Below are 54,404 nucleotides of genomic sequence, written 5' to 3'. Positions count from 1 at the left end.
GCCGTGGTCGGTATTGCGGTCGCCTCCATCCCCGAGGGGCTGCCGGCGGTGATGACCATCACGCTCGCGATCGGTGTGCGGCGCATGGCCGCGCGCAACGCCATTGTGCGGCAGTTGCCGGCGGTCGAGACGCTCGGTGCGGTCTCGGTCATTTGCTCCGACAAGACCGGCACGCTGACGCGCAACGAAATGGCGGTCGCGGTGGCTGACGCCGGGTTCGGGCGGTTCGAGGCTTCGGGCTCCGGCTACGCCCCGGAAGGCACGGTGACGCGTGCGGGCGAGACCTCGGGGCCGGCGGCGCGCAGCCTGCTCCAGGAACTCGCCCAGGCCGCCGCGCTGTGCAACGACGCCGCGCTGCGCGATGGGACGGATGGCGGCTGGATCGTCGCGGGGGATCCGATGGAGGGAGCCATGCTCGCCTTCGCCGCCCGCGCCGGGCTGGTGCCCGAGGCGGCGCGGCTGCGCCATCCGCGGCGCGACGAAATCCCCTTCGACAGCCGCCATCGCTACATGGCGACGCTGCATGCCGGCCATGAGGCGGCCTTCGTCTGCGTCAAGGGCGCGCCGGAACGCGTGCTCGACATGTGCGCCGCCGTGCGGTGCGAGGACGGCGCCGCGCCGCTCGACGCGGCCGCTTGGCGCCTCCGGGCCGAGACGCTCGCGGCCGAGGGCATGCGCGTGATTGCCGTGGCAACGAGGACCGGCCTGCCGCACGGCACCGACACGCTGTCGCCCGCCGACATCGAGGGAAAGCTCGTGCTTCTGGGCCTCCTCGGGCTGATCGACCCCCCGCGTGAGGAGGCGGTGGCGGCGGTGGCGGAGTGCCAGGCCGCCGGCATCCGGGTGAAGATGATCACCGGCGACCACGCCGCGACCGCCGGCGCGATCGCGCGCCAGGTCGGCCTGCTGGGGGCCGACAAGGTCGTCACCGGCGCGGAACTCGACATGATGGACGACGCGACATTGCGCACGCGCGCCATGGAGAGCGACGTCTTCGCCCGCACCAGCCCCGAGCACAAGCTGCGTTTGGTCGAGGCGCTGCAGGCGGGGGGCGCCGTCGTCGCCATGACCGGCGACGGGGTGAACGACGCCCCCGCACTCAAGCGCGCCGATGTCGGCGTGGCGATGGGCCGCAAGGGCACGGAGGCCGCCAAGGAGGCGGCCGAGATGGTGTTGGCTGACGACAATTTCGCGACCATCGCCGCGGCCGTGCGCGCCGGGCGCACCGTCTATGACAACCTGACCAAGACCGTCACCTTCCTGCTGCCGATCAACGGCGGCGAGGCGATGAGCATCGTGCTGGCGATCCTGATCGGCACTCAGCTGCCGATCACGCCCACGCAGATCCTGTGGGTGAACATGGTGAGCTCGGTCGCACTCGCGCTGACCCTCGCCTTCGAGCCGACCGAGCCCGGTACCATGCGCCTGCCGCCGCGCCCGGCCGACCAGCCGCTCCTCACCGGCTTCGTGGTCTGGCGCATCGTCTTCGTCTCGCTGCTGTTCTTCGGCTGCGTCTTCGGCATGTTCAAATTCGCCACCGCGCAGGGGCTGTCTGTCGAGACGGCGCGGACGATGGCCGTCAACACACTCGTGGCGGCCGAAGTCGCCTATCTGTTCAGCGTGCGCTACCGGCACGGTGCTTCGTTGAGCTGGCGCGGCATGCTCGGCACCCGGGCCGTGCTGATCGGGGTCGCGGCGGTCATCGTCCTGCAGTTGCTTTTCACCTACGCGGCGCCCATGCAGTTGCTATTCGCGTCCCGGCCGCTGGATCCGCTCGCGGAAGGGTTGCCCGTGCTGGCGGTCGCGGTGTTGATCTTCGCGCTGCTCGAGATGGAGAAATGGGCGATACGTCGCTTGCGCCCCTTGATCGTGTCTGCTGCCTGATCGCCACCCCCCCCCCATCGCCCCAACAAGAAGGACCCGACATGGCGCCGGACCAGGAACCCCTCATCGACCGGCTGCAATACGTCATCCGCATGTGTGTCCGCGCCATGGCGATCATGATGATCTTCGTGATCATCATGGGCGTCGTGGATATCGGCTGGGTGATCTGGCAACGTATGAACTCGCCGCCGCGCTTCATCCTGACAATTGCCGACATGCTGGCGACCTTCGGCGCCTTCATGGCCGTGCTGATTGCCATCGAGATCTTCGTCAACATCACGATCTACCTGCGCGAGGAAGTCATCCACATCAAGATCGTCATCGCCACCGCCCTGATGGCGGTGGCGCGGAAGCTGATCATCCTGGACCAGGAGACGACCCAGCCGATGGAGATGTTCGGACTCGCTCTTCTGGTCGTCGCAACGAGTGTCGGCTACTGGCTGGTCCAGAACACGCCCCCGGTCAGCGTGCGGTTGGCGCGGAAGGACAACGCCGAAACACCGCCAGCCCGCCGCGACGGGGACGCCGGCACTTGACCGCCCGCCCGCCATCCGGCACCGCAATGCCGCCGGTCCGGCTCGAACTCGCGCTGCAGGGCGGCGGTGCGCATGGCGCCTTCACCTGGGGCGCGCTGGAGCGGCTGCTCAACGAGGACGGCATCGAAATCGTGGCCATCAGCGGCGCGAGCGCCGGGGCGGTCAATGCCGTGCTGCTGGCGCACGGGCTGATGGAGGGCGGCCGCCCGGCGGCGCAGCGCACCCTGTGGCAGTTCTGGAAGAGTGTCAGCCGCGCGGCGCAGGCGGCGCGGCTCGCGGCCGGTCCCTTCGGCGCGGCGCTGCCCGAATGGGCGCCCTTCGCGCTGTGGTCGGCCACCCAGGCCGCCTGGCGCGCCTTCGCCGAGACGGCGATCGGCGGGCTCGGCGGCGGCACGGCACTGGGCCAGAATCTCAACCCGCTGCGCCGCCTGCTGGCCGAGGCGGTGGATTTCGAGCGCCTGCGCGCCGCCGACGCGCCGCGGCTGTTCCTCTCGGCGACCGACGTCGCGACCGGCGCCTTGCGTGTCTTCCGCAACGCCGACCTGACGCCCGAGGCTGTGCTGGCCTCGGCCTGCCTGCCGCATCTGTTCCGCGCCGTCGAGATCGACGGCCGCGCCTACTGGGATGGCGGCTACCTGGCCAATCCGCCGCTGGCGCCGCTGATCGCCGAAGCCGACGCGAGCGACCTGCTGATCGTCCAGCTCACCCCGCAGGAACGGCGCGAGGCGCCGCGCGGCGCCGCCGCGACCGCGGAGCGGCTGAACGAGATCGTCTTCAACGCGAGCCTGGTGAACGAACTGCGGGCGATCGCCGCGCTCCAGCGCGCGCTGGCAGAGGGCGGCGGGGCGGGTGCCGGCGCCGAGCCGCTGTTCAACCGGCTCGGCTCGCTGCGGCTGCACCGGATCAGCGCCGACGAAAGCGTCTTCGCGCCCGGCGACAGGGCGCGCCTGCCCGAGTGGTCCTATCTGCAGTGCCTGCACCAGCAGGGCTTCGATGCCGCCGGCGCCTGGCTCGCGCGCCACCGCGCCGATCTCGGCCGGCGCGCCACGCTGGCCGTCCCGCCCGACGCCGGAATGCTGCCTTGAGCGGCATCCTCGGCATCCTCGCCGCGCTGGCGCTGCTGATCCTGCTCGCCTATCGCGGGGTCAGCGTGCTGGTCGCCGCCCCGCTCGCCGCCCTGGCCGCGGTGCTGGCGGCGGGCGCGCCGGCGCTGGCCTCGCTCACCCATGTCATGATGCCCGCGCTCGGCGGCTTCCTCACGCAGTTCCTCGCGCTGTTCGTGCTCGGCGCCATCTTCGGCAAGCTGATGGAGGATACCGGCGCGGCGCGCGCGCTGGCCGGGGCGCTGGCGGCCCGGCTCGGCCCGGCCAATGCCATCCCCGCGGTGGTGCTCGCCTGCGCGGCGCTGACCTATGGCGGCGTGTCGCTGTTCGTCGTCGCCTTCGCGGTGCAGCCGCTGGCGGCCGAGCTGTTCGCCCGCGCCCGCCTGCCGCGCGCACTGATCCCGGCCACCATCGCGCTCGGCGCCTTCACCTTCACCATGTCCGCGCTGCCCGGCACGCCGGCGATCCAGAACGCCATCCCGATGCCCTTCTTCGGCACCACCGCCTTCGCCGCCCCCGGCCTCGGGCTGATCGGCGGCGCGGTGATGCTCGGCTTCGGCCTCGCCTGGCTGCTGTGGCGGGCGCGGCGCGGCCGCTTCGCCGCCGATGCGCCGGAGGCAGCGCCGCCGGCCGCGGCGCGGCTGCGCGAGATGGCGCAGGGCGAGGGCTTCGACATCGCCGAGGCGCTGCGCGACGGCGCCCCCGCGGCACCGCCGCCGCCGCTGGCCCTTGCCGCCGTGCCGATCCTGCTGGTGGTGGCGCTGAACGGGATCTTCGCCTGGGTGGTCCTGCCCGCCCTGCTCGCCGGGCATCCGCCGGAGCCGCGCCTCGGCGGGGCGGATCCGGCGAAGCTGATCGGGTATTGGGCGATCCTGCTCGCGCTCGCCGCCACCATCGTCCTGACGGTGCTGGCCAACCGCCGCCGCCTGCCGCGGCTGAGCGAGACCCTTGGCGCCGGCGCCAATGCCGCGGCGATCCCCGCGCTGAACACGGCGGTGCTGGTGGGCTTCGGCGCGGTGGTCGCCTCGCTGCCGGCCTTCGCCCTGGTGCGCGACGCGGTGCTCGGCATCGCGCCGGGCAATCCGCTGATCTCGCTGTCGGTCGCGGTGAACGTCCTGGCGGGCATCACCGGCTCGGCCTCGGGCGGGATGAGCATCGCGCTCGCCACCATGGGCGAGACCTATCTCGCGCGCGGTCTTGCCGCCGGCATCGCGCCGGAGGTGCTGCACCGGGTGACCGCCATCGCCACCGGCGGGCTCGATGCGCTGCCGCACAACGGCGCGGTGGTCACGCTGCTGGCGATCTGCCGGCTGACCCACCGCGAATCCTATGGCGACATCTTTGCCGTCGCCTGCGCGGGGCCGATCCTGGCGCTGGTGGTCGTGCTCCTGCTCACCGCCCGGTTCGGCGCCTTCTGAACGCGGCCAGCGTCACGCCGCCGGCCAGATCGACCAGACATACACCGCATAGAGCGCCATCAACCCCGCCCCCTCGCGGCGGCCGATCCGCCAGCCGGTGCGGGCGACGACCAGGAGCAGCAGCGATACCGCCACCATCACCCAGTTGTCGTAGTTGACGATCGCCTCGGGCACCGGCGTCGGCGCGATCAGCGCGGTGATGCCGCCGATGCCGAGGATGTTGTAGATGTTGGAGCCGAGCACGTTGCCCAGCGCCACATCGGCGTGGCGGCGCAGCGCGGCGACCACCGAGGTGATCAGTTCCGGCATCGAGGTCCCGACCGCGACGATGGTCAGCCCGATCACCGTCTCCGACACGCCGAGGCCGCGCGCCAGGCCGACCGCGCCGTCCACCAACAGGCCGCCGCCGAGCACCACCACCGCGAGCCCGCCGAAGGCGAAGCCGACCGAGATCGCGACCCCCTTCCAGCCCGCCCCCGGCGCCGAGGCGTTGGTCGCATGCAGCCCGCTCGGGTGGACCTCCTCGAAGGCCTGCGCCTTCTCGAAGGCGGCGGCGTGGTCGGGTTCGCCGCGGCGCTCCTCGCGCCAGGCATAGGCGACATAGGCGACCAGCCCGAGCAGGAACAGCGTGCCCACCGCGCGGTCGAGCGTGCCGAACAGGCTGACGCCAGTGAAGGCCAGCGCCACCGCCGCGACGATTGTCCCGTCGCGCCGCAGCGCGCCGCGGCCGACGGCGATCGGCGTGATCAGCGCGGCGAGCCCGAGGATCACCAGGATGTTGGCGATGTTGGAGCCGACGATGTTGCCCACCGCGATCCCCGGCGAGTCCGCCAGGGAGGCCTTGACGCTGGTCACCAGCTCGGGCGTCGAGGTGCCGAAGCCGACCAGGGTGAGGCCGATCAGCAGCGGCGACACGCCCATACGCTCGGCGATCTGCACCGCGCCGCGCACGAACAGCTCGCCGCCCGCCACCAGCAGGACAAGGCCGCCTGCGATCAGAAGAGCGTCATGCATGGGTGGTCCTCAGGTGTGCAGCTTCCGCCCGGCGGGCGGCGGTCAAATCCGGCCCGCGGAGTTTGAGCCGATTCGTCCGCGCGAGTCACGCGCGGCGGGCTGTTCCGCACGCGAACCGCCGGGAGGCGAGTGGCCCCGCCGACCGCCTGCGTTGCTTTTCCGGCCAGCGCGCAGGCCGGGACGTAACCGCCGCTGCCCGCCCGACGAAGGACGAGGCGAGCCCATCCGCCGGAGAACCCCATGCTGCGCCGTCGCACCCTCGCCACCCTCGCCACTCTCGCCCCCCTGCCGCTGCTCGCCGCGCCGCCGGCCCGCGCCGCCGAGCGCCAGCCCTTCACCGATGCGGCCTTCGCGGCGGCGCAGGAGGCCGGGCGCCCGATCCTGATCGAGGTGACCGCCCCCTGGTGCCCGACCTGCCGCGCGCAGAAGCCGCATGTGGACGCCGTCGCCGCCGATCCGCGCATGCGCGAGGCGGTGCTGCTCTCGATCGACTTCGACAGCCAGAAGGACGCGCTGCGCCGGCTGAACGTGCGCAGCCAGTCCACCCTGATCGCGCTGCGCGGGCGCGAGGAGCGCGGGCGCGCGACCGGCATCACCGATGGCGCGGCCATTCGCGACCTGCTGCTGCGCGCGCTGTAGCGCGCCGATGGTCTCGTTGCTGCTGGCGGGGCTGGCGGGGATGCTCGCCAGCCTCTCTCCCTGCGTTCTGCCGATCCTGCCGATCGTGCTGGCCGCGGCCGGCGCCGAGCATCGCCTCGGCCCGCTGGCGCTGGCCGACGGCCTGGCCCTGAGTTTCGCGGGTGCGGGGATGCTGCTCGGCCTCGCCGGCTTTGCGCTCGGGCTGGACGGCGAGGTGCTGCGCGTCGGCGCCGCCGTGCTGATGCTGCTGGCCGGGGCGGCGCTGCTGGTGTCGTCGGTGGCGGCCCGGCTGTCGGCGGCGGCGGAGCACGCGCTGCGGCCGGTCGCCGCCCATGCCGCGCGGATGTCGGCGCGCGGCATCGGCGGGCAGTTCGCGCTCGGCGCCGTGCTCGGCCTGGCCTGGGCGCCCTGCACCGGGCCGGCGCTGGGCGCCGCGGTCGCGCTGTCGGCGCAGGCCGCGACGGCGCCGCAGGCGGCGGCGACGATGCTCGCCTTCGCGATCGGCGCCGCGCTGCCGCTGGTTGCGCTGGGCTATGCGGCGCGCGGGTCGGTGCCGGCGCTCAGGCGGCGGCTGGGCGGCGCGGGCGGGGCGATCCGCCCGGTGCTGGGTGGTGCGCTCGCGCTGTTCGGGGTGCTGGTGCTGACCGGCCTCGACAAGCAGATCGAGGCCGTGGTGACCGCGGCACTTCCGGATGCCTGGGTGGAGATGATCGTGCGGTTCTGAGCGCGCGCGCGGCTCCACCTCCGGTCGGCATCCGCAGGCGCGCAAGCGGGGCCGGATGTGCCGCAACGGCGCACCATCGGCGCCTGACTGCCGGAAGCCCCTTCGCGCAGGCTCTGCCCGGCAAGGCAGCCGCTCGTGGGACACTCGGGGAGAACGGCATCTGTCGAGTGGCAGGATTGCCCCTGCGGAACGGGCCGGTCAGGCTGGCGTGCCGCTTGTCCCGCCCGTGGATGCGGGGCGCGCGAGGCCTCCGGGCGGGGTGGGCGTGGTCTCGATGGCCGGCGGGGGTATGGCGGCGGCCTGCTTCGCCGCGACGGGCAAGCCGTCGTCCTCGTCGATGGATCGGCGCGGCAGCACGCCGGCCAGCGCATCGGCGCTGCCGGGCCACAGCGGCGCGCCGCCGATATAGGCCGCGCGCCCCAGCGCATGCGAGGAGATCGGCACCGTGACCAGCAGGAACAGCACGATCAGGCCGACGCGCAGCCAGGCATCGCCGCCGCCGAAGGCGAGCCCGGCGCCGACCAGCATCAGCCCGGCGCCGACCACGCCGGCCTTGGTGGCGGCGTGCATCCGCAGGAAGGCGTCGGGCAGCCGCGCCACGCCGATCGCCGCGATCAGCGCGATGGCGGCGCCGAGCACCAGCAGCAGGGCGGCCAGGATCTCAGTCATCGCGCGCCTCCGGCGGGCGCGAGGCGCGGGTGATGAAGGCGGCGACGCCGACGGCGCCGACGAAGCCCACCAGCCCGAGGCCGAGCGCGATGTCGAGCAGCGCGAGATGCCCGCCGGCCACCGCCGCCAGCGTGGTGGCGCCGACCGCGAGCAGGCCGAGCAGGTCCATCGCCACCGCGCGGTCGGCGATACCCGGGCCGCGCAGCATCCGCCAGCCGGTGAGCGCCACCGCGGCGGCGAGCAGCAGCGCCGAGAGCGCGAGGGCCGCGCCCATCAGGGTCATGGCAGCACGCGCATCGCCGGCGCCTCCAGCCGCTCGGCGATGGAGGCCCGCACCGCGTCGGGATCCGCCGCGTCCATCGCGTGGACATACATCACCTTGCGGTCGCGCGAGACATGCAGCGCCGTGGTGCCGGGGGTGAGCGTCACCATGTGGGCGAGCAGCGTGACGCCGGCCGCCGAGCGCAGCCGGAGCGGCACCGCGACGATCCCCGGCCGCAGCTCGAGCCGCGGCGAGAGCGTGGCGCGCATCACCGCGGCGGCCGAGAGCAGCAATTCGCGCAGGAACAGCGCCGCGAGCCACAGCCAGGCGAGGAGGTTCCAGGGGCGCGGCCGGCTCACGGGCGGGCTCCGAGCACGGCGGCGATATAGGCCTCGCGGTTCGTGAGCTGTTCGCCGGCGGCCAGCGCATAGGCGGCGAAGGGCTCGGCCCACAGCCCGATGCCGAGCGTGACCAGCGCCAGCGCGGCGACGGGCCCGAGCAGCAGCCAGCGCTCGCGCCCGGCCAGCGCGACCACGGCGGCGCCCTCCGGCGGCTCCTTCCAGAACGCCTCGATCCAGATCTTGAGCATCGAGTAGAGGGTGAGGATGCCGGTGCCGAGCGCCACCGCGGCGAGCGCGTACCAGCCCGCGTCGAAGCCCGACTTCACCACCATGAACTTGGCCCAGAAGCCCGACAGCGGCGGCAGCCCGGCGAGCGACAGGGCCGGGATCGCGAACAGGATGCCGAGCCAGGGGTCGCGCCGCCACAGCCCGCCGAGCGCGGCCAGCGAGAAGCTGCCGCCGGCGCGGCGGATCGCGCCCGCCACCAGGAACAGGTTCGCCTTCACGATGATGTGGTGGATGATGTAGAACACCGCGCCGGCGACCGCGAAGGGCGTGGCCACCGCCAGGCCCACGATCATGTAGCCGATCTGGCTGATGATGTGGAAGGACAGGATGCGCCGGAGATCCCAGTGCGCCGCCGCGCCCAGCACGCCCACCACCATGGTGCCGGCCGCCACCGCCCAGAGCAGCGGCGCCATCCAGTCCTGCCCCGCCGGGAAGACTAGCGTGACCGCGCGGATCATCGCATAGACACCGACCTTGGTGAGCAGCCCGGCGAAGATGGCCGCGACCGGTGCGGCCGCCGTGTGGTAGGAGGCCGGCAGCCAGAAGAACAGCGGGAACACCGCCGCCTTGGCGCCGAAGGCGGCGAGCAGCAGGAAGGCCACCGCCGCCGCCGCGCCCTGGTTCGGCACCTCGGGCATCCGCCGCGCCATGTCGGCGAGGTTGAGCGTGCCGGTGAGGCCATAGGCGAGGCCGACGGCGATCAGGAACACCGTCGTCGCCACCAGGTTCAGCACCGCGTATTTCACCGCCGCGTCGAGCTGCGCGCGCCCGCCGCCCAGCACGAGCAGGCCGAAGGAGGCGATCAGCATCACCTCGAACCAGACATAGAGGTTGAACAGGTCGCCGGCCAGGAAGGCGCCCGCCACGCCGAGCACCAGCGCCGCGAGCAGCGGGTGCCACAGCCCTTCCTCAGCGCGCACGCCAGGGTCGGCATGGGCCTGGACGGCGGTCACGGCATAGATCAGCGCGGTGATGGCGACCATCGCGGAGGAGAACAGGTCGGCCACCAGCGTGATGCCGAAGGGCGCCGCCCAGTCGCCCATCTGGGTCGCGATCACGCCGCGGCGGACCACCTCTGCGACCAGCGCGCCGGCGGCCAGCAGCATCGCGGCGGCGGCGCTGCCGGTGACCAGGCGCTGCGCGCGCGCCCGCCCGCGCAGCGCCGCGGACAGCGCGCAGGCGATCAGCGGGACCAGCACCGGCAGCGCCAGCAGCCAGTCGGCGCGCGAGGCGATCATGGCCGCGCCTCCGCCTCGGCGGCGGCCTCCTTGTCGGTGCTGGGCAGCGCCGGCGGTTCGGCGCGGCGCAGCGTCTCGGGGTCGAGCGTGCCCTCGGCCCGCCAGGTTGCCCAGGCCAGCACCATGACGAAGGCCGTGAGGGCGAATGAGATCACGATGGCGGTGAGCACCAGCGCCTGGGGCAGCGGGTTGGAGGCGCCGGCGGCGAGCGCCTGGGCGCCGCGCTCGACCAGCGGCGGCGCCGTGCCGGCCACGCGCCCGGCGGCGATGATCGACAGGTTCGCGGCGTTGCCGAGCAGCATCAGCCCGAGGATCACGCGCGGCAGCGAGCGCGCCAGCAGCATGTAGCAGGCGGCGGCCAGCAGCAGGCCGAACAGCAGGGCGAGCAGCGTTTCCATCTTAGAGCCGCCCCGCCCGTGCGAACCGTGCCGCCTTCATGCCGCGTCCTCGCCCAGGAAGGGCAGCACGAAGGCCAGCGCGAAGCCCAGCACCACGAGATAGACGCCGATGTCGAAGGGGATCGCGGTGCCGATCGGCAGGCCCTCCATCCACTGGTGCGTCAGCAGCGGTTCGGCGTGCAGCAGCAGCGCCGGCAGGCCGGAGCCGGCGGCCAGCAGCAGCCCGATGCCGCCCCAGGCCAGCGGGTCGAGCCGCAGCACGCGCCGCGTCGCCGGGGGGCCCCGCGCCAGGGCGTGGAAGACGAAGCCGAGCGCGCCGATCAGCCCGCCGATGAACCCGCCGCCCGGCTCGTTGTGGCCGCGCAGCAGCACGAAGACCGACAGCGCGACGCAGGCCCACAGCACGTAGCGCGCCGAGGCGCGCAGGATCAGGCTGTCCAGCATCAGCCCGGCTTCCCGGTCCGGCGCAGCAGCACCGTGGCGGCAAGTGCTGCGATCAGCAGCACCGCGATCTCGCCCAGCGTATCGAGCGCCCGGAAATCCACGATGATGACATTGACGACGTTGCGGCCTTTCGCCTCCGGCACGGCGGCCTTACCCATCCATTCGGTGATGAAGGGGTCGAAGGGCACCGACAGCACTGCGAGCAGGATGGCGGTGCCGGCCGCGCCCACGCCGGCGGCGAGCAGCGCGTCGCGCCGGCGCTCCGGCGCGCGCCGCGCGTCCGGCGCGTGGAAGGGCAGCCGCGCCAGAATCGCGACCAGCAGCACGATGGCCAGGATCTCGACGGTGAACTGGGTGAAGGCGAGGTCGGCCGCGCCCAGCGTCAGGAACAGGATGCCGACGCCGAAACCGACGAGTGCTGCCGCCATCACCTGGCCGAACAGCGCACGCAGCCGGCAGGCGGCCAGCGCGCCGGCGAGGATGACGGCCGCGAGCGCGAGTTGTGCCGGCCCGGCCCACGGACCGGGCAGCGGCAGCGCGAGCCCCCCGCGAGCCACCAGAACCAGCGCCGCGCCGGCGAAGACCAATGCGAGGTTCGCCGCCAGGTAGCCGCGCAGGCTGCCGCCCTGCACCCGGCGCGTGAGCGCCACGGCGACGGCCGAGACGGCGCGCATCGCGCGGCCATAGCCGGCGTCCGGACCGTAGGTGTCGAGCCAGGTCTGGCCAGCCAGCGTGGGCTGCAGGCGCCGCCAGCCCAGGAACATCAGCAGGCCGAGGCCGAGCGCGGCGAAGGACATGGTCATCACCACCGTGCCGCCCTGTTTCTCGCCGAGTGCGATGCCCGTCGGCCGGCCGAGGATGGCGCCGGCCGCAGGCTCGATGATGGCGGCTGAGATGAGGTGCGGCGCCATGCCGAACACGAGCCCGAGCGTTGCCAGAACGATCGGCGCCACAAGCAGCGCAACCGCCGGGTCCTTCGCGACGCCCCCGGTTTCCATCGGCTTGCCCATGAATGGCCGGGCCGCCACCACGCCCGCCACCACCACCATCGCCGCGTTCACCAGCAGCGCGACCGCCGGCAGCAGCCTCGGCACGCCGAGCTGCACGGTGAACAGCAGGTCCTTTGCGAAGGCGCCGATGAAGCCCGGCGCACCCGCCATGGAGAGCCCCGCCAGCAGCGCCGCGGCCGCGGTGATGGGCATGCGGCGGCCCAGGCCGCGCAGCTGCATCGCGTCCCGCGTGCCGGCCTTCTTGTCCACGATGCCGGCGATCAGGAAAAGACTCGCCTTGTAAAGCGCATGGACCAGCAGGAAGACGACCGCGGCGGTCGCGGCGAGCGGGTCCTCGATGCCGATTAACGCGACCAGCGTGCCGAGCGCCACCACAGTGGACCAGGCGAGCTTGCGCTTGAGGTCGCGCTCGCGCAGCGCCAGCACCGCGCCCGCCAGCATGGTGGCGGTGCCGACGCCGATGAGCAGCCCCTGCCACAGCGCCAGCGCCTCGAAGGCGGGATTCAGCCGCGCCAGCAGATAGACCCCGAGCTTCACCATGGTGGCCGAATGCAGATCGGCCGAGACCGGCGAGGGTGCGACCATGGCGTTGGGCAGCCAGAAATGCAGCGGCCACTGCGCGCTCTTGGCGAAGCAACCGATTGCGATCAGCACCACGATCCAGGGCGCCGCCGGATGTGCGGCGAGGGTGCTGCCCTGCGCCAGGATGGCGGAAATGCGGAAGGTGCCGGCGGCATCCCCCAGCAGCAGGAGCCCTGCGAGCATGGCGAGGCCGCCGGCCACCGTCACCATCAGCCCCTGCTGCGCGGCACGGCGCGCCTCGGCGCGATGGGCGTCGAAGCCGATCAGCATGAAGGAGGCGAGGCTGGTGAGTTCCCAGAAGGCGAACAGCAGCAGCAGGTCGTCGGCCAGAACCGCGCCCAGCATCGCCGCCATGAACAGCGTGAGCACCGCGAGGAAGCGGTGCAGCAGCGGGTGCCCTTCAAGATAGGCGGCAGCGTAGAGGAACACGCCGGCACCGATGCCGGCGATCAGCAGCGCGAAAAGGCGCGACAGGCCGTCGAGGCGGAAAGCGAGCTCTACGCCGAGCGTCGGGATCCAAGGCAGGCTGAACATGGCCCCGTCGGGGGTCGTGAGGACCAGCAGGAACAGCGCCGCCGGGAGCGCGGCGAGCCAGGGCGCCATGACGGGGGCACGGCGCAGCCCCCAGCCAACCAGCGGGACGCAGGCCAGGGCAAGGAGCGGAATGGCGGGCAGCGCGAGCATGCCGCCTGTTTGCAGGCTTCGCACCGGCAGGTAAAGGACGCACCGCGATACGAAGCCATGCGGATGCCGCTTCTGCTTTCGAACGGCGCTGGCGCCGGAACGTGGGGATATGTGCGGGTTCCGAAAACTTCGCCCCGTGACGACGGCCCCCGTGATGGGCCCAGTCCTCGCGGTCCTCTTCCGCACGACGGATGACCGGCGCTAACGCGTCCCGAGGTCGAGAACCATCTGGGTCCAACGCAGCCAGATGCCACGCAAGCACAGGTCGAGCGAGGCTGTCTCCGCTTGGCGCTTCTCCCTTTGCGGCGGTTGCGCCTTGACGCTTGCGGCTTGTCGCTTGGAGACGCGCCCCGGCCTGACGCACGGGGCGGCCGGAGGCCCACGCCGTCTCGCCGTGGTTCTGCAACACCTGTGGGCTGACTGCAACGGCCGCCTCGCTCGTGACGTCAATCGGTTCATTGCAGGATCGCCACCGCCATCGTCGGAATGTCCATGATGCTCACCGTGCGCCGGCGCCCGCCCGCAAAACCCGTAGCTCGAATTCGAACTTCCCGGACGCGCTGTTGGATCGGGTTGAGGTCGCCACTCGCCTGCCGTCATGCGCCACGCCACTACGCGACCGTCGTGCTTGTTGAACCCGCCCCTACCTGCCGCTCTCTAATCGTCCCCGCCCGCTTCGGCGCCTCCGCCGCGGCATCACCACGGGGACCGCATGTCGCTGCACCCGCTCAAGGCCGAGACGACCGCCCGGGGCGCGCGGATGCTGCGCACGGCCTTCGGCCCGGGCATTGCGACGTGGCTCGAGGACCCGGCCGTCGTCGAGGTGATGCTGAACCCCGACGGCCGGCTGTGGATCGATCGCCTCGCGGAGGGCCTCGCCGACACCGGCCAGCGCCTTGCATTCGCCGACGGCGAGCGCATCATCCGCCTCGTCGCGCACCATGTCGGCGCCGAGGTGCATGCGGACCGCCCCTGCGTCTCGGCGGAGCTGCCCGACACGGGTGAGCGATTCGAGGGCCTGTTGCCGCCGGTCGTCGCGGCCCCGGCCTTCGCGATCCGCAAGCCCGCCGTCGCCGTCTTCACGCTCGAGGACTACGTCGCCGCCGGCATCATGACGGACGGGCAGGCCGCCGCGCTGCGCACCGCCGTCGCGGACCGTCGAAACATCCTCGTCGCCGGCGGCACCTCCACGGGCAAGACCACGTTGACCAACGCCCTGCTCGCGGAGGTCGCGCGCGAGGGCGGCCGCGTCGTGCTGATCGAGGACACGCGTGAACTTCAATGCCACGCCCCGAACCTGGTCGCACTCCGCACCAAGGATGGCGTCGCCTCGCTCTCCGAACTCGTCCGGCGTGCGCTCCGCCTGCGCCCCGACCGCATCCCCATCGGCGAGGTGCGCGGCGCGGAGGCACTCGACCTGCTCAAGGCCTGGGGCACCGGCCATCCCGGCGGCATCGGCACCATCCACGCAGGCTCCGCCCTCGGCGCGCTGCGCCGGCTCGAGCAGCTGATCCAGGAAGCCGTCGTCACCGTCCCGCGCGCGCTGATCGCCGAGACGATCGACGTCATCGCCGTACTCGCCGGCCGCGGTGCCGACCGCCGTCTTGCCGAGCTCGCCCAGGTCCATGGCCTGACCGCGACCGGCGACTACGACCTCACCCCAGCAGGAGACTCCCCATGACGTCCACGCTGCGCACGCGCCTCGCCGGCGCGGCTGCCTTCGCGCTGTGCCTCGCGCTCACGGCGCCCGCACACGCCGCCGGCTCCAACATGCCTTGGGAGCAGCCGCTGCAGCAGGTGCTGGAATCGATCGAGGGGCCGGTTGCCAAGATCATCGCCGTGATCATCATCATCGTTACCGGCCTGACGCTGGCCTTCGGGGACACCTCGGGCGGGTTCCGGCGGCTTGTACAGATCGTCTTCGGGATCTCGATCGCCTTCGCGGCGTCGAGCTTCTTCCTGTCCTTCTTCCAGTTCGGTGGCGGGGCGCTGATCTGATGGCCGCGCTGCCCGATCCGGTTCCGGGCTTCTCGGCGCCGGTGCACCGCGCGCTGATAGAGCCGATCCTGCTCGCCGGCGCGCCACGCGCGGTCGCCATCGCCAACGGCACGCTCGCCGCGGCGATCGGGCTCGGGCTGCGGCTCTGGGTCGCGGGCGTGCTGATCTGGCTGGTCGGCCACCTCGCAGCCGTATGGGCCGCGCGGCGCGACGCGCAGTTCGTCGAGGTCGTGCGCCGGCACCTGCGCTACCCCGCTTGGCTGCGCGCGTGAGGCGGCGATGCTGAACCTCGCCGAATACCGCCGGAAGCCCCAGACGCTCGCGGACTTCCTTCCCTGGGCCGCACTGGTCGCGCCGGGCGTGGTGGTGAACAAGGACGGCTCCTTCCAGCGCAGCGCCCGCTTCCGCGGCCCGGACCTGGACAGCGCCACGCCGGCCGAGCTTGCCGCAACCGCCGCGCGGCTGAACGGCGCACTGCGCCGCCTCGGCTCCGGCTGGACGGTCTTCGCGGAGGCGCAGCGTGTGCCGGCCCGCGGCTACCCCGCCAGCACCTTCCCCGATCCCGTCTCGGCCCTGGTCGACGCCGAACGCCGCGCCCAGTTCGAGGAGGCCGGCGCGCATTTCGAGAGCAGCTACGTCCTCACCTTCGCCTGGCTACCGCCGGCCGACGACGCCGCCCGTGCCGAGGGTTTTCTCTATGAGGGCACCGAGGGCGCGGATGTGACGAGTGGCCGCGACGCGCTCAGAAACTTCATCGACCGCACCGACCGCGTGCTCGACCAGATCGAGGCCTTCGTGCCGGAGGCGCGCTGGCTCGACGATGCCGAGACGCTGACCTTCCTGCACTCGACGGTCTCTACCCGCCGCCACCTTGTGCGCGTGCCCGAGACGCCGATGCATCTCGACGCGCTGCTGGCCGACCAGCCGCTGGTGGGCGGCCTCGCGCCGCGGCTCGGCGAGGCGCATCTGCGCGTGCTCACCATCATCGGATTCCCGAGCGCCACCTTCCCCGGGATTCTCGACGAGCTGAACGCGCTCGCCTTCGAGTATCGCTGGTGCACCCGCGCCATCTGCCTCGATCGGACGGACGCGCAGAAGCTGCTGACGCGCATCCGCCGCCAGTGGTTCGCCAAGCGCAAGTCGATCGCCGCGATCCTCAAGGAGGTGATGACCAACGAGCAGAGCGTCCTGCTCGACAGTGACGCCGCCAACAAGGCGGCCGACGCCGACGAGGCGCTGCAGGAGCTCGGCCAGGACATCGCCGGCTGGGCCTATGTCACTGCGACCGTCACGGTCTGGGACGAGGACGCCCGCGCCGCCGACGACAAGCTCCGCCTGGTCGAGAAGGTCATCCAGTCCCGCGACTTCGCGGTCATCCGCGAAGGGGTGAACGCCGTCGAGGCCTGGCTCGGCAGCCTGCCCGGCCATCTCTACGCCAATGTCCGGCAGCCGCCGATCTCGACGCTCAACCTCGCCCACATCGTGCCGATCTCGGCCGTCTGGGCCGGGCCGGAGCGGAACGGGCATCTCGGCGGCCCGCCGCTCTTCCATGCGCGGACGGAGGGCGCGACGCCGTTCCGCTTCTCGCTGCATGTGGGCGATGTCGGGCACACGCTGGTGATCGGCCCGACCGGCGCGGGCAAGTCGGTGCTGCTGGCGCTGATGGCGCTGCAGTTCCGCCGCTATGCGGGCGCCCAGGTCTTCGCCTTCGACTTCGGCGGGTCGATCCGTGCCGCCGCGATTGCCATGGGCGGGGACTGGCACGATCTCGGCGGCGCGCTGGCCGGCGACATGGCCGAGCCGGTCGCGATGCAGCCGCTGGTGCGGATCGACGCACCGGAGGAACGCGCCTGGGCGGCGGAATGGATCGCTGGCATGCTCGCGCGCGAGAGCGTCGCGATCGACCCGACCGTGAAGGATCACCTGTGGTCCGCGCTGACCAGCCTTGCCTCCGCGCCCACCAACGAGCGGACGCTGACCGGCCTCGCCGTGCTGCTGCAATCCCAGGCGCTCAAGCGCGCGCTCGAGCCCTACACCCTCGCCGGCCCCTGGGGCCGGCTGCTCGACGCCGAGGCGGAGCGGCTGGGTGAGGCCGAGGTCCAGGCCTTCGAGACCGAGGGACTGATCGGCACCGCCGCCGCCCCCGCGGTGCTCGCCTATCTCTTCCACGCCATCGGCCGGCGCCTCGACGGCCGCCCGACGCTGATCATTGTCGACGAGGGCTGGCTGGCACTGGACGACGCCACCTTCGGCGCGCAGTTGCGCGAATGGCTCAAGACGCTGCGCAAGAAGAACGCCTCGGTGATCTTCGCGACGCAGTCGCTCGCGGACGTCGATGGCTCGGCCATCGCGCCGGCGATCATCGAGAGCTGCCCGACGCGAATCTTCCTGCCGAGCGAGCGCGCGCTCGAGCCGCAGATCACGGCGATGTACGCGCGCTTCGGGCTGAATGACCGGCAGACGGAGATCCTCGCCCGGGCGACGCCAAAGCGCGACTACTACTGCCAGTCCCGTCGCGGCAACCGGCTCTTCGAGCTGGGGCTGTCGGAGGTCGCGCTCGCCTTCTGCGCGGCCTCCTCCAAGACCGACCAGGCCGCCCTCGCCGAGACCCTCGCCACCCATGGCCGCGCCGGCTTCGCGCGCGCCTGGCTGCTGCGCCGCGGCCTCGACTGGGCCGCCGAGCTCCTGCCCGACCCTCCGGAGGCCACCGCGCCATGATCCGCCGCCCGCTCCGCGCCGCGCTGCTCGCCGCCGCCCTCCTCGCCCTGCCGTTCCCCGTCACGGTCACGCCCGCGCAAGCGCAGTGGACGGTCTTCGATCCGTGGAACTACGCCCAAAACATCCTCTCCGCCGCCCGCGCGCTCGACCAGATCAACAACCAGATCGCCTCGCTTCAGAACGAGGCGCAGATGCTCATCAACCAGGCCCGCAACCTCGCGAGCCTGCCCTACTCCTCGCTCATGCGGCTGCAGCAGTCCTTCGCGCGCACGCAGCAGCTGATCGCCCGCGCCCAGCGCCTCGCCTACGAGGTCACGGACATCGAGCGCGCCTTCACGCAGGGCTATGGCAGCGCGGCCTCGCTCGGCTCCAGCCAACAGATGTTCGCCAATGCCCGCGAGCGCTGGCAGACCTCCGTCGCCGGCTTCCAGGACGCGCTGATGACCCAGGCGACCGTGGTCGGCAACCTGACCGGCACCCGCGCCGAGATCGAGGCGCTGATCGGCCAGAGCCAGGGCGCGACCGGCGCGCTTCAGGCGGCGCAGGCGGGCAACCAGCTCCTCGCCCTGCAGTCGCAGCAGATCGCCGACCTCACCGCGCTCCTTGCCGCGCAGGGCCGCGCCCAGGCGCTCGAGGCCGCGCGCGTGGCCAGCGGCGAGGAGCAGGCGCGCGAGCAGCTGGAGCGCTTCCTCGCCCCGGGCGCCGGCTACCAGCCGGGCTCGGCGCAGATGTTCCATGGCCGCTGAGCCGTGGTCGTGGCGCCGCATCTCCGCACATCTCGGGACGTGCCATGAACGGCACCGGCGTCATCGACCGCTTCCTCGACGTCTTCACCCGCTACATCGACAGCGGCTTCGGACTGCTCGGCGGCGAGGTGGCCTTCCTCGCCGCGACGCTCATCGTCATCGACATCACCCTCGCCACGCTCTTCTGGGCCTGGGGTGCGGACGACGACATCATCGCGCGCCTGATAAGGAAGACCCTCTTCGTGGGTGTCTTCGCCTGGATCATCGGCAACTGGAACTTCCTCGCGCAGGTCATCTTCGACAGCTTCGCCGGCCTCGGCCTGGTCGCCTCGGGATCGACCATCACGGCACAGCAGCTGCTCCAGCCGGGACGCGTCGCGCAGGTCGGCCTTGATGCCGGGCGGCCGCTGCTCCAGGCCGTCTCCGGGCTGATGGGCTACATCTCGTTCTTCACGAACTTCGTCCAGATCGCGATCCTGATGTTCGCCTGGGCGGTGGTCCTGCTGTCCTTCTTCATCCTGGCGATCCAGCTCTTCGTCACATTGATCGAGTTCAAGCTGACGACGCTGGCGGGCTTCGTGCTGGTGCCTTTCGGGCTCTTCGGCAAGACCGCATTCCTCGCCGAGCGCGTGCTCGGCAACGTCGTCTCCTCCGGCGTGAAGGTGCTGGTGCTGGCGGTGATCGTCGGCATTGGCTCGACCCTCTTCGCGCAGTTCACCGTGGGGTTCGGCGCCAACCAGCCGACCATCGACGAGGCGATGTCCATCGTCCTCGCCGCGCTGGCGCTTCTGGCGCTCGGGATCTTCGGGCCGGGCATCGCCAACGGGCTGATCTCCGGCGGGCCGCAGCTCGGCGCTGGCGCGGCGGTCGGCACCGGCTTGGCGGCAGGCGGCGCCATGGTCGCCGGCGCAGCAGCGGTGCGCGCGGGTGCGGCCGCAGTCGGCGCGGCGGGCTCAGCCATCGGCGCCGGCGCGCGGGGCTCCGCCTATGCGCTCGGCGCCACCAGCACCGCCTATCGCGGCGGCGGTGCGTCCGGCGTGGCGATGGCCGGGGGCTCCGCCGCGCTCAGCCCGCTGCGCAGCGCGGCAGGCAGCCTTCGTGTCAGCCACGCAGCAGGCAGCGCGGCCGTCAGTGGCGGCGCCTCGCCGCCCGCGGATCCGCTGCCGTCCTCCGGCGCCCCCGCCTGGGCCCGCCGCATGCGACGCGGCCAGGCGCTGACCCACGGCGTCACCACCCTCGGCCACGCCATCCGCTCCGGCGATGGCGGCGGCGCCGGCTCCTCCATCCACCTCTCGGAGGATCGCTGATGTCATCCTCTCCCTTTCGGCGTCCCTCCGTCCGCTACGGCCGCACGCCGGAACCCGAGACGCCCTACCAGCGCGCCGCCCAGGCCTGGGACGAGCGCATCGGCTCCGCCCGCGTCCAGGCGCGCAACTGGCGGCTCATGGCGCTGGGCGAGCTCGCCCTGATCGCCGGGCTCGCCGCCGCACTGGTCTGGCAGTCCGCCCGCGGCACCGTCGTGCCCTGGGTCGTGCAGGTGGACCGGCTTGGCGAGGCGCAGGCCGTCGTCCCCGCCATCGCCAACTTCCGCCCGACCGACCCGCAGATCGCCTGGCACCTCGCGCGCTTCATCGAGCAGGTGCGCGGCATCGCCGCCGATCCGATCATCGTCCGCCAGAACTGGCTGCGCGCCTATGACTTCGCGACCGACCGCGGCGCGCTGGCCCTGAACGACTTCGCGCGCGCCAGCGACCCCTTCGGCCGCGTCGGGCGCCAGCAGGTCGCCGTCGAGGTCTCGAGCGTCATCCGTGCCTCCGAGGACAGCTTCCGCGTCGCCTGGGTCGAACGGACCTACGAGAACGGCCAACTCGCGCGCACCGAGCGCTGGACCGCGATCCTGACCATCGTCGTCCAGCCCGCACGCGACGCCGAGCGGCTGCGCAAGAACCCCCTCGGCATCTTCGTCCACGCCATCAACTGGTCGCGGGAACTCGGGCAATGAGGCATGCACATCCGACTCTGGCCCTCGTCCTGCTTGGCCTCGGCGCCTGCGCCTTCCGACCGCCCGAAATCAGCCACGACGACGAGCCGATCCAGGCGACGCAGATCCCCGAGCCGCCGCGGCCCGTGGAGATAGTCGAGGTGCCGACGCCGCTGCCCCTGCCGGGCCAGCTCCAGCGCATCCCACCCTCGCACCGCACGCCCGAACCGCCCGATCCCACCATCCGCGTCAACCAGGCCAATGCCGCCGCGCGGGTGCAGCCGGTCCGCGCAGGTTTCATCAACGCGGTGCAGGTCTACCCCTTCACGCCCGGCGCGCTCTATCAGGTCTACACTGCGCCCGGGCAGGTCACCGCTATCATGCTGCAGGAGGGCGAGACGCTGGTCGGCAACGGCCCCGTCGCAGCCGGCGACACCGTGCGCTGGATCATCGGCGACACCGAGAGCGGCACCGGCCCGACGCGCCGCGTGCACATCATCGTCAAGCCGACGCGCCCCGACCTCACCACCAACCTCATCATCAACACCGACCGCCGCACCTACCTGCTGGAGCTGCGCTCGACCGAGCGCACCTACATGGCCTCCGTCTCCTGGCAGTATCCGCAGGACGCGCTGTTCGCGCTGCGCCGGCAGAACGCGGCGGCCCCCGTCGAGCAGGGGCTCGATCTCGCGCGGCTGCGCTTCCGCTACGACATCGAGGGCGACAGCCCGGCCTGGCGGCCGCTGCGCGCCTTCGACGACGGGCGGCAGGTCTTCATCGAGTTCCCGCGCGGCATCGGCCAGGGCGAGATGCCGCCGCTTTTCGTCATCGGGCCGGAGGGCGAGGGGCAGCTCGTCAACTACCGCGTCCGGCAGAATTTTGTCATCGTCGACCGGCTCTTCGCCGCGGCCGAGCTGCGCCTCGGCGACCGGCAGCAGCGCGTGCGCATCGTGCGCAGCGACGGCCGGGCGAGATGAGCGGCGCGGCGCCGGAACGGGGCGGGAGCGAGCGCGACATCGCCGCGGCGTTGCGCCTGCGCCCCGATCCGCCGCGCGTGGTGCGACTCTCCCGCCGGGTGCTGATCGGCCTCGGCGTCGCGGCGGGGCTGGGGATCGGTGCGGCGCTGATCGTGGCCCTCCAGGACCGCAGCGGTGGCGAGGGGCCGCGCGAGCTCTACAGCACAGACCGGAACCCGCAGGCCGATGGCCTCGCCACGCTGCCGCGCGACTATGCCGGCATCCCGCAGCTGGGGCCGCCGCTGCCGGGCGATCTCGGCCGGCCGATCGTGCGGGCACAGGAGCGCGGCCAGCCGGTCGTGCCGCCGGCGGTGCCCACGACCGCCGATCCCGCGGAGCAGCGGCGGTTGCAGGAGATCGAGGCGGCGCGCACGAGCCGACTCTTCGTGCAGGTCGAAGCACGCGGCGAACCGCGCGGTGCTGCGCCCGCTGGACCGCTGGCAGCGGATCCGGGCGCGATGCCGATCGGTCCCGACGCCACCGACCGGCGGCTCGCCTTCCTGGGCGGGTCTGCCGACCGCCGCACGACCTCGCCGGACCGCCTCCAGACACCGGCGAGCCCCTTCGTCATCCAGGCCGGTAGCGTCATTCCCGCAGCGCTGCTCACGGGCCTCCGCTCCGACCTGCCGGGCCAGATCACTGCCCAGGTCACGGCCAATGTCTTCGACAGCCCGACCGGGCGGCACCTGCTCATCCCGCAGGGCGCGCGCCTCATCGGCGCCTACGACAGCCGCGTCAGCTTCGGGCAGCGCCGCATCCTGCTGGTCTGGAACCGGCTCATCCTGCCCAACGGCCGCTCCATCGTGCTGGAGCGCATGCCGGGCACGGACGAGGCGGGCTATGCCGGGCTCGAGGACGGCGTTGACTACCACTGGGGGCGGCTCTTCCTCGCCGCGGGCCTGGCGACGCTGCTGAACCTTGGCCTGGAACTCGGCCGCGACGACGAAAGCGACATCGCCCGCGCCATCCGCGAAAGCGGCCAGGACACCGTCGGCCGCGCCGGCGAGGAGATCGTCCGCCGGCAGCTCTCCGTCCCGCCGACGCTGACCGTGCGCCCCGGCTTTCCGGTGCGCGTCATCGTCCACCGTGACCTCGTGCTCGAGCCCTACGGAGACTGACCCATGCGGAAGCTGAAGCTTGGCCCGATCATCGACGACCGTCCGGTGAAGCTCACCGTGGAACTGTCTGCCGAGCTTCACCGCGACCTGGTCGCCTACGCCGAGGCCCTTTCGCGTGAGACAGGGCAGCAGGTGGAGCCCACGAAGCTCGTCGCGCCCATGCTGGCGCGATTCCTCGCGAGCGACCGGGGGTTCCGCTCAGCGCGACGGGCCGCGCCTCCCATGCTCGCGCCGCAGCGTCAGTCTGCGCCGCCGCGCGAAGGCGGATCCTGAATCGCGCGGAGCAACGCAAGGAACCGACGCAACGCCGGATTGTCACGCTTGGGATCCCAATATGCCGCAGCCTCCACCATCGTTGGGCCGTTTTCGTCGCCGACCGGCCGAAAGACGACACCCGGGTATGACGCTCCCGAGGCGGATTCCGCCAGCACCGCGACGCCGAGGTCGGCGCCAACGAGGTTGAACAGCGCCTCGCGGCCGATATCGTGCGCTGCGAAGCGTGCTCCGTGACCAGCCGGCAGCAACCCCTCGACCTTTGCGCGCGCCTCCGGCCCGGAGCCGCGGGACGTGACGATAAAGGTCTCACCAGACAGGTTGTGCCATGGGACGATCGATCGATCGGCAAGGCGGTGCCGCTCGGGTAGGGCGACCATGCCGGCCTCCTGCCAAAGAGCCAGACGGTCGAGCCCCGGCTCGTCGTTCGGGCCCAGCAGCAGGGCGAGGTCAACATTTCCGCGACGAACCGCGGTCAGGAGGTCGTGCCTCCCTCCCTCCCGAAGCCACACCTCGATTCGTCGACGCTGCCGGACAAATCGGACCAAAGAGTCCCGGAAGCGGCCAGTTGAAGCCGAAAAGTAGGTGCCGATCACTAGCCGTCCGGTCGCTGCCGATCCGGCGTCCCGCGCGCGGCTCGCCGCGTCGCGCACCTCGTCGAGCAGCCGCGTCGCGTCCGCGAGGAACCTTTCGCCCGCCTCTGTCAGCTTTACGCCCGATGATCGCCGCTCGAAAAGGGACACGCCGAGCCCATCCTCCAGAGCACGAAGCCGCCGGCTGACCGCCGATGGTGTCAGACCCACCCCGCGCGCCGCCACGCGGATACTGCCGCTTCGAGCCACCGCGATCGCCAGCGTCAGGCCACGCAGGTCGATTGCCCCCAGGAGGCCAGCGCTCGCTCCCCACCTTTCAGGCTGTCGCGGCACCTAGGCCAGCCTCCATTGCCGGCCGACCCCGATCCCGGTCGCGCACGGAGTTTGGAGCGCGCCTCAAGCGCGCAGGACCGGGCCTTTCTGCAATCAATGCGGGCAGCGTGCCTGAGCCAACCGCCGAACTGCAATCACATTTCGGGAACCGAGCGCCCGACGTGACAGGCTTCGATGCGGTACAGGGAGACCGAGTTGAACCGGCAATTTGTTATCGGACCGATTTTCCTCGCGGCACGAGCCGCGGTGAATGAACAGCCTCGGTCATGGTCGCAAATCCCGTGCGCAGGTCGAGGCTGCTCGCAAGCTGCACGCACCGTCGGGGGTGAATCGCGAGCATCGTCAACGTCAACCCTGGCTCGGGCTTCACGACCAGCCTGAACGAGACGCGCGTCCCTACGAAGAAGGTGCGGGGGCCGCCGAACTGAGTGGAACGCTTGGACCGGCGAGCCCCTGAGCTTCAATGCGCCGACGTCGGGCCCGCTTGGGGCCGACGGGTTTCATCAGCTGTTGGATATGGGCCGCAATCCTATCGGCTGCGCCGAGAAGGACAGCGTCCGCCGAATGGATGTACCGTGCCGTGATCGACCCGCTGCGATGGCCGATCAGCGCGGCAATCGTCGATTCACCGTAACCGAGATCGGCCGCTACAGACGCGAACGAGTGGCGAAGCAGGTGCGGCGTGATGTCTCGCGGCACATCGCCGAGCTTCATGACGCGTTCCCAAAAACCGGTGAACCCGGTCAGCGACCCGTCACCCCTCGATGCGGGAAACACAAGTTCGCGGTCACGCTCGCGGGCCGCCAGAATTGCGATAACCGGTCTGGCCAGCGGCCGCATCGATGCGCCGGTCTTCGTATCGCCCAGACACGCGGTGCGACGAGCAAGGTCGAGCTCGGACCACCTCAGCGCCAGCACCTCGCCGCGACGCCACCCAGTGAGGGCAAGAGCGCGTATTGCATCGACTGCGGGCTGCCAGATCTGCTGCTCGATTGCCCTCGACAGAGCCATGCCGACCAGCGCGTATTCCGCATCAATCAGACGACGCTGTCGCTTCCCATCCGCGAAGCGGGTCACGCCGTGCACGGGATTATCGACGCGAAGGCCCTGTCGCACGGCATAGCCGAAGATCGCGCCTAGAAGGCCCACAGTGCGCGTTGCGGTGCCGCGGCCACCGCGAACGTTCGCGACACCTCGGGCCTTTGTCTTGACGCGGACCGCGGACTTACCTTCGGCGACCGCGTGCATGAAGCGCTCAACGTCATCCCGCGCAACAGCGGCCACCGACAGCTTGCCGAGCAGCGGCTTGATGTGGCGAACCACTCGGCCGCGATCGGTCATCAATGTGCTCAGCTTCTTCCCCGCCCGGCGTCGCGTGAGAAGGCGACCAGCCTCGGCTTCCTGCAGATACTCGTCGCAGAGTTCAGCAACGGTCGTGATCTGGGAACGCTGCCGGCGCTTGTCGCCTGCGGGATCCGCGCCATCAGCGACGAGACCGAGCAGCCGCTTCGCTTCGATCCTCGCCGTCTCCGGCGTCCATGGGGCGCCATGGCGGCCAATTGTGTAGCGGCGGGGACGTCCGTCGCGCGTCCGATATAAAACCACGTAGGCGATGGATTTACTGCGCTGCCGCCGGGCGCCGAAGCCTGCCACCGCGCTATCCCAGACCTCCTGGTTCGGCGCGAGCGCGGCCACCTCTCGGAGCCCGATCCGCCGACGTTCGATCGCCATGCTACGTGCCTCCACCATCTGGCTAGGTAGCAGATAGGTAGCACGAACACGGAAATCCCGCGAAGCATCGTCGCGTCAGCGGCGGTCTTAAGCTTTTGAATTATCGGAGATCGTAGTGCTTCGGCAGGCTCTGTCGCGCCCTCGGTATGCCCAGTTGAAATCTCTCCGAAGGCAGAGGTCGAAGGTTCGAATCCTTTCGGGTCCGCCACTCACCTGATCCTGTTCGGTTCCGTCCCGATGGCCGAGCGCCGGCAACCGCGGCACCTGGCGCGCGCTTGGCGCCGAGGAGACCCGATGCCGGCCGACCCGTCCGATGCCATCCCGACCGACTACAGCCTCGATGAACTGGCCCGCGACGCCGGGCTGACGCTCGCGGCCGCCGAGCGGCCGGCCCTGCTGCGCGCCCTGGGTGGCGCCGCGCCGGCCTCGGCCGATGTGCTGCGCGAGGCGCTGTTCGCGCTCCGCCGCCGCAGCTGGCGCCGCCGCATCGGCGAGCTGGCGCGCCAGGCCGCCGCCCTGCCGGCCCGCACCGAGGATCTGGACGCCGCGGCCGCCTCCATCACCGACCCGGACCCCGACGAGCCCGCGCTGCGGGAGGCGCTGCGCCAGGCCGTGCTCGCCCGCCTCGGTGGCCACGGCACCGCAGCGATTGCGCTTGCCGTGGCGCTGGAGGATCTGCCACGGCCCGCCGGCGGAGAGCCGACGCTCGATGCCATCGGCCACTGCGCCATGCTGGTGGCCGAGGCCGTCGCCATGCCGGCCGCCGAGGCCGAGGCCTTCGCCCGCCGCGCCGTCGCCGCCGAGCGCACCGCCCGCACCGCGCGTCGGGAGGCGGCCCGTGCGGCCCGGGAATCTACGGTGGCGGAGGAGGCGCGGCTCAAGGAGTGGGAAGCCTCCCTGGTCGGTGCCGAGGCGCTGCCCGCTTTGCTTGGCTGCTCGCCCGCCGAGGCGGAGGCCTGGGTCACCGAGGGCCGCCTGCCGATCGCCCGCCACGTCCTGGTCCGCCGTCGCGGCCGCCGCATCCGCGTGCCGGAATTCGACCCGGCGGTGCTGCGTGCCCTGGCCCCCACGACGCGATCCTGGCGCGCGCCCGCGGCCCCGCGCGCCCCAGCTGGCGTGCCGGCCGCACCGCGGGAGGATCTGCGCCGCACCAGCCACGCCACCATCGCCCGCATCGCCGGGCTGGACCGCTACGCCGCACACTTCGCCACCGCCCGCGCGCTGGACCGCCGCATCCTCGCCTGCCTCGGCCCGACCAACTCAGGCAAGACCTACTTCGGCCTGTCCCGCCTGGCGGAGGCGGAGTCCGGCGTGGCGCTCGGCCCGCTGCGGCTGCTGGCACATGAGTACCGGGAAGCGCTGGAGGCGCTCGGCGTGCCCACCGCCCTGTCGACCGGCGAGGAACGCATCGAAAGCCCCGGCAGCCGCCACACCGCCGCGACTGTCGAAATGTGCCCGTTCCGCACGCCGGTCGACGTCGCCGTGGTGGACGAGGCGCAGATGCTTGCGGACCCGGATCGAGGCCCGGCCTGGACGGCGGCGATCATGGGCGTGCCGGCGCGTACCGTCATCGTGCTCGGCGCGCCCGATGCGGCACCGATGCTGCGGCGCATCGCAGAGTTGTGCGGCGACCCCCTGGAGGAGATGCGGCTGGAGCGCATGGGGCCGCTCACCGCGGCGCGTACCCCGGTGCCGCTGGCGGAGATCGGCCGCGGCGATGCGCTGATCGCCTTCTCGCGGCGGGAGGTTTTTGCCTTGCGGGCGGAGTTGCTGCGCCGCGGCCGCAGCGTCGCGGTGGTCTACGGCGCGCTCGGCCCCACCGTGCGGCGGGCGGAGGCGCGGCGCTTCCGGGACGGGGAGGCGGAGGTGCTGGTGGCGACGGATGCCATCGGCATGGGGCTCAACATCGGCCCGCTGCGCCGCGTGGTGTTCTCCGCCCTCAGCAAATGGGACGGCACGCAGGACCGGCCGTTGACGGTGCAGGAGATCAAGCAGATTGGCGGCCGCGCCGGGCGTTTCGGCGGTGCCCATGCGGAAGGCGTGGTCGCAGTACTCGCGGGCGGCGGCGACCCGGCGCTGATCGCCCGTGCCCTGGCGGCGGGCGCGACCCCGCCGGTGGATCTGCGCCCGCCAGTGGCGCCCGATGCCGACATCGTCGCGGCCGTCGCCGCCGAGATCGGCACGCAGAGCCTGTTCGGCACGCTGCGCCGCATCGAACGATCGGTGCTGCGGCGCGACGACCCGAACTACCGCCTCGGCGACCTGTCGACGCAGATCGAGATCGCGGCGGCGGTCGATGGCGTGCGCGAACTGCCGCTGCTGGACCGCTGGACCTATGCGCTGTGCCCGGTGGATGTGCGGGACCAGGGCGTGGCGCGGCTGGCGGATTGGGCGGTGGCGCAGGGCATGGGGCTGGCCGTCGCGCCGCCACTCGCCGGCCGCCTGCCGCCGCCGGACCGTGCCGGGCAGGATGCGCTGCAACTGGCCGAACGGGTGCATCGCCGACTGGTCGCCTGGCGCTGGATGGCGATGCGCTTCCCGCAGACCTTTCGCGACCTCGACGGCGCTCTGGCGGAAAGCCGGCGGCTCAATGAATGGATCGAAGCGGTGCTGTCGGCGCAGCCCTCCGACCGTGTTCGCGCGGTGGCCGGCGGCGGGGAGATGCCGCGGCCGAAGGTCAAGGGGCGCGGCGGGCGCGGACGCTGATCAGTCGGCGAGGAAGTCCAGCAGCAGCCGGTTCACCTCGTCCGGCGCGTCGTGCTGCACCCAATGCGTGGCCCGCGGCAGGTGGAAGGCCTCGCCCTGGTCGCATAGGGCCAAGCCGGCCTCCGCCAGGCGGCGGTGCAGCGCGATGTCGCGGTCGCCCCAGATGATGCGCAGCGGGACGGCGATGCGCCCGGGTGTCGGCGCCGGGCGATGGCGCAGCAGGGCGCGGTACCAGTTCAGCATGCCGCGCAGGGCGCCGGGCTGCGACCAGGCGGCGCGGTAGGCGGCGAAACCTTCGGCGGTGAAGCTGCCGCGCGATGCGGTGGCGCGCATGGCCGTGCGCAGGGCCGCGAAATCGAAGGCCCGCAGCACCGCCTCCGGCAGCGCCGGCACCTGGAAGGCGCCGATGTAGCCGACGCGGAGCGCCTGCAACGGATGCCGCAGCATGTGCCGGCCCAGCGTCGCGGGGTGCGGCCCGTTGAGGATCGCCACACGATCCAGCCGCCCTGGGTTCCGGCTGGCCAGGTGCCAGGCCAGGATGGCGCCCCAGTCATGCCCGACCACGGCAAAGCGGTCTCGCCCCAGCGCGTCCGCCAGGCCGAGAACGTCGTCCGCCACGGTATCCAGCCCATAGGCCGCGACCTCCGCTGGCTTGTCCGACAGGTTGTAGCCGCGCAGATCCGGTGCCAGCACGCGCAGCCCCGCCGCGGCCAGCGCCACGATCTGCCGCCGCCAGCCCCAGGAGAACTCCGGGAAGCCGTGCAACAGCAGCACCAGCCGGCCCTCCGCCGGCCCCGCCAGGATGGCGTGCAGGGTGATGCCGTTGGTCCGCAGGTGCCGCGCCTCGGCCCCTGGAATCGCTGACAGGTCCATGCGGCGTCGCCTCCCGTGCCGTCATCGCGTAGGCATCCCGGTTCCGCCGCGCCAGGCGGAACCGGGATGCCGTGGCAACGCTACGCCCCGCATCCGGGGAGCATGGATCATGGTGGAACGGCTTCGCAACGCGACCGTGGTGGTGGCCGGCGCCTCCAGCGGCATGGGGCTTGCCACTGCATTGGCCCTTGCCCGCCGCGGCGCTGTGGCTGGCGCGGCGCGAGCCGACGCCTCGGCCCCTGCCGCGCGCCGTGATCCGCCGTTCAATCAGGCTGCGTCCACCACCGCCTCCGCCTCGATCTCCACGAGGTAGGGTCCGACAAGGCGCGCCACTTCCACCAGCGTGTTCGCGGGGCGCGCGGCGGCGAAGGCGCGGCCATGCACGCGGCCGACCCCTTCCCAGTCATTCGCGTCGCGCAGCCAGATGCGGGTCTGCACGACATCGTCCAGCGTGCCGCCGAGGGCTTCCATCGCCGCCGCGATCTTGTCGAGGATATAGACCGCCTGGCCCGCCGCATCGCCCGGGGAGACGACGCTGCCATCGGTATGGGTCGCGGTGGTGCCACTGACCAGGATTCGGGTGCCGACGCGCACGGCGCGGCTGTAGCCGCAAAGCGTTTCCCAGGTGCTGCCGCTGTCCACGCGCAGCCGACCGGGGCGGAACTCGGTGGCGGTGTAGGCCTTGGGCAGCGCATCGAGGTGGTGGCTGAGATCGCCGGAGGCGGTCAGGAAGGGCGGCCTGCGGTATTCATCGCCGCAATCGCCCGGGATCGGCCTGGTGGCGGCGAAGGCGTGGCCGAGCCGGTCGTGGTCCTCCGCATCCAGCGCGAAGGAGAACAGGCGCAGATTGTCGGCGCGGTGCTCCGCCTCCGTCAGCCGTGCGCCCAGGATCACCGCGCCGACCGCCGGCTGGTCCAGCACCCAGCGCGTGGCCACGTTGCTGAGGGAGACGCCGTGCCGGCGCGCGACTTCCGATGCCGCGCGCAGCACGCGCTGGAACGCGTCCCAGCCGCCCATGGCCGCGATGAAGCGGCGGTATTTCATCTTCGACCAGTCGGCGATCTCCGCCGGCGCGTCGCGCCCAAGCCAGCGCTCCGACAGGAACCCGCCGCCGAGCGTGCCGTAGGCCAGCAGCTTCACGCCATGCGCCAGGCAGAACGTCGACATGTCGCCGGCCGCGCGTCGGTCCAATAGCGAGAAGGACAGCTGGTTGGTGGCGACGGGAATGCCCTGCTTCACCGCGACGCGCAGATGGTCCGTGTCGAAGTTGGTCACGCCGATGTGGTGCAGCGCGCCCTCCGCCCGCATCGCCGCCATCTCCCGCAGCGCATCGAGCCAGGCGGGGTGGTGGAAGGACCACCAGTGGAACTGCATCAGGTCCGGGATGCAGCCGAGGCGGGCGATGCTGCGGCCGACGCCTTCGCGCACTACCTCCCGCGTCATCGGCCCGGGTGTCGGCACCCATTTGGTAAAGACCTGCGCCTGGCCGTCGGCATGGCGGAAGCGGGAGAAGATCTGCTCGGCGCCGCCATAGTGGTCGGCCATGTCGAAGCTGTCGAAGCCGGCATCGGCGTACTCCGCCATGGCGGCGGCGGCGGCGGCGTGGTCCAGCACCCGGCCCTCGCGTTCCTGGTCCGCCACCTGCCACAGGCCGGTGACGATGCGGCTGGCCTCCAGGCCAGGGGCCAGCAGGATGCGGGGTGGCTTTGTCATCGTGTGCAGGACTGCGCCTTTCTGTTCCCTCTCCCCATCAGGGGAAGAGGGTCGGGTGAGGGGGGTCTCGCCGCCAGATATCACCGCGACGGCAATTGCCGCTGCACCGCCTGGACTTCCTCGACCGTCATCTGCCCGACCGTGGTGATCTCGCCGTTCTGGATGCGCCACTTGCGGAAGGGGCCGGTGATGTCGCCGTTGCCGTCGAATTCCACCGCGCCGATCACGCCGACATAGCGGATGGCGCGTCCCGCGCGCAGTTCCGCCAGGGCGCGCGCAAAGCCCTCCGGCCCCGCGTGGATCTCGGTGCCGCCCGGTGCCGTCACGGCGCGGATGGCGTCGCGGATCGCCGGCGCCTCGAAGCTGCCGGCCTTGGCGATGGCAAGGCCGAGGATCGCGGCCGCATCGAAGGCCCGGTCCGCCGCCGGCGCGCCGGCGCCGAAGCCGCCCGACATGGCGGGGTAGGCGCGGGCGAAATATTCAGTGGAGGGCGTGGTGACGGTACCCGATGACGTGCCGAAGGCGTTGTTCAGGAAGCGCGGCCCGACATCGCGGATGAAGTCGGCGCTGTTCATGCCGTCATTCAGCAGGAAGGTCGCCGGGCCGCCCTGCTGGATCCAGGTGCGGGCGATGGTGGTGCCGTCGCCGGGATAGCTCACCAGGTACAGCGCCGGCGGATCGCTGCGCAGCGCGTTGGTGACTTCCGGCGCATAGCTCGCCTGGCCCTGGTTGTAGGGCGTGGTGGAAACGATCTCGCCGCCGAGCGCCACATAGGCGCGGCGGAATTCCGCCACCATGTTCACGCCGAAATCGTTGTTGACGTGGATGATGGCGAGCTTGCGCAGCCCCTGATCCATGGCATAGCGCGCCGCCGCCGTGCCCTGCAGCGCGTCCGAGGTGATGGTCCGGAAGAACCAACCCCGCGTCTGCCCCTCCGTCGCCATCCGCGTCAGGGTGGGGGAGGAGGAGGCCGGTGAGACCTGCACGACCCCCGCCGGCCCGGTCACGCTGGTGACGATCGGGATGGAAACCGAGGAGATGATGCCACCGATGATGGCCGGCACCCGCCGCAGATCCACCAGCTGCCGTGCCTGGTCCACCGCGACGCTGCCCTGGGATTGCGCGTCCCGCAGGTCGAAGCCGAGCCGGCAGCCGGCGATGCCCTGGGCGCCGGCCGCGGCATTCAGTTCGTTGAAGGCGAGTTCCACCGATTTCGCCGCCGCCTGGCCGAAGCGCCCGGCCGGGCCGGTGAGGGAGACGACCATGCCGACATTGTGGGTGCAGGCCGGCGCCTGGGCCTGGGCCTGGGCCGGGGCCGGGGCCGGCATACCCAGTGCGGTGGTGGCGAGCGCGGCTGCGAGCGCGGCGCGGCGGAGGATCGGCATTATGGTTGGTCTCCCGGATTTGCCGCACTGTCCGGGCAGCGTGAAAATCTGTCCAGCATCAAACCGGTGGCGTGACCCAGGTTTCCTGCACGAACAGCCAGCGCGGGCCGTCCGGCCCGGTTCGGAACAGCGCAGCGGAGCGGCGGGCGGTCTCCTGCCCGCGCAGCCATTGCCGCTCGACATAGTGCATCAGCACCAGGCCGGGGGCCTCGTGCTGCGCGAAGCAGTCCTCGATGGCGATGCGAAAGCCCTCGCCCCGGCCGCCGCGGGCGCCTTCCAGGAAGGCCAGCACCGCCGCGCGGTCCAGCCGCGCGCCGCCCGGCATCACCATGGCGAAGCCGGGCGCGAAGGCCGCCTGGAACCGTGCGAAGTCGCCATGCCCGGGGGCGCCGAGCCAGCTTTCGAAAAGCTGGTGCAGGGCGACGATTTCGGTAGCGCAGGCTTCGGCGTCAGTCACGGTTCAGGTCGTATTTCATGATGCGGCCATGCGGTCCGTCGCGATCGCGCTCCAGCGCGTAGGTGTCGCCTGCGGGTCCAGGTGCCTGCGCCAGCACGGCGTCCAGCGCGGCATGGTCTTCGGCATCCAGCGCGAAGTCGAAGGCGGTAAGATTGTCCGCCAGGTGTTCCGCATAGCGCGCACCGACGATGGCACCGGCGACATGCGGCTGGTCCAGCACCCAGCGCGTGGCGACGGCGGTGATGGAGACGCCGTGCCTGCGGCCGATGCCGTCCATCGCCCGCAGCAGCGCCTGGAATGCGTCCCAGCCGCCGAATTCCTCGATGATCAGCCGGTACTTCGTCAAACTGCGGTTGGCGAGTGGCTCTGCGGGTGCCGGCTGATCGAGCCAGCGCGAGGACAGGAATCCGCCGGCGACGGTTCCGTAGCACAGCAGCTTTGTGCCGCGATCCGCGCACAGGCCGGAAAATGCGCCCGCCGGCCGGCGGTCCAGCAGCGAGTACTGCGTCTGCATGGACACCATCGGCACGCCTGCATCCAGCATCGCCGCCGTGGTCGGCGTGTCGAAGTTGGTGCCGCCGATGTGGCGGATTTTGCCGGCAACTTGCAGCCGGTGCAGATGCTGCGCCGCCTCGATGCAGCCGGGCACCGCGTAGTTCCACCAGTGGAACTGCACGAGGTCCAGCGCCTCCACCCGCAGCCGCGCCAGCGATCGGTCGATGATGCGGGTGACATAGCCCAGGTCGACGCGCGGCAGGTCGGACCAGTCCGGCACGAACTTCGTATGCACCTGCAATTCGCCATGGCGGGTGGGGGAGGCGCGGAACTCGCCGATCATGTCCTCGACGCCGGTGTAGATGTCGGCGCAGTCGAAGGTGGTGACGCCGGCAACGACGAATTCCTGCATGTCCGCGATGGCCCGCGCGCGCTCCACCGCGCCGTGCCCGCCGGCCAGCTGCCAGCCGCCGCGCAGCAGGCGGGAGATGGTGTAGCCCGGGGCGAGTTCGAACCGCGGAACGCTCATGGTGCCGGCACCGCGGTGGTCTCGCCATGCCGGAAGCGGCGCAGCGCGGTGCGGGTGATGCGGAAGCGGGACGGGCAGTTGGGGTCGGGGCAGGCGACCTCCGCATCCGTGCTCATCCAGTCCTGCGGATGGCTCGGCCGCTGCTTCGCCGGCAGCAGCGGCAGCAGGGCCGCGAGGGAGTACATCGAGAAGCCCTGGTTCGGCGGAAAATGCAGCATCTCGCCATGGACCTCGAAATGATCGCCGGGCACGGCGCCGCACCACAGCTTCGCGCCCCGCGGCGCCACCACCTCCACCCGCAGGTCCCAAAGCTCGAAGCTGTCGTCCATCCCGCCCATCCTGGTGCCTGGCGCCATATCAGGGGGAAGGGCGGCCTGCCGCAAGTCAAGCCCCGAGGGGAATGGGCCTTGACCGGCGGGCGGCCGGCAGGTTGATGCGAGGCGCAGGGCGAAGGGCGGCTGGATGTTGGTGGCGCAGGGCGTGGAAAAGGCGTTCGGCGGGCCGCCGGTGGTGCAGGATGTGTCCTTCACCCTGGCGCGCGGCGCCATCACCGGCCTGATCGGGCCGAACGGCGCCGGCAAGACCACGCTGTTCAACTGCCTGGCCGGCACGCTGCGACCGAGCGCCGGCAGCATCACGCTGGAAGGCAGCCGCATCGACGGCCTCCGCCCCGACCAGATCTTTGGCCGCGGTTTGGCCCGCACCTTTCAGATTCCGCGCCCCTTCGCGGCCATGACGGTGCTGGAGAATGTGATGCTGGCACCGGCCGCGCAGGCGGGTGAGCGCTTCTGGGCCAATTGGCTGCGCCCCGGCGCCGTGGCGGCCGAGGAACGCCGCCTGCGCGACCGCGCCCTGCACTGGCTGGATTTCGTCGGCCTGACGCGGCTGGCGCAGGACCCGGCGCGGGTGCTGTCCGGCGGCCAGCGCAAGCTGCTGGAACTGGCGCGCGTGCTGGTGGCGGAGCCGCGCCTGATCCTGCTGGACGAACCCGGCGCCGGCGTCGCGCCGCCGCTGCTCGCCATCATCATGGAGAAGATCGCGGCGCTGAACGCTGCCGGCACCAGCTTCCTGATCATCGAGCACAACATGGACCTTGTCTCCCGCCTGTGCCGCCCGGTGATGGTGCTGGCGCAGGGCAGGCTGCTGATGCAGGGCGCGCCGGAGGAGGTGCAGCGGGACCCGCGCGTCATCGAGGCGTATCTCGGCGCATGATTCCGGCTCTCGAATTCAACGCCGTCGAGGGCGGCTACGAGCCGGGCCTGCCGATCCTGCGCGGCGCCTCACTGAGCGTGGCACCTGGTGAGATCGTCGCGCTGCTCGGGCCGAACGGCGCCGGCAAGTCGACGCTGGTGAAGGCGGCGGCGGGGCTGGTGCCGATCTGGTCCGGCAGCGTCCTGCTCGGTGGCCGCGACATCACACGCGTGCCGGCGCACCGCATGGTGCAGGAGGGTCTCGGCTTCGTGCCGCAGACCGAGAACATCTTCGCCAATCTCAGCGTGCTGGAGAATCTGCAACTCGCCGCCGCGCTGGTGCCGAAGGCGCGGCGTGGCGACATCGGGAAATTGTTCGAGCTGTTCCCGGATTTGCACAGGCAACGCAGGCTGGCTGCCGGGCGGCTGTCGGGTGGTCAGCGGCAGATGCTGGCGGTGGCGCGCGCGCTGGTCGCGACGCCGAGCGTGCTGATGCTCGACGAGCCTTCCGCCGGCCTGTCGCCGCTGCTGGTCGGCACGGTGTTCGAAAGGCTGCGCGTGGTACGCGATGCAGGTGTCACCATCCTGCTGGTCGAGCAGAACGTGAAGGCCGCACTCGCCATCGCGGATCGTGCCGTGGTGCTGGTGGAGGGCCGGGAGAGGCTGGTCGGACGTGCCGCCGACCTCGCCACCGATCCGCGTCTCGCCAGCCTGTATCTGGGGATTCACTGATGCTGCAACTGCTGGCGGATGGGCTGGTGGTGGGCTCCGTCATCGCGCTCGGCGCGGTCGGGCTGACGCTGACCTATTCCATCCTGCGCTTCGCCAATTTCGGCCAGGGTGAGTTCCTGACCTGGGGCGCTTACCTCGCCGTGACGGCGCTCGGCTTCATTGTCGCGGTGACTGGCGGCGGCGTGATGCAGCCGATCGGGCCGTTCTCCTTCGGTTGGGAATTGCTGGTGGCGATGGCGATCGCGGCGGCGCTGACGGCGGGGCTGGCGCTGGCGGTGGACTGGCTGCTGTTCAAGCGGCTGCGGCAGAAGGGTGCGGCCATCACGCTGGTCATCGCCAGCTTCGGCGCGGCGCTGGCGCTGCGCAACCTGCTGCAGTTCCTGTACGGCACGCTGCCGGAATACTACACGCGTGAGATCCAGATCGCGATCCGGCTGGTGCCGCGCGACGTGATGGGCGGGCTGCGCGTCACGCCGGACCAGTTGCTGGTCATCGGCATGACCGGCGTTGTCGTGCTCGGCCTGCACATCCTGCTGACCCGCACCACGCTCGGCCGCGCCATGCGCGCCACCGCGATGAACCCGGCACTGGCGCGCGTCGCTGGCGTCGACGTGGCCGCGGTGGTGCGGGCCACCTGGATCATCGGCGCGGCGTTGGCCGCCGTCGCGGGCGTGTTCGCCGGGCTGGTCGGGCAGATCCGGCCGGGCCTCGGCTTCGAATTGCTGCTGCCACTGTTCGCCGCGGCGATCCTGGGTGGCATCGGCAGCGTCTGGGGCGCAGTGCTCGGCGGCTTCATCGTGGGACTTGCCGAAAGCCTGTCCGTGCCGCTGTTCGGTGCGGAGTATCGCGCGGCCACCGCCTTCCTGGTGCTGATCGCCATCCTGCTGCTGCGGCCGAACGGGCTGTTCGGGGAGAAGCCCTGATGGACCTTCTGGCCTACGGCACCTTCTTCCTCGCCTTCGCCGGCATCTTCGCGGTGATGGCGCTGGGGCTGAACCTGCAATGGGGTTTTTGCGGATTGTTCAACGTCGGCGTGGCGGGGTTCGTCGCCATCGGCGCCTATGCCTCCGCCCTGCTGACCACCGCGGGCGGGATGCCGGTGGCGGTGGGTTGGCTCGGCGCCATGGCCGCGGCAGGCATCGCCGCCTTCATCGTCGGCCTCGCGGCGCTGCGGCTGCGGGAGGACTACCTCGCCATCACCACCTTCGGCATCGCCGTGGTCATCCAACTCGTCGCGCTGAATGCGCAGTGGCTGACCGGCGGGCCCTTCGGCATCCAGTCCATCCCGCGCCCCTTCTTCGCCGCGCTGGGGGCGGGCCTTGCCTGGAACCTCGTCTACCTCGCCCTGGTGCTGGCGGTGCTGGGCCTGTCCTGGTGGGCGCTGGAACGGCTGGTCGCCAGCCCCTGGGGCCGCGTGCTGCGTGCGATCCGGGAGGATGAGGTCGCCGCCGCCTCGCTCGGCAAGCGCGCCATGGCATTCCGGCTGCAGAGCTTCGTGCTGGGCTGCATGCTGATGGGTCTCGGCGGCGCGCTGTATGCCCACTTCGTCGGCTACATCGCGCCGGAGGATTTCCTGCCCGTCCTGACCTTCCAGGTCTGGGCCATGCTGATCGTCGGCGGGTCCGGCCGCAACCTCGGCGCGGTGGCCGGCGCGGTGCTGGTCTGGGGCATCTGGACGGTGTCCGGGGGCCTGCTGCGGGACCTGTTGCCGCAGGCGGAACAGGCGCGCGGCGCGGCGTTGCAGGTGGTGCTGATCGGCGTGCTGATCGCAGCCATCCTGGTCGCCCGCCCGCGTGGGCTGTTCGGGGAGCGTGCGGGCGTGTCCCGCCACGCGGGGCGAGAGGGGTAGCGCCTGATCTGCGAAGGCGGAACGCCGGTGCGGTGAACCAGCCGCTACGCCTTGGCGATGTTCCAGTACACCGGCACCGCCGCATCCAGGATGCCGTTGAGCCGCGCGCTGTGTCCGCGCACCAGCGACATCATGCCGATCGGCACATAGGGCACCACCTCCAGCGCCCGCGCCTGGGTCGCCGCGGCGATCCGCCGGCGTTCCTCATCCGTCAGCACCACCGCGAATTCGTCGCGCAGCCGCTCCATCTCCGCATCGCAGGGCCAGCCGGGCAGGGCGGTGCGCTCGCAGGCGGAGCGCAGCGCGATGTGGCTGACCGGGTCCATCAGGTCGACCGCCGCCGGCGCCGAGACGAACAGGCTCCAGCCACCCTGCTGCACGGTGTTGCGCGACAGGCGCCGCGTGATCAGCGTCGCCCAGTCCATCGCCTGGAGGTCCACATTCAGGCCGGCGCGCCGCAGACGGTCCGCCGCGACGCGGGCGAAGGTGCTGCTGATGGTGCTGTCCTGTGCATCCAGCACCACGACCGGCGTGCCGTCGTAGCCGCTGGCCTGTACCGCGGCCTTCGCCCGATCCAGGTCACGCGCTGGCCAGCCCTCGCTGCCATGCATGGGCGAGGCACAGGGAAAGAAGCTGCGGCAGTCGCGCCAGCGCTCGGGGTCGGTCATGTAGGCCGGCATCATCTCCGCCGGATCCACCAGCAGCAGCATGGCCCGTCGCAGCGCCGCGTTGTTGAAGGGCGGAACCGCGTGGTTCATGCGGAAGATCGGCTGGACGCCGGCAGTGTCCTGCGCCGCCAGCCGCAGGTTTGCGTTGCGCGTCACCACGCCGAACAGGTCGGGCGGCAACTCCTCGAAGATATCGAGTTCGCCGGTCTGCAACGCGTTCAGCGCCGTGGTGGCATCCGGCAGGAACAGCCACTCCACCTGCTCGATGCGGGCGTGCTTGCCGCCCGCCATGCCGTCCGGCGGCTCCGGCCGCGGCCGGTAGGCAGGGTTACGGTTGTAGGTGGTGCGGTCGCCGAGCCGCCAATCCTCCCGCCGCAGCATGTAGGGCCCGCTGCCGGTCGGGTCCGTGATCGGCGTGGCAATCGGGGCCGCGGCGATGCGGGCCGGCATGATGAAGGCCGGCAGGCCGGAGGGTTTCGCCAGCGCGTTCAGCACCAGGCCCCAGGGCTTCGCCAGCACCAGGCGGAAGCGGCGGTCGTCCAGCGCCTCCAGCCGGTTGCCCTCGGCCAGCATCTGCGCGCCGTGGCCATCGCGGATCGCCCAGCGGCGCAGGCTGGCCACCACGTCGGCGCTGGTGACGGGCGCGCCGTCATGGAAGCGCAACCCGTCGCGGAGGCTGAAATCCCAGGTCAGGCCATCGGCGCTGACGGAGTGGTCCTGCACCATCTGCGGCTGCGGGCGCAGCTTCGAATCCAGCGCGAACAGCGTATCGTAGACCATGTAGCCATGGTTGCGCGCCATGTATTCGGGGCTGATGAAGGGGTCGATGCTGCGAAGGTCGCCGAACAGCTTGATCCGAAGAACACGTGGATCACCGCGCCGCTGCGCCAGGGCCGGGGCGGCCAGAGGCAGGCTGGCGGCGAGCGTCAGCACGGCACGGCGATCGACGCGCATGGAGGTCATCCTTCCCTGGCGTCGCGCTTCAGGTCCGGCGACCGCCGTTGCTTGACCGGGACGGTATTTGGCGGGCGCCGCCGGTGTCAACGACATTGCCAATCGTCGGGCCTTTGCTAGGAAGCCGGTCCGGAGGATCCATCGACGGTGCAGCCTCGACAGCAGACCGAGCTTGAAAAGGTCAAGGCCCGCATCCGCGCGCTGGCCGCGAAGACCACCGACCGTGGCTGTTCCGAGGCCGAGGCGATGCTGGCCGCGCAGAAGGTTGGCGAACTGCTCGAAGTCTATGGCCTTGGCATGTCCGAGGTCGAACTGCGCGAGGAAGCCTGCATCCAGCGCGAGGTCGTCATCACCGGCGCGCGCCTCCAGGCCGTCGGCATCATCTTCATGGCGATCCTGCGACTGACCGAAACCCGCGGCTGGATGGTCGGCCGCAGCCAGTTCGTGGTCTTCGGGCTGGAGCCCGACGTGCTGATGGGCGAATACCTGCTGCATGTCGTCGCCGGCGCCGTGGACCATGAGGAGACGCTGTTCCGCGCGAGCGAATCCTACCGCCGCTCCCGCCTCGCCCCGCAGCAGCGCCTGCGCAGTTTTCGGTATGGCTTCGCGGAACGGGTCTCCGACCGGCTCGATGAACTCGCGGCGCATCGGCGGGCATCGGAGGAAGCCGCCCATGCCACCTCCGGCGCCGGCACCGCACTGGTGGTGGCGAAGGAGGCGCGGCTGAGCGAAGCCTTCCGCGGCCTCGGCATCCGCCTGCGCTCGCGCACCACCACCCGTCGCGTCAGCGATGGCGCGGCGTTCCGGCAGGGCGTCGCGGCGGGCGGCCGGGTCGGGCTGGAGCGGCCGGTGGGTGCCGGCGCGGCAGCTCCGGCGCTGCCGCGCCCCCGGCGTTGACCGATGCCCGCGCCCGCCGGGTCTATGCCTGGGAGGACCGGGTGGTGGCGCCGCTCGACCGGTCGGAGGTACCCTTCGCGCAGATGCAGTCCCTGGTCGACCATGTCTGGGCGTCCGAGGGCCTGCGCTGGCCGCCAAGGGTCCGCCACCGCCGGGCGACACGTGCCACGATCGCCACCGGCAGCCGCCTCGCCATCGAGGCACCGGACACGCTGCCAAGCTGGGTGCTGCTGCACGAGATGGCACATGCGCTGACCGATCCGGGCGACGGCACCCCACATGCCGGGCATGGGCCGGATTTCCTCGGCCTCTACGTCAAGCTGCTGGTCCGCCATGCACGGCTGGACCAGGCCATGCTGGCGGAGTCGCTGAAGGCGGCCGGGCTGTCCTGGAACCCGCAGGCCCGGCCGGTCCTGGCCGGGGATTAGCCGCCGCCGATCCCCTTGTTCACCTTGCCGGACCCGCCGCAGGTCTCGCAGCGGCGCTGGCCGATGCGGCCGGTGCCTTCGCAGTCCGGGTAGATGTCCTCGCCGGTGCCGGGCGTGCCCGGTGGTGCATCGTCGCCTGGGCGCGGAGTGGTTGCCGACATCATCGCCTCCCTTGCCTGACCTGCCGCATCAACGCAGCGCCGCCGCCGCGCGTTTCACGGCTGCACATGCAGGTGGCGCGTCACCACCGGCGGGCGCCGGTCGCGGTGCAGCGCGGCGGCGGCGGCGAGTGCCGCGCGGTCCGCCGCATCCAGCCGCGCCGCCTCCCGCAGGTGGTCGGTCCAGCTTTCCATCGCCCAAAGCTCGGTCCAGAGGTCCGGCCGCGCCACATCCTCGTACAGCCGCCAGACCAGCGCGCCGGAGCGCAGTCGCACCTCCCGTACCTCTCGCATCGCTTCCAGAAAGGCGGCGCGGTCGGTTGCGTCGATGCGGTAGCGCACGGCTTCCAGCACCCGCCCGGAATCCTCGTGAAGCAGGCTGTGCAGGTGCTCCGCCGGCGCCTCCGGGTCCGGCAGCGCGGGCTCTGTTGTCTCGACGCGCCCGCGGCGCATGAAGCGCGCCAGGCGCCAGGGCCGCACCAGCAGCGCAGTGGCCGCCCCGGTGGCGGCACACAGCAGCAGCGCGGAGGGAACGCCCAGCCGCAGGCCGACCCAGCCCCAGAGGGCGGAGCCCACCGCCAGCGCGCCGAAAAAAGACAGGTGGTAGATGCCCAGCGCCCGCGCCCGCGCCCAACCCGGCGCGCTGACCTGCGCCGCGGCGCCGAGCGTGCTGCCGGCCAGCAGCCAGGCCGCGCCGAACACCAGCAATGCCGGCCCCGCCATCGCCCAATGCGTTGCCAGGCCGAGAGCCGCCATCGCGGCATAGGCGGCCAGCGAGGCGAGGAATACCAGCCGCCCCTCCGGCACCCGCGCTCGCAGCCAGGGCAGTGCCAGCCCGGCCGCCACGGCACCGGCGCCGGCCAGGCCGAGCATGGTGCCGAAGGCCGCCGGCCCCAGGCCCAGCCCCTCCCGCACCAGCAGCGGCAGCAGCGCCCAGACGGCGGCGGCGAAGAAGAAGAAGGCGCAGGCGCGCAGGATGGCGGCGCGCATGCCCGGGGAGGCGACGGCGAAGCGCAGGCCGGCCCGCACCGCCGCCGGCAGGCGTTCCGGTGGCAGGCCGGTGCTCGGCGGCGCCGGCCGGCGCCAGGCGACCAGCGCCCACAGCAGCGCCAGGAAGGCCAGCGCGTTCAGCCCGAAAGCCGCCACCGGCCCGGCCGCCGCCAGCACGAAGCCGCCGAGCGCCGGCCCCAGCGCGCGGGCCAGGTTGAAGCCGACGCCGTTCAGCGCCACCGCCTGCACCAGATCGTCCGGCGGCACCAGCTCCGGCGTCGCCGCGGCCCAGGTCGGGAAGATCACCGCGGTGCCGGCACCGATGGCGAAGGTCAGCGCCAGCAGGCCCCAGGCGCCCAGCATGTCGAGCCAGGCGAGCCCCGCCAGCGCCAGCCCGGCGAGCGAAATCCAGAGCTGCGCGCCGATCAGCGTCATCCGCCGGTCCAGGATGTCGGCCAATGCGCCACCCGGCAGGGCGAACAGGAATACCGGGAGCATCGCCGCCGCCTGCACCAGGCTGACCATGATGGGGGAGGGGTCGAGGGAGGTCATCAGCCACCCGGCCCCGGTGTTCTGGATCCAGAGGCCGGTGTTGCTGGCGAGGCTTGCGATCCACAGCGCGCGGAAGGCGTCGTGGCGGAGCGGTGAAAGTGCGGCGGGGGGATTCATGGGGCTTCCGGCAGGACCGGGCCAGATACGCGGGCGGCGGCCCCGGGTTCGCCGCACCACGCCGGAACGGAATTTGCGCCGAGGGCGAACCCGCGCCCCTCCGCCGGACTTTACCCGGGGAGGAGACCCCATGGCACGAGATACCCTGCCTGCCTCCGGCTGGTTGCCGGTGGAGGCGCTGGATGATTTGGCGGACAGGCAGGCGGCCGCGAGCCGGGAGGAGGCGGAGCGCCTGGTCGCCCTGCCACCCCGCGAGCGTGTGCTCGACCTGATGCGGCTGGTGGCGAGTGGGACGGCGGAAGAGGCGAAGCTGCGGCCCGCCGACCTCGCCACGGTGCTCGCCAGCTTCGAAGGGCCGGCGTCGCCCGACGCCGCGGCGCTGGCCGCGATGTTCCCCACCCTGCCCGAAGACTGACCATGCAGGCCGAGGACGCGGTGCTGGACCTGCCGCTGCTGGCGCTGGAGGCGATGGAGGTCGGCGTCTGTTGCACCGACCGCGCCGGCGCCTGCACCTTCGTCAACCAGGCCGCGCTGCGCCTGCTGGGCTACGAGGATGCCGCCGGCCTACTGGGCCAGGACCTGCATGCCCGCATCCAGCAGAGCCGCGCCGATGGCAGCCCGCATGCGGCCGCCGACGGGCCGCTGCGGCAGGTGCTGACCAGCGGTCGCGGCGTGCGGCTGGCGAATGAGGTGCTGTGGCGCCAGGACGGCAGCTTCCTCGTCGCCGAATTCGCCGCCAGCCCGATCCGTGCGCCGGGCGGCGCGGAGGTGCTCGGCGCCATCGTCACCTTCCGCGACCAGGCGGACCGCGCCGATGTCGAGGCGCGGCTGGCCGTGCAGTATGCTGTCAGCCGGGTGCTGGCGAGCGAAGCCGGACTTGATGCCGCGCTGCCGCGAATCCTGCAGGCCATCGGCACCGGCTTCGGCTGGAACATCGGCGTGTTCTGGACAGCGGATCTGGAGGAGGCGGCCCTGGCCCCCGCCGCCACCTGGACCGCGCCGAACGTTCGCGCCCCCAACCTGGCGAAACAGACCCCGGTGCTGCGCTTCGCGCGCGGCGAGGGCATGCCCGGCCGCGTCTGGGCGGAGGGCCAGCCGGAACTCGTCCCGGTGCTGGCGGCCGATCCCTCCATCGCCCGCCGCGCGGCGGCGCTCGCCGATGGCTGCCAGGCCGCGATCGGCGTGCCGGTGAAGGCCGGGGAGGAGACCCTCGGCGTGCTCGAGTTCCTCGACCGGGAGCCGATCCGGCTGGATGCGGAACTGCGCGACGCGCTGGCGACGCTGGGCCAGCAGATCGGCCAGTTCATCCGCCGCCGCCACGCCGAACAGGCGTTGCGGGAGCGGGAGGAACAGTATCGCTTCATGGCCGATTCCATCCCGCAGCTGATCTGGACCGCGGCGCCGGATGGCGGGCTGGACTACGTCAACGCACGCTGGGTGCAGTATTGCGGCCTGCCTGCGGAGGCAGCGCTCGGCCACCGTTGGGCGGAGGTGATCCACCCGGAGGATCGCCCTGCCATGCAGGCCGATTGGCGCGCGGCGCTGAAGCGCGGCGAAACCTACACCACCGAGGCCCGCATCCGGTCGCGCGACGGCAGCTTCCGCTGGTTCCTGACCCGCGCCGTGCCGCTCAAGGGTCGAGGCGGCCGTGTGCTGCGCTGGTTCGGCAGTTCCACCGACATCGAGGAGGCGAAGCGCGCCGAACGCGAGGTGCGGCTCAGCGAACAGCGCTTCCGGTCCCTGGTCGAGGCGACCTCGGCCATCGTCTGGACCACGCCGGCGTCCGGCGCCTTCACCAGCGACCAGCCGAGCTGGTCCAGCTTCACCGGCCAGGCGCCGGCGGAGTACGAGGGCAATGGCTGGCTCGCCGCGGTGCATCCGGAGGACCGGGAGGCGACGATCGCGGCGTGGCGGGAGGCGCTTGGTGGGCGCGCCATGTACGAGGCGGAACACCGCCTGCGACGCGGCGATGGGCAATGGCGGCACATGATGGCCCGCGCGGTGCCGATCCTGGCGCAGGATGGCAGCCTGCGCGAATGGGTCGGGCTGCACATGGACGTGACCGAGACCCGGCGCACCGAACGCGCGCTGCGCGAAAGCCAGGACCGGCTGCGCGCCGCGCTGCTCGCCTCCCGCACCGGGACCTTCCGCTGGGACATCTTCTCCAACGAATTCGAGATGGATGAGGGATTTCTCCGGCTGGTCGGGGCCGCCGGCACGGCGCCGCAGCGCGGCGTGCAGGCGGCGGTGGCGGATTTCGTGCATCCGGAGGACCGTGATCGCGTCGGCGTCGAGATGACGCGCATCGCGGCGGAGGGCGGCGACGTCGATCTCGAATTCCGCGTGATCCGCGCCGATGACCGCGCGGTGCGCTGGATTTCCGGCAAGGGCGAGACCACGCGCGGCCGCGGCGGCCAGCCGCTGCACATGATCGGTGCCATCGTCGACATCACCGACCGCCGCCGCTTCGAGGAGGAACTGGTCTCCGCCAAGGAGGCGGCGGAGGAAGCCAACCGGGCGAAAAGCCAGTTCATCGCCAACATGAGCCACGAGCTGCGCACGCCCCTGTCCGCCGTCATCGGCTACACGGAGCTGCTGGAGGAGGAGGTCGAGGACCTCGGCGTGGAGGCCGCCGAGGCGGTGCTGGAGGACATCCGCAAGATCCGCGGCAATGCCCGCCACCTGCTCGACCTCATCAACGACGTGCTCGACCTGTCCAAGGTCGAGGCCGGCAAGATGGAGGTGCAGGCGGAGGACTTCGACGCCGACGCGCTGGTGGCGGAGGTGGCGGAGACGGTGGACTCGCTGATCCAGCGCAACGGCAACACGCTGGTGCTGGACCTCGCCGAAGGTGGCCTGGGCGCGATGCACTCGGACCCCGTCAAGCTGCGGCAGTGCCTGTTCAACCTGCTGAGCAACGCCGCGAAATTCACCGAGGGTGGTCGCATCACGCTGTCTACCCGCCGGCTGCCCGACGAGCCCACGCGGCTGCAGTTTCGCGTGCAGGACACCGGCATCGGCATGACGGAGGCGCAGTTGCAGAAGCTGTTCCGCCGCTTCAGCCAGGCGGACGCCTCCACCACGCGCCGCTTCGGCGGCACCGGCCTGGGCCTCGCTCTGACCAAGGCGCTGAGCCACCTGCTCGGCGGCGACATCGCGGTGGACAGCGTGCCGGACCAGGGCTCCACCTTCACCCTGACGCTGCCCGCCGACCTGCGCCGCGTCGCCACCACGCCGGCCGAGGAACCGGCGCCGCAGCAGGGCGAGGGCGCGACCGTGCTGGTGATCGACGACGACGCCCCGACCCGTGACCTGCTGTCACGCTTCCTGCTGCGCGAGGGATTTTCCGTGCGCACCGCGATCGACGGCGCCGAGGGGCTGCGCGTCGCGCGCGCCATCCGGCCCACCGCCATCCTGCTCGACGTGATGATGCCGCGCATGGATGGCTGGGCGGTGCTGTCGGCGCTGAAGTCGGATGACGAATTGCGGGAGATCCCCGTCATCATGGTCAGCTTCGTGCAGGAGAAAAGCCTGGCCTTCTCGCTGGGGGCCGCCGACTACCTGCCGAAACCGGTGGACTGGCAGCGCCTGAAGCGCGTGGTCGAACCGTTCCGCGCGCCACAGGGCTTGGCCCTGGTGGTGGAGCACGACGCGGCGACGCGGGAGGAGTTGCGCCGGATGCTGGAGCCGGAAGGCTGGTCCGTCGTCGAGGCGGAGAGCGGGCCGGACGCGCTGCGCCGCATGGCGGAGACGCTGCCGCAGGTGGTATTGCTGGACCTGCAGGCGCCGGAACCCGGCGGCCTCGATTTCCTGCAGGCGATGCGCCGGCATGCGGAGTGGCGCGGCGTTCCGGTGATCGCGATCGCGGACCGCGAGTTGCGTCCGGGTGAACGGGAACGCCTGCGCGGCCAGGTGCGTCGCATCGTGCAGGCGGAAGACGGCGTGCCGGAGGAGTTGCTGCACGAACTCCGCCGCATCGCTGGAAAGGGAGAACGGGATGCCGAAGCTGCTGCTGGTCGAGGATCATGAGGAGATCTGGGACTTCCTGTCCCGCCGCCTGCGCCGGCGCGGCTTCGACGTGGTGCTGGCGCATGACGGCCAGGCGGGCGTCGACAAGGTGCGCAGCGACCGGCCCGACCTGGTGCTGCTCGACATGAACCTGCCGGTGATGGATGGCTGGACCGCTGCGCGCGCGCTGAAGGCGGACCCTGGCACCGCCGCGATCCCGATCATCGCGCTGACCGCACACGCGCTGGCCGGGGATCGCGACAAGGCGCTGGAGGCCGGTTGCGACGACTACCACCCGAAGCCGGTCGATTTCTCCCGCCTTCTGGAACAGATCGCGGCGCGGCTTCCGGCGGCCGCGCCATGAAGGTGTCGGAGGTGATGAGTCGCGACGTCGAGTTCCTGGCCGCCGATGTGCCGGTCAGCGAGGCCGCGGTGATGATGGGGGAATTGGAGGTCGGCGCCGTGCCGGTCGGCACCGCGGACCGGCTGGAGGGCGTCCTGACGGACCGGGACATCCTGTACCGCGTCGTTGCCAAGGGCCTGGATTGCAGTGTCGTGCGGGTGCGGGAGGTGATGACCCGGCCCGTCTTCGCCTGCGGCGAGGATGACAGCGTGCAGGCGGCCATGGACCTGATGGCGTCGCACCACATTCGCCGCATGCCGGTGCGTGACGCGCAGGGCGTGGTGGTCGGCTGGATCACCCTCGGCGACCTGTCGCGCCGCCTGCTGCTGGACAGCGGCCACCTGCAACAGGCGCTGCGCGAGGTGACGGAGGAGGCGGCCTGACCTCAGGCGCGGTAGCGCCGGTTGAGGCTGGCGGTGACCTCCTCCGGCAGGGCCAGCCGGGCCGCCAGGTAATCGAGCCAAGCCTGGTTCACCCGGCTGCGCCGGTCCAGCGCCAGCAGCGACGCGGCATAGGCATGCGGGCCGAGCCGCGCCTCCATCACGTGGTTCAGCAGCGCGCCGAGCGGCAGCGGTGCGGCCATCGCCTCCGGCAGCAGGCGCCGTTCCGCCTCCCCGGCCCCAATGGCGTCCAGCGCCGCGCCGATCCGGTCCCGTTCCGCCTCGTCGATCCCGCCATCGGCGTCGGCGGCCGCCACCATCATCCGCACCACCAGCGCACGGCCCCCAGCGTCCAGGGTTCCGAGGTTCAGCGTCAGCGGGAACAGCGTCTGGTGCCGGTTCTGCAGCCAGGCGCCGAGTACCTTGGCGGCCAGCGCCTCCTGCACGATGCGCTGCGGCTCCGGGCCGTGGCGGTGGCGGCGGGTCGGCGGTTCCGGCGGCGCGGCCTCCGCCAGCGCGTCTTCCTGCAAGGCATGGAACTGGCCGTCGCGGTTGCGGCCGAAGCCCATCAGCCGGCCGATGAATTGCTGCGCGGTGGTCATGCTGTTCCCCTGTCCGCTCTGCAACGGAATGGTGCGCGCCGCGTTCCCGCCCCGCCCGACAGGAACCCCGATACCATGACGACCGCCGCATGACGCTGGACCAGGGGCTCGCCTTCGGCATCATCGGGGTCACCATCCTCGCCTTCATCTGGGGGCGGCTTCCCTATGATCTGGTGGCGCTGTCGGCGCTGCTGGCCGGGCTGGTCGCCGGCATCATCCCCTACGACCAGGCCTTCTCCGGCTTCAGTGACGACGTGGTGGTGATCGTCGCCGCCGCGCTGCTGGTCAGCGCCGCCGTCTCCCGCTCCGGCGCCGTCGAGACCATGATGCGGCCGGTGCTGCCGTACCTGAAGACCACGGGCACGCAGGTGCCGGCGCTGGTCGGCGCGGTGATGGTCGCCTCCGTCTTCACCAAGAACATCGGCGCGCTGGCCATCTTCATGCCGGTGGCGATGCAGCTGGCGCGCCGCACCGGCACCTCCGCCTCCAGCCTGCTGATGCCGATGGCCTTCGCCTCGCTGACCGGCGGGCTGATCACCATGATCGGCACCTCGCCCAACATCCTGGTCTCCCGGGTGCGGGAGGAGGTGACGGGCCAGCCCTTCCAGATGTTCGACTATGCGCCGGTCGGCATCGGGGTCTGCCTGGCCTCCTTCGTCTTCCTGGCGCTCGGCTGGCGCCTGCTGCCGCAGGGCCGCCGCGGCGCCTCCATGGACGCCGCATTCAGCATGGAAGCCTACACCGCCGAGGCGCGGCTGCCCGCCGACGCCCCCGTGGTCGGCAAGACGGTGGCGGATCTGGAGGCGATGGGGGAGGGCCATGTCACCGTCGCCACCATCATCCGCGAGCGCTTCCGCCGCTACGCCCCGACGCCCGAATGGGTGTTGCTGGCCGATGACGTGCTGCTGCTGGAAGGCGCGCCGGAGGATCTGGAACGCCTGGTGGCGCGCGCCAAGCTGCGCCTGGCCGGGGAAAAGCCCGCGGAGGGCGACGCGGCCGAGGAGATCAGCGTCATCGAGGGCGTGGTCACCGCCGAATCCTCCCTCATCGGCAGCACCGCGCTGCAATCCGACCTGCGCCGGCGCTTCGGCATCAGCCTGCTCGCCGTCAGCCGCAGCGGCCAGCGCATCACCCAGCGCCTGAACGCGGCGCGCATCCGGGCCGGGGACGTGCTGATCCTGAAGGGCGCCACGACCGACATGCCGGAAGCGCTGGGCAGCCTCGGCGTGCTGCCGCTGACGGAGCGCGACGTGGCGCTCGGCCGCCGCAAGCGCAGCTGGGTTCCGGTGATCGTGCTTGGCCTGGCCATGGCCGTCGTGGCGCTGAACATCGCCCCCGTCGGGGTGACGTTCTTCGCCGCCGCCGTGGTGCTGATGCTGCTGCGGGCGCTGAGCACGCGGGAAGCCTATGACGCCATCGAATGGCCGGTGCTGGTGCTGCTCGGCGCTCTGATCCCGGTCAGCGAGGCGATCCGCACGACGGGCGGGACGGAGCTGATCGCCGCCTGGCTGTCCGGCATGGTGGAGCTGCTGCCGCCGTCCGGCGCGCTGGCGCTGATGATGGTCTTCGCCATGGCCATCACGCCCTTCCTGAACAACGCCGCGACAGTGCTGATGCTGGGGCCGATCGCGGCCGCGGTCGCGGTGAAGCTGGGGCTGAACCCGGACCCGTTCCTGATGGCGGTGGCGATCGGCGCCGCCTGCGACTTCCTGACCCCCATCGGCCATCAGTGCAACACGCTGGTGATGGGCCCAGGCGGCTATCGCTTCGGCGACTATTCCCGCCTCGGCCTGCCGCTGTCCGTCATCGTCGTCGCGGTCGGCGTGCCGCTGATCGCGCTGGTCTGGCCGCTGTCCGGGGGGTAAGCCTGCGGGATGAGCGAGACACCCCGCATGCTGTTCGTGCCGCCCGGCACTGGCGACCAGCACTGGCAGCCGCAGCCCGCGAATGGCTGGATCGAGGTGCTGACCTCGCCACGTCAGTCCGGCGCGCCGGAGGGCTTCTCCGCCGGGCTCCAGGAACTGCCGCCGCTCGGCAAGATCCGTGAGCACGCGCATCCGGCGCAGACCGAGATCTTCTGGGTGGTGGCGGGCCGCGCCCTGGGCCGGCTGGATGGCGCGGTGCGACGGATCGAGACCGGCACCTTCATGGTCGCACCGCCGCATGTCCGGCACGGCTTCATCAACGACGGCGATGGGCCGTTCCGCTTCCTGTGGCTGCTGGTGCCGGCGGGGCTGGAGGATTTCTTCATCGGCATCGGCCGGCCGAAGCGCCCCGGCCAGCCCGACCCCACCCCGTACCCCCGCCCCGCCGAGACCGGCGCCATCGAGCAGGCTACGGTGTTCGAGACGCTGGACCCGCTGCCCGCACCGCCCTGGGACACCGCGCCCATCGCCGACGCGGCGGTGCTGGTGGCGCTGCGGCGGCAGGCCGGCGAGGCTGGCTGAGGGAATCGCGGTCGCGACCGCGAACGAATGAACCGCCCGCCGCGTTGCACCCACAACCCAGCGCAAGCGGAGCAACCGGAATGACCTTCATCCTCGTGGCCCTGTTCGACCGCCCCACCGACGCCGAGCAGGCGGCGGACGACCTGCCCCGCGCCCTCGGCACCGACCCCCAGGAACTGGCCCTGTTCGGCGAGACGCCGGTGCCTCGCGCCCGCGCCATGCAGCCGATCGACCGCCTGAACCTGCCGGCGGAGGAGGATTTCGTGTTCCGCCAGGGCATCCGCCGCGGCGGTGCCGTGGTCGCCGCCTGGCTCGCGGAGGGCCAGACGGAGGCCGCCATGGCGGTGTTCATGCGCTGTGGCGCCGCGGACCTGGACGTGCGGGAGGAGGATTGGCGTGGCGACGCCCCGGACGAGGACACGGGCGCGCCGGGCCGCCGGGGCTATACCGGACATGACGAGGATATCGGCTTCGCCACCTTTGGCGGCGATGCGGTGCTCGGGCCGATTCCGCGCCGGCACCAGGACGATGCACCGGCCGGCCTGCTCGGCCGCTTCGCCATGTCGGCCATGCAGCGCGACCCCAATCGCAGCCGCGCCCACGCGCGCGCATTTGCGGTGACGCCACGCCGCTGACAGGCGCAGAATCGCGCCGGGAGGATCAGCCCATGCCAGAGATGCCCTACGACATCGAGCGCGCGGTCCAGCAGCGCGCCTACGAGATCTGGATGCAGGAAGGCTGTCCGGAGGGTCGGGCGGAGGCGCATTGGCAGCAGGCCCGCGCCGAAATCGAGGCCTCCCGCCGGGAGCAGCAACTGGACGCGGAAGTGGCGGACAGCTTCCCGGCCAGCGACCCGCCTTCGCATTCCGGGATCACCGGGGAGCGCCGGTAGGACCCCGGATAGGACGCCGGCCGGCTCAGGCGCCGTCCGGCTCATCCTCGGTCGGCGCCTCGCACCGGTTATGGATATGCGTCGCGGCGGTGGCGGCGTGGCCCATGCCGACCACGATCTGGTCCAGCCCCCGCACCACGTCGCCGGCGGCGTAGAGGCCCGGCACCGTGGTCTGCGCATGCTCGTCCACCAGCAGCGCACCGGAGGGGTCCTGCGCCGCACCGAGCCTGGCCGCCAGCCCGCTGCGGTAGTCCAGGCCGAGCGCCGAATACAGTACGTCGAAGCGCAGCGCCGCGCCGTCGCCGAAGCGAAGTGCCGCGATCTGCCCCTCCGCCATCTCCAGCCCCGCGATCGGATGCTCCACCAGCCTGATGCCGCGCGCGGTGGCCATCTCGCGCTGCCCGGCATCCAGTTCCAGTCTCGCGCCGAGGGTCAGCAGCGTGACGTCGTCGGCATAGCTGCGGGCGATGAAGGCGGCCTCCGCCAAGCCGTGCGCGCTGCGGGCGCCGCCCGGGGCGATCACGGCGATGCGCCGGTCGCGCGATTCGTAGCCGTCGCAGATCGGACAGTAGCGCACCAGGCCGCGGCGCACCGCATCCGGCAGGTCCGGCAGAGCCGGTTCCACATCCTCCGCACCGGTCGCCAGCAGCACGCGCCGCGCCCGCAGTTTCCCACCTTCGCCACCCGCCCTCTCCACCATCGCCAGGAACCCGCCGCGCCGTCGCGCCAGCATGCTGATCCGGCCTTGCTGGACCACCATGCCGTAGCGGCCGATGTGGTCGCGCTGGCGGGCCAGGATCTCCGTGCCGGGAATGCCATCGGCGAAGAAGGGGATGTTGTGGCTGGCGGGGATCCAGGCGGCGCGCGGCTCCCCGGCATCGACCACCAGCGTTCGCCGCCGGAAGCGCGCGAGGTACAGCGCCGCGGTCAGCCCGGCCGGGCCGCCGCCGACGATCAGGCAATCCAGGGCATCATCCTCGGCCATGCCCGCTACCGCTCCTGTTCCTCCGCCGCGATGCCGAAGGCCGCAAGGCCCTCCGACAGCAGGTCACCCAGCAGCTCCATCCCCGCCAGGTAGTCCGGTGCCGAGCCATCCGCGTTGCGCTCTCGCGCCAGGCGCCGCGCTTCCTCCCATTCCGTCGCGTCGTGGTCACCGCGGCCGATCCAGGTGAGCGCGATCAGGGCCGCCTGCTCATCCTCGTTCAGCTCCGCGATCAGGCCCTTGAGCGTATCGGTCATGGCATCCGGGTCGACCTCGTCGGGCGTTTCCGGGTCCTGCACATCCTCGTTCGCCGCTTCCTCCTGCAACTCCCCGGCGGCGCGGGCGGTGTCGATGATGGCGACGATGGTGGGCAGGCTGACGACGAGGTCCACCTCGCCATCCGGGTCGTAGGGCTGGCTCATGCTTCTCATCCTTCTTTCGCGCGTGCGGCTGCAACGCGGGCAGCCGGGAAGGACGCCCCGGCGCCGCCTCAACTGGTCGCGATTGCGCGAACGACGCGAACCGGCGCCAGCCCTGCCGCGACGGCGCGTTTCGCGACGCCTGCCCGCGCCTCGTGCAACGTCCGTGCGCGAACCGACTTCGCGTCATCGAGGTGTGCCGCCGGGTCCAATCCGGCGCGGAGGTTGCATGCGATGTTCTAAATGGATGGCAAGCTGCAATACCGGGTGCGCGTCGAGCGCCCGAGCCCGGCCTTCGCGTGTATCCTGCAGCAGGCGATCGGCGGCGTCGAGTGCGCGATCCGGGTCTGCCTGCAATACATCTTCCAGGGCAGGGGGCGCGCGGGCCAGCCAGGTACCGCGACATGCTGCTGAACACGGGGACGGAGGAGATCGGCCATATCGAGATGCTGGCGACCGCCGTCGCCCTGAACCTGGAAAAGGCGCCGCTGTCGTTCCAGGAGGAGGCGGCGGCGACCCGGTAGCCAGCGCGGTACTGAACGGCATGAACCTGCGCCACATCCTGGCCACCGGCCTAGCGGCGATGCCAGGGGTGCGAACGGCGTGCCGTTCAACGCCAGCCATGTCTATGCCAGCGGCAACATCGCCGGCGACATGCTGGCGGATGCGAATGCGAATGCGGCGGCGGAGGCGTCCGGCCGGGCGCTCGCGTTGCGGCTGCATGGCAGGACGGATGATCCCGGCATGAAGGGCATGCGCGCCTTCCTGATCGCGCGCGACACGATGCACCAGCAGCAATGACTCGCGGTGTTCGAGGAACTCGGCGGCTACCAGGCGCAGCTTCCGAACCCCAACGCGCACAAGGACACCGAGCCGCACGCACAGTACGCGCACGCCTAGAGTCTGTCAGGCCATGATTGAAGCATAGCCGGCATGGCGGAGGTCGGCGGCGCACTCGTCGGAGGTGAAGGCGCCGAGCAGGTCGCCTATCCTGCGCCAGGTTGCCTCGACGGATCGCTCGTCAGCCTTGCGGAGCAGTGTCTTAAGTTTAGCAAAGACCATCTCGATCGGGTTCAGGTCTGGGCTGTAGGCCGGCAGGAAGAACGGCTTGGTGCCGACGGCGCGGAGTGCTGCGCGGACAGGCTTGCCTTTGTGGCTGCCGAGGTTGTCGGCAATGACAATGTCACCGCGGCTCAGCGTCGGCGCCGGGAGCTGGCTGACCCAGGCGGTGAAGGAGAGGCCGTTGATCGGCCCGTCGATGACGCAGGGCGCAACGATGCGGTCGTGCCGCAGGCCGGCGAGGAAGGTTAGCGTCTTCCACTGCCCATGCGGCACCTTGGCCAGCAGCGGCGCGCCGCGCGGGCTCCAGCCGCAGGTGCGCGTCATGTTGGTCTTGGCCCAGGTTTCGTCAAAGAAGATCAGGCGGGCCGGCGGGGCGGTTCATGCCGGGGCATATAAGGGGCGCCGCGGCGGCCGTCGCCACATCACCGCGCGACAAGATGGCGCTAATCGCCCTACAGCCCGACCTTGCTGGCGGCGTTGTCCCGGAAGAGCCCGCCGCGGCGGACATAGCCGCGCAGGGTGGCGGCGGAGCGGTGGCGGGTCTGCTGCATGATCGCGGCCTCGGGCACGCCGGCGCGGGCGGCGGAGGTGGCGAAGCCGGCGCGCATCGAGTGTCCGGCAAAGCTGGCGGGGTCGTAGCCGGCGGCGGCGACGGCGGCTTTCACCACCCGCGCCACGTCGCGGTCGGAGAGCCGGGTGGCGGTGGCGCGGCCGCCCTTGGTCACCGAGACGAAGACGGCCCCGTCCGCGAGGCCGGCAGCCGCCCGCCAGGCGG

General features: G+C 71.7%; 55 protein-coding genes and 2 pseudogenes (2 of these 57 cut by a window edge). 33 read left to right on the top strand and 24 right to left on the bottom strand.

Annotated features, from left to right (window positions below; genetic code table 11):
* The 4 genes in view from ACLF3G_RS18260 to ACLF3G_RS18245 are tightly spaced (at most 41 nt apart) and all read left to right on the top strand, a layout consistent with a single transcriptional unit that may run on beyond the window.
* Positions 1-1,884: the 3' portion of a cation-transporting P-type ATPase gene (locus ACLF3G_RS18260; protein ID WP_430670837.1), read on the top strand. Its footprint begins 927 nt before the window's first position; only the last 1,884 of its 2,811 coding nucleotides appear in the window; the start codon falls outside the window, past its left edge; it ends in the stop codon at positions 1,882-1,884.
* A 41-nt stretch (positions 1,885-1,925) separates the two neighbouring features.
* On the top strand, positions 1,926-2,420 hold the full coding sequence (locus ACLF3G_RS18255; protein ID WP_430670836.1) for a phosphate-starvation-inducible PsiE family protein: 495 nt from the start codon (positions 1,926-1,928) through the stop codon (positions 2,418-2,420).
* Complete coding sequence (locus ACLF3G_RS18250; protein ID WP_211848964.1) at positions 2,417-3,505, top strand: patatin-like phospholipase family protein; 1,089 nt, start codon at positions 2,417-2,419, stop codon at positions 3,503-3,505. Before ACLF3G_RS18255 ends, ACLF3G_RS18250 begins: the two co-directional genes overlap by 4 nt.
* A complete protein-coding gene (locus tag ACLF3G_RS18245) occupies positions 3,502-4,941 on the top strand; it encodes a GntP family permease (protein WP_430670835.1) in 1,440 nt (479 codons plus the stop codon). Before ACLF3G_RS18250 ends, ACLF3G_RS18245 begins: the two co-directional genes overlap by 4 nt.
* A 12-nt stretch (positions 4,942-4,953) precedes the next feature.
* Here ACLF3G_RS18245 and ACLF3G_RS18240 read toward each other — a convergent pair whose 3' ends face one another.
* Positions 4,954-5,955 carry a calcium/sodium antiporter gene (locus tag ACLF3G_RS18240; RefSeq protein WP_430670834.1) on the bottom strand — a complete coding sequence of 334 codons (1,002 nt, stop codon included), beginning with the start codon at positions 5,953-5,955 and terminating at the stop codon, positions 4,954-4,956.
* 240 nt (positions 5,956-6,195) lie between these two features.
* On the opposite strand from ACLF3G_RS18240, the gene ACLF3G_RS18235 reads away from it, so the two are divergent.
* Positions 6,196-6,594, top strand: a complete 399-nt coding sequence (locus ACLF3G_RS18235) for a thioredoxin family protein (protein WP_430670833.1) — start codon at positions 6,196-6,198, stop codon at positions 6,592-6,594.
* A 7-nt stretch (positions 6,595-6,601) separates the two neighbouring features.
* A complete protein-coding gene (locus ACLF3G_RS18230; protein WP_430670832.1) occupies positions 6,602-7,318 on the top strand; it encodes a cytochrome c biogenesis CcdA family protein in 717 nt (238 codons plus the stop codon).
* A gap of 198 nt (positions 7,319-7,516) precedes the next feature.
* Here the strand turns inward: ACLF3G_RS18230 and mnhG are convergent, their stop codons facing one another.
* The 7 genes from mnhG to mbhE are packed head-to-tail and all read right to left on the bottom strand — an operon-like array spanning position 7,517 to position 13,234.
* Entirely contained in the window at positions 7,517-7,987 is a 471-nt protein-coding gene (gene mnhG / locus ACLF3G_RS18225; protein WP_430670831.1) for a monovalent cation/H(+) antiporter subunit G, read from the bottom strand.
* On the bottom strand, positions 7,980-8,270 hold the full coding sequence (locus ACLF3G_RS18220; RefSeq protein ID WP_430670830.1) for a monovalent cation/H+ antiporter complex subunit F: 291 nt from the start codon (positions 8,268-8,270) through the stop codon (positions 7,980-7,982). The genes mnhG and ACLF3G_RS18220 overlap by 8 nt, the downstream gene beginning before the upstream one ends.
* Positions 8,267-8,608 carry a Na+/H+ antiporter subunit E gene (locus tag ACLF3G_RS18215; protein ID WP_430670829.1) on the bottom strand — a complete coding sequence of 114 codons (342 nt, stop codon included), beginning with the start codon at positions 8,606-8,608 and terminating at the stop codon, positions 8,267-8,269. Before ACLF3G_RS18215 ends, ACLF3G_RS18220 begins: the two co-directional genes overlap by 4 nt.
* Entirely contained in the window at positions 8,605-10,116 is a 1,512-nt protein-coding gene (locus tag ACLF3G_RS18210; RefSeq protein WP_430670828.1) for a proton-conducting transporter membrane subunit, read from the bottom strand. The genes ACLF3G_RS18215 and ACLF3G_RS18210 overlap by 4 nt, the downstream gene beginning before the upstream one ends.
* Complete coding sequence (locus tag ACLF3G_RS18205; protein WP_305670636.1) at positions 10,113-10,514, bottom strand: sodium:proton antiporter; 402 nt, start codon at positions 10,512-10,514, stop codon at positions 10,113-10,115. The genes ACLF3G_RS18210 and ACLF3G_RS18205 overlap by 4 nt, the downstream gene beginning before the upstream one ends.
* A gap of 36 nt (positions 10,515-10,550) precedes the next feature.
* Positions 10,551-10,958 carry an MnhB domain-containing protein gene (locus tag ACLF3G_RS18200; protein WP_305670637.1) on the bottom strand — a complete coding sequence of 136 codons (408 nt, stop codon included), beginning with the start codon at positions 10,956-10,958 and terminating at the stop codon, positions 10,551-10,553.
* Complete coding sequence (gene mbhE, locus ACLF3G_RS18195) at positions 10,958-13,234, bottom strand: hydrogen gas-evolving membrane-bound hydrogenase subunit E (RefSeq protein ID WP_430670827.1); 2,277 nt, start codon at positions 13,232-13,234, stop codon at positions 10,958-10,960. The genes ACLF3G_RS18200 and mbhE overlap by 1 nt, the downstream gene beginning before the upstream one ends.
* Positions 13,235-13,946: 712 nt before the next feature.
* On the opposite strand from mbhE, the gene trbB reads away from it, so the two are divergent.
* From trbB to ACLF3G_RS18145, 10 genes are read left to right on the top strand one after another with little or no spacing between them, the layout of a single operon-like run.
* Entirely contained in the window at positions 13,947-14,915 is a 969-nt protein-coding gene (gene trbB, locus ACLF3G_RS18190; protein ID WP_430670826.1) for a P-type conjugative transfer ATPase TrbB, read from the top strand.
* Positions 14,912-15,232, top strand: a complete 321-nt coding sequence (locus ACLF3G_RS18185; protein WP_244408599.1) for a TrbC/VirB2 family protein — start codon at positions 14,912-14,914, stop codon at positions 15,230-15,232. The genes trbB and ACLF3G_RS18185 overlap by 4 nt, the downstream gene beginning before the upstream one ends.
* Positions 15,232-15,504, top strand: a complete 273-nt coding sequence (locus tag ACLF3G_RS18180) for a VirB3 family type IV secretion system protein (RefSeq protein WP_430670825.1) — start codon at positions 15,232-15,234, stop codon at positions 15,502-15,504. Before ACLF3G_RS18185 ends, ACLF3G_RS18180 begins: the two co-directional genes overlap by 1 nt.
* A gap of 7 nt (positions 15,505-15,511) precedes the next feature.
* Entirely contained in the window at positions 15,512-17,950 is a 2,439-nt protein-coding gene (trbE, locus tag ACLF3G_RS18175) for a conjugal transfer protein TrbE (protein WP_430670824.1), read from the top strand.
* Positions 17,947-18,696, top strand: a complete 750-nt coding sequence (gene trbJ / locus ACLF3G_RS18170) for a P-type conjugative transfer protein TrbJ (protein WP_430670823.1) — start codon at positions 17,947-17,949, stop codon at positions 18,694-18,696. Before trbE ends, trbJ begins: the two co-directional genes overlap by 4 nt.
* A 44-nt stretch (positions 18,697-18,740) precedes the next feature.
* Complete coding sequence (gene trbL / locus ACLF3G_RS18165) at positions 18,741-20,003, top strand: P-type conjugative transfer protein TrbL (protein WP_430670822.1); 1,263 nt, start codon at positions 18,741-18,743, stop codon at positions 20,001-20,003.
* The gene (trbF, locus tag ACLF3G_RS18160; protein ID WP_430670821.1) at positions 20,003-20,698 is read left to right on the top strand and encodes a conjugal transfer protein TrbF; all 696 of its coding nucleotides are present in this window, start codon (positions 20,003-20,005) and stop codon (positions 20,696-20,698) included. Before trbL ends, trbF begins: the two co-directional genes overlap by 1 nt.
* Positions 20,695-21,654 carry a P-type conjugative transfer protein TrbG gene (gene trbG, locus ACLF3G_RS18155; RefSeq protein ID WP_430670820.1) on the top strand — a complete coding sequence of 320 codons (960 nt, stop codon included), beginning with the start codon at positions 20,695-20,697 and terminating at the stop codon, positions 21,652-21,654. The genes trbF and trbG overlap by 4 nt, the downstream gene beginning before the upstream one ends.
* Positions 21,651-22,811, top strand: coding sequence for a TrbI/VirB10 family protein (locus ACLF3G_RS18150; protein WP_430670819.1), 1,161 nt, complete (start codon positions 21,651-21,653; stop codon positions 22,809-22,811). Before trbG ends, ACLF3G_RS18150 begins: the two co-directional genes overlap by 4 nt.
* 3 nt (positions 22,812-22,814) lie before the next feature.
* Entirely contained in the window at positions 22,815-23,084 is a 270-nt protein-coding gene (locus tag ACLF3G_RS18145; RefSeq protein ID WP_430670818.1) for a DUF2274 domain-containing protein, read from the top strand.
* Here ACLF3G_RS18145 and ACLF3G_RS18140 read toward each other — a convergent pair.
* A complete protein-coding gene (locus tag ACLF3G_RS18140) occupies positions 23,051-24,010 on the bottom strand; it encodes a LysR family transcriptional regulator (protein ID WP_430670817.1) in 960 nt (319 codons plus the stop codon). The genes ACLF3G_RS18145 and ACLF3G_RS18140 overlap by 34 nt on opposite strands.
* A 396-nt stretch (positions 24,011-24,406) precedes the next feature.
* The gene (locus ACLF3G_RS18135; protein ID WP_430670816.1) at positions 24,407-25,741 is read right to left on the bottom strand and encodes a tyrosine-type recombinase/integrase; all 1,335 of its coding nucleotides are present in this window, start codon (positions 25,739-25,741) and stop codon (positions 24,407-24,409) included.
* A 294-nt stretch (positions 25,742-26,035) separates the two neighbouring features.
* Here ACLF3G_RS18135 and ACLF3G_RS18130 point away from each other — a divergent pair, with 294 nt between their 5' ends.
* Positions 26,036-28,447 carry a helicase-related protein gene (locus ACLF3G_RS18130; RefSeq protein ID WP_430670815.1) on the top strand — a complete coding sequence of 804 codons (2,412 nt, stop codon included), beginning with the start codon at positions 26,036-26,038 and terminating at the stop codon, positions 28,445-28,447.
* Here ACLF3G_RS18130 and ACLF3G_RS18125 read toward each other — a convergent pair whose 3' ends face one another.
* The 6 genes from ACLF3G_RS18125 to ACLF3G_RS18100 all read right to left on the bottom strand — a co-directional run bounded on the left by ACLF3G_RS18125 (position 28,448) and on the right by ACLF3G_RS18100 (position 34,228).
* Entirely contained in the window at positions 28,448-29,320 is an 873-nt protein-coding gene (locus ACLF3G_RS18125) for an alpha/beta fold hydrolase (protein WP_430670814.1), read from the bottom strand.
* 267 nt (positions 29,321-29,587) lie between these two features.
* On the bottom strand, positions 29,588-31,033 hold the full coding sequence (locus ACLF3G_RS18120; RefSeq protein WP_430670813.1) for an aldo/keto reductase: 1,446 nt from the start codon (positions 31,031-31,033) through the stop codon (positions 29,588-29,590).
* A gap of 80 nt (positions 31,034-31,113) precedes the next feature.
* A complete protein-coding gene (locus ACLF3G_RS18115; RefSeq protein ID WP_430670812.1) occupies positions 31,114-32,418 on the bottom strand; it encodes an ABC transporter substrate-binding protein in 1,305 nt (434 codons plus the stop codon).
* Between the two features lie 58 nt (positions 32,419-32,476).
* A complete protein-coding gene (locus ACLF3G_RS18110) occupies positions 32,477-32,875 on the bottom strand; it encodes a DUF4440 domain-containing protein (RefSeq protein WP_430670811.1) in 399 nt (132 codons plus the stop codon).
* The gene (locus ACLF3G_RS18105; RefSeq protein WP_430670810.1) at positions 32,868-33,899 is read right to left on the bottom strand and encodes an aldo/keto reductase; all 1,032 of its coding nucleotides are present in this window, start codon (positions 33,897-33,899) and stop codon (positions 32,868-32,870) included. Before ACLF3G_RS18105 ends, ACLF3G_RS18110 begins: the two co-directional genes overlap by 8 nt.
* Positions 33,896-34,228 carry a TIGR04076 family protein gene (locus ACLF3G_RS18100; RefSeq protein WP_430670809.1) on the bottom strand — a complete coding sequence of 111 codons (333 nt, stop codon included), beginning with the start codon at positions 34,226-34,228 and terminating at the stop codon, positions 33,896-33,898. Before ACLF3G_RS18100 ends, ACLF3G_RS18105 begins: the two co-directional genes overlap by 4 nt.
* A gap of 133 nt (positions 34,229-34,361) precedes the next feature.
* On the opposite strand from ACLF3G_RS18100, the gene ACLF3G_RS18095 reads away from it, so the two are divergent.
* The 4 genes from ACLF3G_RS18095 to ACLF3G_RS18080 are packed head-to-tail and all read left to right on the top strand — an operon-like array spanning position 34,362 to position 37,670.
* A complete protein-coding gene (locus tag ACLF3G_RS18095) occupies positions 34,362-35,111 on the top strand; it encodes an ABC transporter ATP-binding protein (protein ID WP_430670808.1) in 750 nt (249 codons plus the stop codon).
* The gene (locus ACLF3G_RS18090) at positions 35,108-35,821 is read left to right on the top strand and encodes an ABC transporter ATP-binding protein (RefSeq protein WP_430670807.1); all 714 of its coding nucleotides are present in this window, start codon (positions 35,108-35,110) and stop codon (positions 35,819-35,821) included. The genes ACLF3G_RS18095 and ACLF3G_RS18090 overlap by 4 nt, the downstream gene beginning before the upstream one ends.
* The gene (locus tag ACLF3G_RS18085) at positions 35,821-36,744 is read left to right on the top strand and encodes a branched-chain amino acid ABC transporter permease (protein ID WP_430670806.1); all 924 of its coding nucleotides are present in this window, start codon (positions 35,821-35,823) and stop codon (positions 36,742-36,744) included. The genes ACLF3G_RS18090 and ACLF3G_RS18085 overlap by 1 nt, the downstream gene beginning before the upstream one ends.
* Positions 36,744-37,670: a branched-chain amino acid ABC transporter permease gene (locus ACLF3G_RS18080; protein WP_430670805.1), complete on the top strand. Its 927-nt coding sequence runs from the start codon at positions 36,744-36,746 to the stop codon at positions 37,668-37,670. Before ACLF3G_RS18085 ends, ACLF3G_RS18080 begins: the two co-directional genes overlap by 1 nt.
* A 44-nt stretch (positions 37,671-37,714) precedes the next feature.
* Here the strand turns inward: ACLF3G_RS18080 and ACLF3G_RS18075 are convergent, their stop codons facing one another.
* Positions 37,715-39,292 (bottom strand): ABC transporter substrate-binding protein, encoded by a 1,578-nt coding sequence (locus ACLF3G_RS18075; RefSeq protein ID WP_430670804.1) that lies wholly within the window; start codon positions 39,290-39,292, stop codon positions 37,715-37,717.
* A gap of 147 nt (positions 39,293-39,439) precedes the next feature.
* On the opposite strand from ACLF3G_RS18075, the gene ACLF3G_RS18070 reads away from it, so the two are divergent.
* Complete coding sequence (locus ACLF3G_RS18070; protein WP_430670803.1) at positions 39,440-40,189, top strand: DUF2786 domain-containing protein; 750 nt, start codon at positions 39,440-39,442, stop codon at positions 40,187-40,189.
* Positions 40,186-40,617, top strand: coding sequence for a hypothetical protein (locus ACLF3G_RS18065; protein ID WP_430670802.1), 432 nt, complete (start codon positions 40,186-40,188; stop codon positions 40,615-40,617). Before ACLF3G_RS18070 ends, ACLF3G_RS18065 begins: the two co-directional genes overlap by 4 nt.
* Here the strand turns inward: ACLF3G_RS18065 and ACLF3G_RS18060 are convergent.
* Both ACLF3G_RS18060 and ACLF3G_RS18055 read right to left on the bottom strand, forming a co-directional pair.
* Entirely contained in the window at positions 40,614-40,778 is a 165-nt protein-coding gene (locus ACLF3G_RS18060; RefSeq protein ID WP_430670801.1) for a hypothetical protein, read from the bottom strand. The two genes, ACLF3G_RS18065 and ACLF3G_RS18060, sit on opposite strands and share 4 nt — an antisense overlap.
* A gap of 54 nt (positions 40,779-40,832) precedes the next feature.
* Entirely contained in the window at positions 40,833-42,434 is a 1,602-nt protein-coding gene (locus ACLF3G_RS18055) for an MFS transporter (RefSeq protein ID WP_430670800.1), read from the bottom strand.
* A 130-nt stretch (positions 42,435-42,564) separates the two neighbouring features.
* On the opposite strand from ACLF3G_RS18055, the gene ACLF3G_RS18050 reads away from it, so the two are divergent.
* The 4 genes from ACLF3G_RS18050 to ACLF3G_RS18035 are packed head-to-tail and all read left to right on the top strand — an operon-like array spanning position 42,565 to position 47,228.
* Positions 42,565-42,849: a hypothetical protein gene (locus ACLF3G_RS18050; protein WP_430670799.1), complete on the top strand. Its 285-nt coding sequence runs from the start codon at positions 42,565-42,567 to the stop codon at positions 42,847-42,849.
* Positions 42,850-42,851: 2 nt separating this feature from the next.
* Positions 42,852-46,463, top strand: a complete 3,612-nt coding sequence (locus ACLF3G_RS18045; RefSeq protein ID WP_430670798.1) for a PAS domain S-box protein — start codon at positions 42,852-42,854, stop codon at positions 46,461-46,463.
* A complete protein-coding gene (locus ACLF3G_RS18040; protein ID WP_430670797.1) occupies positions 46,432-46,806 on the top strand; it encodes a response regulator in 375 nt (124 codons plus the stop codon). Before ACLF3G_RS18045 ends, ACLF3G_RS18040 begins: the two co-directional genes overlap by 32 nt.
* A 14-nt stretch (positions 46,807-46,820) precedes the next feature.
* A complete protein-coding gene (locus ACLF3G_RS18035; protein WP_430670796.1) occupies positions 46,821-47,228 on the top strand; it encodes a CBS domain-containing protein in 408 nt (135 codons plus the stop codon).
* A gap of 2 nt (positions 47,229-47,230) precedes the next feature.
* On the opposite strand, the gene ACLF3G_RS18030 is transcribed toward ACLF3G_RS18035, so the two are convergent.
* A complete protein-coding gene (locus ACLF3G_RS18030) occupies positions 47,231-47,827 on the bottom strand; it encodes a DUF533 domain-containing protein (RefSeq protein WP_430670795.1) in 597 nt (198 codons plus the stop codon).
* 89 nt (positions 47,828-47,916) lie between these two features.
* Here ACLF3G_RS18030 and ACLF3G_RS18025 point away from each other — a divergent pair, with 89 nt between their 5' ends.
* The 4 genes from ACLF3G_RS18025 (at position 47,917) to ACLF3G_RS18010 (ending at position 51,166) form a co-directional block, all read left to right on the top strand.
* Positions 47,917-49,692, top strand: coding sequence for an SLC13 family permease (locus tag ACLF3G_RS18025; RefSeq protein ID WP_430670794.1), 1,776 nt, complete (start codon positions 47,917-47,919; stop codon positions 49,690-49,692).
* Positions 49,693-49,701: 9 nt separating this feature from the next.
* On the top strand, positions 49,702-50,274 hold the full coding sequence (locus tag ACLF3G_RS18020; RefSeq protein ID WP_430670793.1) for a cupin domain-containing protein: 573 nt from the start codon (positions 49,702-49,704) through the stop codon (positions 50,272-50,274).
* A gap of 80 nt (positions 50,275-50,354) precedes the next feature.
* Positions 50,355-50,909 carry a hypothetical protein gene (locus ACLF3G_RS18015; protein WP_430670792.1) on the top strand — a complete coding sequence of 185 codons (555 nt, stop codon included), beginning with the start codon at positions 50,355-50,357 and terminating at the stop codon, positions 50,907-50,909.
* 32 nt (positions 50,910-50,941) lie between these two features.
* Entirely contained in the window at positions 50,942-51,166 is a 225-nt protein-coding gene (locus tag ACLF3G_RS18010; RefSeq protein WP_430670791.1) for a DUF2934 domain-containing protein, read from the top strand.
* Positions 51,167-51,191: 25 nt separating this feature from the next.
* Here the strand turns inward: ACLF3G_RS18010 and ACLF3G_RS18005 are convergent, their stop codons facing one another.
* Together ACLF3G_RS18005 and ACLF3G_RS18000 are read right to left on the bottom strand one after the other, a co-directional pair.
* Positions 51,192-52,151, bottom strand: a complete 960-nt coding sequence (locus ACLF3G_RS18005) for an NAD(P)/FAD-dependent oxidoreductase (protein WP_430670790.1) — start codon at positions 52,149-52,151, stop codon at positions 51,192-51,194.
* 5 nt (positions 52,152-52,156) lie between these two features.
* Complete coding sequence (locus ACLF3G_RS18000) at positions 52,157-52,570, bottom strand: DUF3775 domain-containing protein (protein WP_430670789.1); 414 nt, start codon at positions 52,568-52,570, stop codon at positions 52,157-52,159.
* A 240-nt stretch (positions 52,571-52,810) separates the two neighbouring features.
* Here ACLF3G_RS18000 and ACLF3G_RS17995 point away from each other — a divergent pair.
* Positions 52,811-53,091 (top strand): annotated as a pseudogene (locus ACLF3G_RS17995) (manganese catalase family protein).
* Positions 53,092-53,170: 79 nt separating this feature from the next.
* A complete protein-coding gene (locus ACLF3G_RS17990; RefSeq protein ID WP_430670788.1) occupies positions 53,171-53,368 on the top strand; it encodes a manganese catalase family protein in 198 nt (65 codons plus the stop codon).
* Positions 53,369-53,473: 105 nt separating this feature from the next.
* On the opposite strand, the pseudogene ACLF3G_RS17985 reads toward ACLF3G_RS17990, so the two are convergent.
* Together ACLF3G_RS17985 and ACLF3G_RS17980 are read right to left on the bottom strand one after the other, a co-directional pair.
* Positions 53,474-53,998 (bottom strand): annotated as a pseudogene (locus ACLF3G_RS17985) (IS630 family transposase); the annotation flags it as partial.
* An 83-nt stretch (positions 53,999-54,081) separates the two neighbouring features.
* Positions 54,082-54,404: the 3' portion of a site-specific integrase gene (locus ACLF3G_RS17980; protein WP_430670787.1), read on the bottom strand. 301 nt of this gene lie beyond the right edge of the window; only the last 323 of its 624 coding nucleotides appear in the window; its start codon lies beyond the right edge, outside the window; the stop codon is at positions 54,082-54,084.

Source organism: Falsiroseomonas sp. HC035, assembly GCF_050563525.1.
Taxonomy (GTDB): Bacteria; Pseudomonadota; Alphaproteobacteria; order Acetobacterales; family Acetobacteraceae; genus Falsiroseomonas.
Note: the sequence above shows the minus strand (reverse complement) of the source record. Positions and strands in the feature narration are given on the sequence as shown.

Bases quoted from the DNA above. Each gene is read 5' to 3' on its own strand.
- ACLF3G_RS18255 (WP_430670836.1), top strand. From the start codon at position 1,926: ATGGCGCCGGACCAGGAACCCCTCATCGACCGGCTGCAATACGTCATC.
- ACLF3G_RS18240 (WP_430670834.1), bottom strand. From the start codon at position 5,955: ATGCATGACGCTCTTCTGATCGCAGGCGGCCTTGTCCTGCTGGTGGCG.
- ACLF3G_RS18235 (WP_430670833.1), top strand. From the start codon at position 6,196: ATGCTGCGCCGTCGCACCCTCGCCACCCTCGCCACTCTCGCCCCCCTG.
- ACLF3G_RS18230 (WP_430670832.1), top strand. From the start codon at position 6,602: ATGGTCTCGTTGCTGCTGGCGGGGCTGGCGGGGATGCTCGCCAGCCTC.
- mnhG (WP_430670831.1), bottom strand. From the start codon at position 7,987: ATGACTGAGATCCTGGCCGCCCTGCTGCTGGTGCTCGGCGCCGCCATC.
- ACLF3G_RS18220 (WP_430670830.1), bottom strand. From the start codon at position 8,270: ATGACCCTGATGGGCGCGGCCCTCGCGCTCTCGGCGCTGCTGCTCGCC.
- ACLF3G_RS18210 (WP_430670828.1), bottom strand. From the start codon at position 10,116: ATGATCGCCTCGCGCGCCGACTGGCTGCTGGCGCTGCCGGTGCTGGTC.
- ACLF3G_RS18205 (WP_305670636.1), bottom strand. From the start codon at position 10,514: ATGGAAACGCTGCTCGCCCTGCTGTTCGGCCTGCTGCTGGCCGCCGCC.
- ACLF3G_RS18200 (WP_305670637.1), bottom strand. From the start codon at position 10,958: ATGCTGGACAGCCTGATCCTGCGCGCCTCGGCGCGCTACGTGCTGTGG.
- mbhE (WP_430670827.1), bottom strand. From the start codon at position 13,234: ATGCTCGCGCTGCCCGCCATTCCGCTCCTTGCCCTGGCCTGCGTCCCG.
- trbB (WP_430670826.1), top strand. From the start codon at position 13,947: ATGTCGCTGCACCCGCTCAAGGCCGAGACGACCGCCCGGGGCGCGCGG.
- ACLF3G_RS18185 (WP_244408599.1), top strand. From the start codon at position 14,912: ATGACGTCCACGCTGCGCACGCGCCTCGCCGGCGCGGCTGCCTTCGCG.
- ACLF3G_RS18180 (WP_430670825.1), top strand. From the start codon at position 15,232: ATGGCCGCGCTGCCCGATCCGGTTCCGGGCTTCTCGGCGCCGGTGCAC.
- trbE (WP_430670824.1), top strand. From the start codon at position 15,512: ATGCTGAACCTCGCCGAATACCGCCGGAAGCCCCAGACGCTCGCGGAC.
- trbJ (WP_430670823.1), top strand. From the start codon at position 17,947: ATGATCCGCCGCCCGCTCCGCGCCGCGCTGCTCGCCGCCGCCCTCCTC.
- trbL (WP_430670822.1), top strand. From the start codon at position 18,741: ATGAACGGCACCGGCGTCATCGACCGCTTCCTCGACGTCTTCACCCGC.
- trbF (WP_430670821.1), top strand. From the start codon at position 20,003: ATGTCATCCTCTCCCTTTCGGCGTCCCTCCGTCCGCTACGGCCGCACG.
- trbG (WP_430670820.1), top strand. From the start codon at position 20,695: ATGAGGCATGCACATCCGACTCTGGCCCTCGTCCTGCTTGGCCTCGGC.
- ACLF3G_RS18150 (WP_430670819.1), top strand. From the start codon at position 21,651: ATGAGCGGCGCGGCGCCGGAACGGGGCGGGAGCGAGCGCGACATCGCC.
- ACLF3G_RS18145 (WP_430670818.1), top strand. From the start codon at position 22,815: ATGCGGAAGCTGAAGCTTGGCCCGATCATCGACGACCGTCCGGTGAAG.
- ACLF3G_RS18135 (WP_430670816.1), bottom strand. From the start codon at position 25,741: ATGGCGATCGAACGTCGGCGGATCGGGCTCCGAGAGGTGGCCGCGCTC.
- ACLF3G_RS18130 (WP_430670815.1), top strand. From the start codon at position 26,036: ATGCCGGCCGACCCGTCCGATGCCATCCCGACCGACTACAGCCTCGAT.
- ACLF3G_RS18125 (WP_430670814.1), bottom strand. From the start codon at position 29,320: ATGGACCTGTCAGCGATTCCAGGGGCCGAGGCGCGGCACCTGCGGACC.
- ACLF3G_RS18120 (WP_430670813.1), bottom strand. From the start codon at position 31,033: ATGACAAAGCCACCCCGCATCCTGCTGGCCCCTGGCCTGGAGGCCAGC.
- ACLF3G_RS18115 (WP_430670812.1), bottom strand. From the start codon at position 32,418: ATGCCGATCCTCCGCCGCGCCGCGCTCGCAGCCGCGCTCGCCACCACC.
- ACLF3G_RS18105 (WP_430670810.1), bottom strand. From the start codon at position 33,899: ATGAGCGTTCCGCGGTTCGAACTCGCCCCGGGCTACACCATCTCCCGC.
- ACLF3G_RS18100 (WP_430670809.1), bottom strand. From the start codon at position 34,228: ATGGACGACAGCTTCGAGCTTTGGGACCTGCGGGTGGAGGTGGTGGCG.
- ACLF3G_RS18095 (WP_430670808.1), top strand. From the start codon at position 34,362: ATGTTGGTGGCGCAGGGCGTGGAAAAGGCGTTCGGCGGGCCGCCGGTG.
- ACLF3G_RS18090 (WP_430670807.1), top strand. From the start codon at position 35,108: ATGATTCCGGCTCTCGAATTCAACGCCGTCGAGGGCGGCTACGAGCCG.
- ACLF3G_RS18085 (WP_430670806.1), top strand. From the start codon at position 35,821: ATGCTGCAACTGCTGGCGGATGGGCTGGTGGTGGGCTCCGTCATCGCG.
- ACLF3G_RS18080 (WP_430670805.1), top strand. From the start codon at position 36,744: ATGGACCTTCTGGCCTACGGCACCTTCTTCCTCGCCTTCGCCGGCATC.
- ACLF3G_RS18075 (WP_430670804.1), bottom strand. From the start codon at position 39,292: ATGCGCGTCGATCGCCGTGCCGTGCTGACGCTCGCCGCCAGCCTGCCT.
- ACLF3G_RS18060 (WP_430670801.1), bottom strand. From the start codon at position 40,778: ATGTCGGCAACCACTCCGCGCCCAGGCGACGATGCACCACCGGGCACG.
- ACLF3G_RS18055 (WP_430670800.1), bottom strand. From the start codon at position 42,434: ATGAATCCCCCCGCCGCACTTTCACCGCTCCGCCACGACGCCTTCCGC.
- ACLF3G_RS18050 (WP_430670799.1), top strand. From the start codon at position 42,565: ATGGCACGAGATACCCTGCCTGCCTCCGGCTGGTTGCCGGTGGAGGCG.
- ACLF3G_RS18045 (WP_430670798.1), top strand. From the start codon at position 42,852: ATGCAGGCCGAGGACGCGGTGCTGGACCTGCCGCTGCTGGCGCTGGAG.
- ACLF3G_RS18040 (WP_430670797.1), top strand. From the start codon at position 46,432: ATGCCGAAGCTGCTGCTGGTCGAGGATCATGAGGAGATCTGGGACTTC.
- ACLF3G_RS18035 (WP_430670796.1), top strand. From the start codon at position 46,821: ATGAGTCGCGACGTCGAGTTCCTGGCCGCCGATGTGCCGGTCAGCGAG.
- ACLF3G_RS18030 (WP_430670795.1), bottom strand. From the start codon at position 47,827: ATGACCACCGCGCAGCAATTCATCGGCCGGCTGATGGGCTTCGGCCGC.
- ACLF3G_RS18025 (WP_430670794.1), top strand. From the start codon at position 47,917: ATGACGCTGGACCAGGGGCTCGCCTTCGGCATCATCGGGGTCACCATC.
- ACLF3G_RS18020 (WP_430670793.1), top strand. From the start codon at position 49,702: ATGAGCGAGACACCCCGCATGCTGTTCGTGCCGCCCGGCACTGGCGAC.
- ACLF3G_RS18015 (WP_430670792.1), top strand. From the start codon at position 50,355: ATGACCTTCATCCTCGTGGCCCTGTTCGACCGCCCCACCGACGCCGAG.
- ACLF3G_RS18010 (WP_430670791.1), top strand. From the start codon at position 50,942: ATGCCAGAGATGCCCTACGACATCGAGCGCGCGGTCCAGCAGCGCGCC.
- ACLF3G_RS18005 (WP_430670790.1), bottom strand. From the start codon at position 52,151: ATGGCCGAGGATGATGCCCTGGATTGCCTGATCGTCGGCGGCGGCCCG.
- ACLF3G_RS18000 (WP_430670789.1), bottom strand. From the start codon at position 52,570: ATGAGCCAGCCCTACGACCCGGATGGCGAGGTGGACCTCGTCGTCAGC.